Source organism: Actinacidiphila guanduensis, from assembly GCF_900103985.1.
Classification (GTDB): Bacteria; Actinomycetota; Actinomycetes; order Streptomycetales; family Streptomycetaceae; genus Actinacidiphila; species Actinacidiphila guanduensis.
The window spans coordinates 1-57,271 of record NZ_FNIE01000019.1 but is presented as its reverse complement, the minus strand read 5'-3'; the positions used below and the strand labels follow the sequence as shown (position 1 = coordinate 57,271).

The following is a 57,271-nucleotide window of genomic DNA, read 5'->3' as shown; positions in this document are numbered from 1 at the left end:
ACGTGGTGGGGCGTCGCCGCCTCCAGTGCCGGGGCCGCGGGCATCGTGATCGGCGGTCTGCTGGCGTCGGTGAGCTGGCGGTGGGTGATGCTGGTCAACGTGCCGATCGGCGCCGGCCTGCTGATCGCGAGTCTGGCCTTCCTGGCGCCGACCGCGACCGGGCAGCGGCGTTCCCGTATCGATCTCCCCGGGGCGATCACCGTGACGCTGTCGGCCGCGGCGCTCGTCTACGGCGTCTCGGCCGCACCGGACGCCGGGTGGGGAGCGGCCCGCGTGATCGCCGCCCTGGTGGCCGGTGCGCTCCTGCTCGCGGCCTTCGTCGGCATCGAACGCCGCAGCAGCGCCCCGCTGGTCCCCCTGGGGATCCTCTCCGTCGCCAACGTGCGAATGGGCAACGTCCTGACGCTGTGCATGGGCGCCGTCATCACCGCGCCGCTGTTTTTCCTCTCCCTGTACCTGCAGCAGGTCCTGAGTCAGAGCGCCGTGCGCACCGGGCTGTCCCTGCTGCCCATGGTCGCGGTCATCAGCATCGGAGTGCTGCTGTCCCTGAAGCTGATCCCTCTCGTCGGAGCCCGCCGCCTGGTGGTGATCGGCGGGACCGTCGCCGCCGCGGGACTCGTCTGGGTGGGCGGGCTTCCCACCCACTCCGTCTACGTCACCCACGTTCTGCTGCCCACCCTGGTCGTCGGAGCAGGCATCAGCCTGACGATGATGCCCGCGATCGTCGCCTCCACCAGCGGTATCGACCCCCGCAACGCGGGCGTCGCCTCGGGGCTGCTCAACATGTGCCGCCAACTCGGCGCCGCTCTCGGCCTGGCCGTCCTGGTCACCGTCGCCGCCACCGTCACCAGCCACAGCACCGTCGGCGGCAACGCGGCCGTCGTGGACGGCTACCGCGTCGCCTTCTGGGCGCTCGCCGTCCTCAGCCTCGGCACCGCCGCCCTGGCCATGCGGCTCAAGCCCGCCCAGGACCCCGCAGCCGACGCCGACTGAACACACCTGCCACGGAATTCGCGCTGGTCCTCACCCCGACCGAGCACGGCCGCCACCTCAACTGCCCCCGCACACCGGAAGGAAGCCCCCGTGTCCGTCAACGCCCCCTGCGGGCCCATCGCAGGAATCACGCGCGCGGCCGACACCGCCTACCTCGGCATCCCCTACGCCCGAGCGCCCTACCCCACCCGCGCCTTCGACCTCCCGCAGCCGCGCGAGCCGTTCACCACCTGCTTCAAGGCCACCGGGTACGGGCCGAGCCCCGCCCACCCCCACGTCGGCCAGGACCTCTTCCCAGACCCCGTCATCGCGGGCGAGGACGCCCTGAACCTCAACGTCCACGCTCCCACCCGCGGCGACGGGCCCTTCCCGGTCGTGGTGTGGCTCTACGGGGGCGGCTTCTTCACCGGCAGCAACGCCAGCCCCTGGTACGACGGCGCCTCCTTCGCCCGTGACGGCGTGGTCTTCGTCGTCCCCAACTACCGTGTCGCCGCCGAAGGGTTCATGATCCTGGACGACGGGGTCGCCAACCGCGCGCTGCTCGACATCACCGCCGCCCTGACCTGGGTGCGCGACAACATCGCCGCGTTCGGCGGGGACCCCGCGAACGTGACCCTGGCCGGGCAGTCCGCCGGCGCGACGGCCGCCCTCGCCCTCACCGGAGTTCCCGCCGCCCGCGGCCTGTTCCGCCGCCTCGCCGTCATGAGCGCCGGGACTCCGCTGCTCACACCGCTGGACCGGATGAAGCAACTCTCCGCCGACTTCGCCGACCGGCTCGGCATACCGCCCACCCGGCAGGCCCTCTCCGCCACACCGACCGCGCGCCGCATGGCACTCGAACAGGAGTGGCTGCCCGGAGAAGTACGAGCGCCCGCCGAGAGCGCCGACGACCGCGCCCGCCGCGCCGGCCGGGACGCACTGCGCTGGCAGCCCACCCTGGACGGCGAAGTCGTCACCACCGCCCCCGAGGAAGCACTCGCCGAACCCGGCGCGCTGGACGCCCTGTTGATCGGCACGACCACGCAGGAGTGGAACTTCCTCCTCGGCGACCTCAGCACCGCCCCCAGCACCGACGCCTGCCTGCACGGCATGGCCAACCTCGGCCGCACCGCCGACGACCTGGCCACCTACCTGACCGAGCTCCGCAGCGACAATCCCGGTCACGCACTCGCCCAGGCACTGACCGACCGCACCTTCAGGTGTCCCGCCCGCACCATCGCCGACACCGCCGCCCGCGCCGGCATCCCCACCCACACCTACCAGTTCGCCTGGCCCGCACCGCACTTCGGCGCGGCCCACTGCGCCGACCTCCCCTTCGTCTTCGACCACCTCGACGCACCCCAGGCCCCCCAACTCCTCGGCCCCGACGCCCCCCAGCACCTGGCCGACCGCATGCACACCGCCCTCACCCGCTTCGCCCACGGCAACTCCCCGGGCTGGAGCCCCTACACCGCCGACGAGCGCCGCACCATGGTCTTCGACCAGGCCCCCTACGAGTGCACCGACGCCCTGGCCAAGACCCCCAACGCCCTCAGGTATTCGGCTTGATGGGTCCCACGCGTCCACGCCTCCTTTCCACCAATGCGGCACCTTCCAGCAGGGTGGTGGGGGTCCCAAAGCAGCCAATGGTTTACCACCCCGGTCGAAGAGGGCGCCTCGCCGACCTCTGCTCCGCTTCGGGCCGGACGCACGGCCCGGGCCGGTGGGCTCAGGTGAGGAGTTCGTGCTGCAGGGTGCGGGTGAGCCAGGCGGTGAAGGCGGCGAGGGACCAGTTGCGGGAGACGACCAGGTGGTGGTGGAGGGCAGGGTCGTTGTAGACGGTGATCACGTCGGCCGCTTGGTCCGGGGTGAGGCGAGGCGTCAGCGCGTCCGCCGCGGTGAGGAGGGTGACGATCCGGTGGGCGCCCTCGCGCCGTTGGCGCTGGATGTCGGCCCACAGCGCGGCGACGTCCGCGTCGGTGTCGGCTGCAGCGCGGACCACTTCGTACAGCACGGACACCCCCGCCATGATGCGGGCGAGGATGGCGGCGTATCCCGCGACGATCTCGGCGCCGTCGGTGAGGGTGCGCAGTCTGCGTGACTCGGGGCGCTCGGCGAGGGGGACCGGCTCGTCGTCGCCGATCAGGGCCTGGTCGTAGACGGTCTTGAGCAGGTAGGGCTTGCCGCCGGCCGCGGTGAAGACGGTGGAGCGGCTGACCCCCGCGGCCTCGGCGATGGCGTCGATCGAGGTGGCGGCGTACCCGCGGGCCGCGTAGAGCTCGGCCGCCGCGGCGAGGACCGCCCGCCGGGTGGCCTCGGCCTGCTGGGCGCGCAGGCCCGAACGGTAGGCCCGTTTCTCCTGCGGGCTCGCGCTCATCGTCCTCGCTCCCGATCGCACTGGGTGGTGCTCCACGGTCCGTTGCCGCAATGCCCGAAGCACGGCGCCGACCCGGCCACCGAGCCTACCCGCCGTTACGGCCGGTCGGCGGCGATGCGATTTCATCAGACTCAGAGTATGGTAGTTTCGAATTCAAGGACATGGCGGTGCCTGTCCTTCCCTGTCTCCGCACAAAGGGCTTATCGGCATGACAGCGACAAATGTCTTCGTCCCCACCTCCGTGATCCCGGGCGAGTTCGCCGGTCGGCGGGCTCTCGTCACCGGCGGCTCGCGCGGGATCGGCGCCGCCGTGGCCCGGCGCCTGATCGACGGCGGGGCGACCGTGGTCACCACGGCACGCGACCGCGCCAAGGACACCCCGCAGGACTCGACCTTCATCAGCGGCGACCTGCGCACGGCCGAGGGCGCCCGCCGCCTGGTGGACGCGGCCGTCGACGCCCTGGGCGGTCTGGACCTCCTGGTGAACAACGCGGGTGCGGCCCGCGTGCACTTCGGCGAGATCCCCGACGCCGAGTGGGAGGACTCCCTGGCCATCAACTTCCTGTCCGCGGTACGCGTGACCGCGGCCGCGCTGCCCTCCCTCAAGGAGAGCCCGCGGGCCGCGATCGTCAACGTCTCCACCGGCGTCAGCGCGAAACCGCCCGCGCCCCTCGCGCATTACGGCGCCGCCAAGGCCGCTCTGGAGAGCTGGTCCGCCAGCCTCGCCGCGCAGCTGTCCCCGGCCGGGATACGGGTCAACACCGTCGTCCTCGGCATGGTGGACACCCCTGGCGGCACCGAGCTGCTGGAGACGATGGCCGGGGCGATGGGCGCGTCCGCCGAGCAGGTGTGGTCCTCGATCCCGCTGGGCCGCGTCGGCGACCCCCGCGACCCGGCCGAGGCCATCGCCTTCCTGCTCTCCGACCGGGCCCAATGGATCGCCGGCAGCTCCCTCGCCGTCAACGGCGGCGCCTGACGGACCGCACGGTAGGCCGCACGCGGCGGGGCGGGGCGACGGGGACTCACGTCGTGAACGTATTCCGTTTGTGGCCAGCGACGAGGTCGGGTCCGGGGTGAGACATACGCCACGAGCTGCGGTTAAGGGCAGATGTTGTCCTTTCGGAGGGCATCGCTGACCATGGCAGGAGGGATTCCGTTACTGTCCTTCCGACCTGCCAGGGGGTGCCATGATCCGGGCCCGGAACGCCGTCATCCCCCTCGTGGGCATAGGTGCCGCAGCGCTGATCGGATGCTCCGCGACAGCCGCTGCGGGCACCGCGCACGCCGCTCCCGCCGCCGCGCCGGCCACGCACGCGCCGGCTGCTGCACCAGGCGCACCTGCCGCACCCGCCGCGGCCCCCTCACCCGCCACGCCCTCGCCGACCCCGCCCCCGGTCGACCGCAGGACCGCCGTCGCCTCGCTGACCATCCCCGCGATCGGGATCAAGGGCATGCGCGTGATCCCGTACGAGGGCACCACCGACGACTGGGCCGGCACCCACATCCAGGACCGCAGCATCGCCGCGAGCCCGTACGGCCCGCACGGCGGTGTCGGCCCCGGCGAGGTCGGCAACTACCTCGTCACCGGCCACCGCCTCTCCGCGGGCGGACCCTTCCACGACGTCCCCGACCTGCGCAACGGCGACAAGGTCCTGGTCACCACCGGCGGCACCACGTATACGTACACGATCACCGCGACCAGGAAGACCGACTTCCGCTCCGCCCAATCGCTCGCCGACCAGCGGGCCGCGGTGCCCGGCCACCCCGGCGAGAAGCCCACCAAGGCGATGATCACGGTCTCCACCTGCGCGACCCCCGAGGACAACGCGGCCGGGAACTTCTGGCGCGACAGCCGGGACAACCCGCAGCACCGCATCGACAAGATCGGCGTGCTGACCTCCTGGTCGAAGGCCGCGGGCACCTCGTAGCCGGGCGCCCGGCACCTCGACCGATGAGTCCGGCACCGCCGTGCCGTCTCCACTGGGAGACCCCGCAACGGGGCCTTCGAGCGAGAGGAGAACGCCATGAGCGAGCTTGTCGTCACCGAGTTCATGACCCTCGACGGTGTCGCCCAGGCACCCGGCGGGCCCGAGGAGGACCCGGAAGGGGGCTTCGCCTACGGCGGCTGGCAGGCGCCGCTGATGGACGCGGAGGCCGGGGCGGCCGTCTTCGAGCAGGCCAAGGGCATGGACGCGCTGCTGCTGGGCCGCCGCACGTACGACATCTTCGCCGCGTACTGGCCCGCGGCCCCGGCGGAGATGGACTTCACGCGCCTCCTCAACCGCGTCCCGAAGTACGTCGCCACCCGCACCCTGAAGGAACCGCTGGACTGGCAGGGCGCGCACGTCCTGGACGGCGGCCTCGCCGAAGGCGTCGCCGACCTCAAGAAGCGCCACGACCGGGTCCACGTGATCGGCAGCCTCGACCTGGTCCGCTCGCTGCTCGCGGAGCAGCTGGTCGATCGGTTGAACCTCTGGCTGTACCCGGTGGTGCTCGGCAGCGGCAAACGCGTCTTCGAACCCGGCGCCGCCCCTTCCGCGCTGCGCCTGACCACGTCCCGCACCTTCCCGAACGGAGCGGTCCAGCTGGAGTACGAACGGACCGGCGAGCCGACGACGGGCGACATGGCCGCTCTCGACAGGCAGTAGCCCGCCGCGCTGGCTGTCCGCTTCAAGGCGGCCCGTCCCAGGCCGGGCACGTGCCCGCGGCGCCCGCTCCGCGAGCCGGACATCCGTCTCCAGCGGGCCGTCGAGGCCCCTCGGCTCCACCGCGCGATCGGGGCCGGGCCGCCTTCGGGGTCAGGGGACGGGCTCGTGCGGGGCCATGGCGGCGAGGAGGCGGAGTTTCTCGTCGCTCTCGCTGCCCTGGTCGGCGTAGTACAGGACGAGGAGCAGGCCGTCGCCCGCGGGGAGCTTGTCGCGGTGCAGGCGCAGCTCACCGACGACGGGGTGGTTCACGGTGGTGGTGCCGCCGTCGAGGTTGCGGATGTCGTGGCGCGCCCACAGGGTCCGGAAGCGCTCGCTGGACAGGGCGAGCTCGCCCACCAGCTCCACGAACCGCGGATTGCCGGTGTCGTCGCCGACGGACTTCCTGAAGGCGGCGATGAAGCCTTCCGCGGAGCGGGTCCAGTCCTGCTGGAATTCCTGCTCCTCGGGATCGAGCAGCAGCGACCGCAGACGGTTGTACCCGGGTCGCAGACGCGGGGAGAGCGCGACCGCCAGCGGGTTGGACGCCAGGACGTCGAACGCGCGCCCTTCCACGAAGGCGGGAATCCCCACGCCCGCCAGAAGCTGGTGCAGCCGTGCGGGGACGCGCTCGGGTTTCCGGCGCCGCTTGCGTTCGGGGCGCGCGGCGGCCAGGCCGAGCAGGTATTCCTCTTCGAGCTCGTCCAGGCGCAGGACCCGCGCGAGCGACGCGAGGACCTGCGGTGACGGATTCTTGTCACGGCCGCGCTCCAGCCGCAGGTAGTAATCGGCGCTGATGCCGGCGAGCATGGCGACCTCTTCACGGCGGAGCCCCGGCACCCGCCGGCGCGCACCCGGCGCCAGCCCGGCCTGCTCCGGGGTGACCAGGGCCCGCCGGGCGCGGAGGTACTCGCCGAGCAGGTTCGCGCGGTCGTCGTCGCTCATGGTCGCCAGCGTAGTTCGGGCCCCCTCGCCGAAGGGGGGCCCTGACAGGACCCCGGAAGACGGGGGCACTGCCTGCGGGCGGAGAACGGATCAAGACTGGGGTCGCCGATCGACATGTCCCCACAGCAGGAGGATCCCGTGGACATCACCCGCAGTACCGTCTTCATCGCCGGCGCCACCTCGGGCATCGGTCTCGAACTCGCCCGCCGCTTCGCCGCGGCCGGCAGCTCCGTCGTCATCGGCGGCCGGCGGACCGACCTGCTCGACGAACTCGCGGCCGACGGGTTCGACACCGTACCCATCGACGTGACCGCGGAGGACAGCGTGGCCCGCGCCCGCGACACGATCCTTCGCGGCCACCCGGACCTCGACACGATCGTGACGATGTCCGGCATCGCGGTCCCCGAGGACCTGCGCGACCCCGCCCACTTCGGGGCCGCGCGGCAGATGATCGACACCAACCTCCTGGGCACCATCCGCGTCATCGACGCGTTCACCCCGCACCTCGTCGGGCGCGGCGACGGCACCGTCATCACGGTCACCTCGGGCATCGGGTTCCTGCCGTTCCCGCTCATGCCGACGTACGCGGCCTCGAAGGCCGGCGTGCACGCCTACACCGAGGCGCTGCGCGCGCAACTGGCCGGCACGGGCGTCGAGGTGGCCGAACTCGTCCCCCCGGCTGTCGCCACCACGGAGGAGCAGGCCCGGCTCAACCCCCGTGCGCTCGACCTGGGCGAGTTCGCCACCGAGGTGATGGATCTGCTTGGCGCCGACCCCACTCCGCGCGAGATCCTCGTCAAGGGCGTGCTGATGCACCGGTGGGCCGAACGCGACGGCACGTACGACGACTTGGTCGCCCAGCGGTCGCAGGCGCTGGCGACGCTCCCGGGCCGGCAGTAGGAACCGCGGCTGCACGGACCGCCGGGTCGACGCCTGTTGCCGCGGCGGCGACACGGCACGAGCGGAGCGCTGACGCACGCGGGCGAGGCGGCGATCCAGGTCGGCGGGGGCGCGGTGCCTCTCACGGCGCGGTGGGCGCGGGCCGCTCGGACCGGTGCGGTGGGTGCGGGCGGCTCGGACCGGCGCGGGCGGCCCTCTACGCCGGGGCCACCGCGGCGTAGAGGACGTCCCGCAGGCCCGGCAGGGTCTCGCGGTCCTCGCGCCAGACGAGGCGCAGGCTGAGATCGGGCACGGGGAGGTCGAGCCGGGTCAGGGTGCCCGCGCGCAGGCCGGCGGCGACCGCGAACCGCGGCAGCAGTGCGATCCCCAGCCCGTGCTCGGCCCACGCGCGCATCACGGACACCCCGCCGGCCATGACCCGTTCGGGGCCCGCGCCCAGGACGCGGTCCGCGGCCATCCGGAACGAGCACTGCGGCACGTTGACCAGGAGGCGCTCGCCGTCGAGGTCGGCGGGCGACAGCCCGGCCCGGCCGGCCAGCGCGTGCGCCGGAGCGGCGACCAGATCCAGCGGCACCGGGTCGAGGTCGAGGAAGGCCAGCGGCCCGGGCGGCACGGGGAAGCCCAGGCCGCCGACGTCCCCGCCCGCATCCAGCAGCAGCGCCGCGTCGAGCCGGCCCGCGGCGACATCGGCGAACAGCCCGTCGCGGGCGCGGTCGCTGTGCACCTCGACCTCGACGTCGGGCCGCCGCTCGGCGAGCCGGCCGAGGACGGCCGGAACGTGCGAGCCGGCCAGGGTCTCCAGTGCGCCGAGCCGCAGCCGGGGCCGCTCGGCGCGGACGTCGCGGACGGCCTCCTCGGCGGTGTCGAGCAGGGAGCGCGCCCAGCCGTGCAGCCGCAGTCCCGCGGGGGTCGGCGCCATCCCCTTGGCGCCGCGCATGAACAGGCTCACGCCGAGGGCGGATTCGAGGACCCGTATCTGCTGCGAGACCGACGAGGGGGCCAGGCCGAGCGCGATGGCGGCGTCGGTCACGGTCCCGTGCCGCAGGACCGCCTCGAAGACCCTGAGTTGGCGTAGCTCCACGCCCGAGCAGAACGCGGCGCGGCGTCCGGGGATTCCGAACGGGCCGGTCCCTTGGGGGATTGCGCACAGCCCACGGTGCCTTCGGGGATCGCGCACGAGCCATGGTGCCTTAGGTGATTCCGAACGGTCCGTGCGGCGGCGCCGGTGGAGCCCGGCACCCGCGGCGGCGAACAGTGGGTCCCGTACCCCCGCATCCCACGGCACTTCGGAGCCCCCTCAGCCATGACCGTTGTGAACTCGCCCCCGTCCGCGGGCGTCTCGCCGTCCAGGCGGCGGACCGGCGCCCTGACCGGCATCTCCCTGGGCTACTTCATGGTGCTGCTCGACACCACCGTGCTGTCGGTCGCCGAACCCGACCTGGCCTCCTCCCTCGGCACCTCGACGGCCGGGCTCCAGTGGGCGGTCACCGGCTACACCGTGGTGTTCGCCGCCCTGCTGCTGTCGGCGGGAGCGGCCGCCGACCGCTTCGGCGCCCAGCGGCTCTTCCGCTGCGGCGCCGCGGTCTTCGCGCTCGCCTCCCTGCTCAGCGCCATGGCCCCCGGCCTGGGGGCACTGCTCCTGCTGCGGGCGGTCTCGGGCGCCGCCGCGGCGGCCTGCGTGCCCGCGTCCATGGCGCTGATCGCCCTGCTGTACCCGGTGCCGGCCGCGCGCGCCCGCGCGGTGGCGGTGTGGGCCGCGGTCAGCGGCGCGGCGGTCGCGGCCGGCCCGATCGCCGGCGGCGCGCTGGTCGAGGCGGCCGGCTGGCGGGCGGTGTTCCTGGTCAACGTGCCGATCGGGGCGGTGGTCCTGGCCCTGACCCGGACCCGCTCCCTGGCCTCCGCCCGCGGCGACCGCCGCATCGACTGGCCCGCGCAACTGGCCGCCGCCGCGGCGCTCGCGCTGCTCACCGACGCGCTGATCGCCGCCGGCGCGGGTGCCTGGACGCACGCCGCCTGGTCCGCGGCGGGACTGCTCGCTGCGGCGCTGGGGTTCGCCGCGCTCGAACGCAGGAGCCGGGCGCCGGTCCTCCACCGGGGCCTGCGGCGGTCCGGCCGGGTGCGCGCGGGCCTGGTGGCCGCCGCGGCGGCGAACTTTGCCTTGGCCGGCACCCTGTTCGTACTGCCGCTGCTGCTGCAGCAGCAACGGCACCTGAGCCCCCTGCAGACCGGGCTGGCGTTCCTGCCGCTGACCGTCCCCTTCGCCGCGAACCCGCCGCTGACCGGGCGGATCGTGGCCCGCGTGGGCCCCCGGCGCCCGGTCCTGGCCGGTCTGGCCCTGCTGGCCCTGGGCGGCGGGGCGCTGGCCGGCGCCGTCCTCGCCGCGGCCGCCTACCCCTGGATCGCCCTCGGCCTGCTGCTCAGCGGCTTCGGGATCTCCTGCGTCCTGCCGGCGCTCGTCGCCGCGGTGATGGACGCCGCGCCGGAGGGCACCGCGGGCGCGGCCGGCGGCCTGCTCAACGCCGTCCGCCAGGTCGGCGCCACGCTCGGCGTGGCCCTGATGGGAGCGGTCGCGGGCCACGGCACCGGATGGTCCCTGCTGTTGTCGGCCGCGGCCTGCGCCCTCGCCGGGACCGTCTTCGCCCTGACCCGCCCGGCACCGCGGTGACCCCGCGGGAAACGTGCCCCAGGGTGTTCGCCCGCGGTCAGCGGGAGTTCGCCGCCCGCGCGGACTCGGCCATCCGGGCTCTTGCCGCCGCGTGGATCTCGGAGGGGCCACGGGCCCACTCCAGGGCGCGGCCGGTCACCGTGGCCAGCGGGCGGTCGATGGTCGCGCGGACCAATACCGGGCGGTGGATGTCGAGTTCGGAACGGGCCCAGCCCGGCAGGAGGCCCACCGCCGCGTTCATCAGCACGCCCACCACGACGCGTTCGCGGCCGGTGCGGCCGAAGGCGCGCAGGAAGCGGACGACGTCCAAGGCGGCCGGAGTGGCGTGGAGTTGGGGCCGCATCCCGGCCAGGTAGCGCGTGGCCTCCGCCAAGCTGCGCGGGACATCATGCGCCCCGAGCGCTTCGGCGACCGGGGCGACCTGGGCGAGGTACGTGTCGCACTCGGCCGGGGTCAGCCGGTGCCGGCGGGCGGCGAACGCCTGGTAGCCGCGCAGGAAGCTGAACACCTCGGCGGTGTGCACCCAGGTGAGCAGTTCGGGATCGTCCGCGCGGTAGGGCCGGCCGTCCGGCGCAGTGCCGCGCACCTGGGTGTGGATGCGGCGTACGACCTCGATGACCTCCTGCGCCGCCTGCGTGGAGCCGAAGGTCGTGGTGGTGACGAAGCGGGCGGTACGCATGAGGCGGCCGGTGGGGTCGGTGCGGAAGTCGGAGTGCTGGTCGACGCCGGCCATCGCCAGCGGGTGCAGCGACTGCAGCATCAGCGCGGCGAACCCGCCACTGAGCATGCCGGTCGGGTGGCCGTGCACACGCCAGGCCGGGGAGTCCGGGGCGATCGCCAGCAGCCCGGGGTCGCCCACGGGCCTGGCGTACCGCTCCAGCTTGAGGTCCCCGCCGTGCACGGTCGCCTTGAGCTCGTCGGCGATGCGGCTGCGCAACCACCCCATGACGTGCTCTCCTCGGTCCTGCCCCCGCCCCGGTGCCGGGCCCGTACCGCCTCGGCCTGCCGGACGCGATGTCCCGCCGCCGCGCACGGCCGCGAAGGGCCCCACGTCACCGATGCTACAAGCGGACCTGTCAGCGAGCCCTCGCGGCCTGTGCCCGCAGCCCGTCCAGCATCGTCGCGACCATCGGCTCCAGGTAGTCCGGCCCGCCGTGCACCTTGGCGATCGCGACGATCAGGTCGAAGATCTGCTCCAGCGTGATGTCCGCGCGGATCTCGCCCGCCTCCTGCGCGGCGGCCAGCAGCGGCCGCCCGGCGTCGAGCGCGCGACCGCGCTTGCTCGGGACACCCTCCGGGCCGGTGTGCTCCAGCAGCTCGGAGACGATGAGGCGCTTGTGCGGGATGAAGGCGAACTGCCGCCGCAACCAGGCGATCAGCGCCTCGCCCGGCGGCTGCCCCGGCTCGGCGGCAGCGGCTTCGCACAGGGCCTCGACCTCGTCGGCGTAGAGGGCTTCGAGGAGTTCGCGGCGGCCGGGGAAGTTGCGGTAGAGCGTGGCCATGCCGACGCCCGCGCGGCGCGCGACCTCGGCCATCGAGAGGTCCGTCTCGCCGCGCGCGAAGGCCTCGCGGGCGACCGAGAGGAGCGTGTCGCGGTTCCGCTCGGCGGCCGCCCGCCGGGCCGGGAAGGACGGCCTGTCCGCAGCCATGGGGTCTCTCCTCTCGCACATCCCTGATGGACAGCCTATCCGCTATCGGTCCGCGGCGGCCCGGCAAGCGGTCGGCAAGGTCCCCCATGGGGCGAGCGGCCGGCCGCCGCGGCGGGGGAACTCGGGCCTGCCGCGCGGGCGGGCGCCCCGGCAGGTGCTCGCCGGCCGGTGGCCCCGAGGCGATCTTCCGTGTCCGGGAATCGACCCCGGAATGGCTCATTCACAGCTGAGGAAGCGCGGATTCCCCCCGTAGGTTCTTGGTGCATTGACGGTGCAGCAAATGGCGCGCCTCGGAGAATTCCCGTATTTCTCGCCTCGGGTGGGAGAGGGATTTTCTTTTCCCGGGGCCGTGCCGAGACAGGAGTGAACATGCGCAAGTTCGTACGCCTAGTGGCCGGTGCGGGGGCCGCCGCGGTGCTGGGCCTGGCCTTCACGGCGAGTCCCGCCAGTGCGGCCGACTCCTACCACCTTTCGTGCGACACGACGGGCGCCACGGGTGACCTCACTGTCCAGTGGACCAACGGCGCCACCAGCGAGCCCGTGGTCTTCAGCGTCTCGGACACGCTCTCCGACGGGCACGCCGTCGAGATCCGCGTCATCGGCCGCAACCAGGTGGGCACCCCGCTCAGCTGGCCGTGGCACAAGGTCACCTCGGGTTACGCCACCGGGCAGGAATGGTCGAGCACGGCCACCTACAGCGGCGGTATTTACGACATCGGCCTGGAAGTGGCGCGCTATTCGGGAACCGGCACGATCATGAACGACTGCACCAGCTCGCTCAAGGACGGCATATGACGGCTCTTTGAGCGGTTCTCTCAGCCGTGCGGCCGGGATTCGCGCGTTCGCCGCCGAGCCGTGGACCGGCCGCCGCCGGACTGAGGACGTACGCGCCGTACCGCCACGATCAGTCCCCGAAGAAGGACGTTTCACCTGCTTGCCATCGGCGCGCACCATGGGTGGGACGTACTTCACCGGAGCCGCGATATCGCCATGCCGCGGTGACGGTCTGCACTGAGGTATTCCGAATTCCGGGGACCGTGGCGGGGTATGAAACGACGATTCGCATTCCCGGCGCGCCGGGCGTCCGGGGGCGAGAGGCACAGCGAGGAGCCGGAGCGCGCCGAAGAGATCGGATCCGGCCGGCCGGCAGGCGGCAGCACGGTGCGGATCGAGGAGATCAACGGAACCCATGTGCTGCTGCCCGCCGGCGAGCCGGTGGCCGACCCGGTGACACTCGCCGAGCTGGGATTCGCCACCGCCGACGAGGCCGACGGCAGCGTGACCGTCGTGGTCGGCGCGGATCCCGGATTCGGCTGGCCGTCACTGGTCGAACTCCTCGACTCGGTCCGGGAGCAGGGCGCCACGAACATCCGCCTCGCCATGTCCGGCGCCGCCGCGGAACGCGGGGAGCAGCCGGCCGTGGCGCGCTGGGTCGCCGACACGTGGGATCTGCCGGTCGACGCGCCGGACGGCGTCGTGCTCCTCGTGCCGGGCGGTTCCCTGTTCGTGCCGCCGGATCCCGAGGGCGGATCGGTGCCGGTCCGCGGCGGGCGGTGCCAGGGCTGGTGGAGCTTCGCTCCAGGAGCCGAGCGGCGCCTGCTGGGGCGCCGGCTTCCTGCCCCCGCCTGGCAGGCGGCCGTGGACGCGCTGCCCACCACGACGCCCGGCGGCGCCGAGATGCACGCCATCCCCGCCGGGGTGCTGCTGAGACCCGAGGGTTCAGGACCCCCGAAAAGCGGCGACCTGGCCTTCGCCGTGCCGGCGAGCGGCAGGCGCCCGGTCGTGCTCGTGGGCGCACCAGCGGATGAGTCCGAGGTGGCGGCGCACGACATCACCCATGTCCTGGGCGCGCTGCCCGAGTGGGCACGCCGGGACGCGCTGCTCGCCCCGGGCAGGGGGGTCGACCTGCTGCCGGCGGCCCAGCAGGCCGCGGACCTCCTCAAGTGCCCCATCGAGGTGTTCACCGGTACGCCGCTGCTGACCGACGACGTGCGGGCGGCCGCCGGTGGCAAGGACGAGCACAGCGTCCAGGCGGTGGTGATCGGTGCGGATGGGGCGCCGGCATGGCGACCGTTCGTCGGATCGGTCGTGTGCCGTCCGACGGCGCCGGGCAGGCACGGGAAACCGCCGACACTGGGCCACTGGCACCTGCCGATTCCCGGCAGCGGCGTCGGTCCGCCTGTGCCGGGCGTCGCAAGGCTCTCCGAGCGGTGGTCGGTCACGGCGACCCGGGCGGGGCTGGGCGTCGGCACGGCCGGCGAGCGGATCTCCTTCGCCGCGCGGCCGCTGCACGCCGGCCGAGCGGCGATCGACGTGGGCACTCCGGGGCGGCCGCTGGACGAGTCGGTGCTGCCCGCGCTGCGCAAGCTGCTCGGCGCGGTGACCGAGGACGTGCGCGAGCACGCCGTCCTCTACGTGCACGGCAGGTGCACCAGGGAGCAGATGCGCGAACTGAGCCGCCTGATGGCCGACCACGGGGTCCGCCGGCTGCGCACCACACCGCCACCGTCGCCGCTCCGGCGTGCGGCGCCCGCGCCCGCCGCGGGCAGGCCGCCCATCTCCGTCGAGACACATCGCAGGACGCCGACGGACGATCCGTAAAGCCGGCCGGCAAAGCGCCGGCCGGCCCGAGCGCGGCGGAAGGGAAGGACGCATCCGCAGACGACAGCATGGACCGGGCTGCGCAACTGACCCTCACCGTCCCCACCGCGGGGCCGGGCCCGCCCTGCGGGGGAGCGGCCGCGCCTGCGGGCGCCGCGGGTCGGGACGGAGGAGGCTGGAGGCACGGGCCGTACCGGACGGCCTCCGACACCCAGGAAAGAGGGGCGCGATGAGCCGCGTTCTGGTCACCGGTTCCGCGGACGGCCTCGGGCTGGCCACCGCGGACGCCCTGCTGTCTGCCGGGCACGAGGTCGTCGTGCACGCCCGCAACCCGCAGCGGGCCGCCGCGCTGAAGGGCCTCACCGACCGCGGGGCGGACCTCGTCGTCGGCGACTTCACCGACCGCGACGCCGTACGGGGGATCGCCGCCGCGCTCGATGGGACCGCGCTCGACGCGGTCGTGCACAATGCCGGTGTGTGGAGCGGCCCGGCCGTGATGCCCGTCAACATCGTCGCCCCGTACCTGCTCACGGCCCTGCTGCCCGGCCCGCGCCGCCTGGTGTACCTCAGCAGCGGCTCCCACTTCAGCGGGCGGCCCGCCCTGGAGCGCACCGACTGGCAGGGCAGGAAGCCGGGTTCGTACGCCGACAGCAAGCTCTTCGTCACGGCGCTGGCCGCCGCGGTCGCCCGGCTGCGCCCGGACGTGGTGAGCAACGCGGTGGACCCGGGCTGGGTGCCCACGAAGATGGGCGGGCCGAGCGCGCCCGACGACCTCGAACTCGGCCACCGTACGCAGGAATGGCTCGCCGTCAGCGACGATCCCGAGGCCCTGACGAGCGGCGGCTACTGGTACCACCGCGAGCGGCGGGAACCGCACGCCGCCGTGCACGACGAGGCGTTCCAGGACCGGCTGCTGCGCGCGCTCGCGGAGGAGACCGGCACGGCGCTGTGACAGCGGTGCCGCGAGCGGTCGGAGGGTGCGAGCGTCGGGGGCGGAGGCTGCCGCGCCGGGCCGACCGGCCGCATCCGGCCTTCAGGGGAGCTTGTGGGCGAGAACGTCGAGTCGCTCGATGGAAGGCGGCTGGGAGAACAGATCGCCGGCTCGGTCCATCAGGGCCTTGCCCAGTTGGCCGCTCAGGTGGGTCTGACGTGCGGAATCGGTGGGGAAGACGTCGAAGATCGCGAAGCCGGTCGCGCTCAGGCGCACGGCGAACCAGGCGACGGTGTCGGGCTCCTCCTGCACGAGGTCGAGGCCCGAGCGAAGGAAGTCGGCCACCTCGTCCTCCTTGCCGGGCTTGGCCTCGACGTATACGTACAGCCCGACCTTGACGTCTGCCATGAGGGGACTCCTTCCGATGCCCGGCCGCCCGTGAGCGCCCGAGCACTGCCGTGACCGGTTGGCACAGAACGGGCTCATTATGTCCGGGTCACGGCTTCTTCACGTACATTCGCCTCCCGTTGGCACGTCGCACCACCCTCACCGCGCCCCAGCAGCCTGCTCGCCCGGCCCGGTGGTCCGGGCGGGCGCGCTACCGCCGCCCTCGTACCGCCCCCACCTGCGGGCGGCCGCCCCGCGGGCGTAGACTCCGGCCGCTGTAGGACCTGGCGGGGACGGGGGAGTCGTGGCCGTGAGCGGGGAATGGACGGGGGCGGGGCTGCCGCCGGAGGCGGCCGCGCGGACCGCGGAGGCGCGCCGCAGCGGCACATGGTCCTCCGCGCTGTCCACCGGGGAGTTCGCGGCGCTGCGGGCCGTGGGGTTCGAGCCGGTGGGCCAGGTGATGGGCTCGGCCGTCTACCACGTCGGGCGCAGCGGCCGGTACTGGGGCTACTACGACTGCCAGTTCGTGATGCGCGCGTTCGGCTACGCCAGAGCCGCGGGCGTCGCCCTCTCCGGGCGGGGCGCCCCCTCGGCCGGACTCGTCACGGTGCTGGACAACGCCCGGCGCGCCGCCCTGGACCGGATGACCGCCGAATGCGCGGCACTTGGCGGCGACGGCGTCGTGGCCGCGCAGTTGACGGTCGCGCCCTTCGTCGCGCAGGCCAACTGCCTGGAGTTCCAGGTGATCGGCACCGCCGTGCGCGCCGCCGGACCGGTACGGGCGCCGCGGCCGTTCACCTGCCACCTCGACGGGCGCGGCTTCGCCAAGCTCGTCACCGCCGGATGGGTGCCCGTCGAGCTGCTGTACGGGATGTCGATCGGTGTGCGGCACGACGACTACCGGACCCGCTCGCAGCGCGCCTCGTGGGCCAACACCGAGGTCGCCGGCTACAGCGAACTCGTCCACGACGTACGGGCCGACGCCAGGGCGCAGCTGAGGGCCCAGAGCGGGCGGCACGGCGGCGACGGGGTGATCCTGGCGGCGGGGGACCTGCGGGTGTGGGGTGAGCCCTGCTTCCGCAACAGCGACCAGGAGGACCACGTGGCCGAGGCGACGCTGGTGGGCACCACCGTCGCCCGCTTCGAGGTGCGCGCGCAGGTGCCGCGCACCCTCACCGTGATGCCGCTCGGCACCCGGCGACGCCCGCAGTCAACCCGCCGTACCGGCACCGACATTGGATGAGGGGAACCCGTTCATGACCGTCTTCGACTCCTCGGACGGCGCCGCCGGCGACGCGGCGGCCCAGGGCGTACCGGCCGACGCGATGCGGCGGCTGGCCGAACTGCGGCCCGGCAGGCCGGGTTCGATCTTCACCAGCGACCTGTCGGTCAACGAGTTCCTGCTGGTGCGCGAGGCGGGCTTCCGGCCCATCGGCCTCGTGCTCGGCAGCTCGATCTACCACGTCGGCATCCAGCTGGGCCGCTGGGGCAAGAACCAGGAACTGACCACGCTCAGCCAGGCGATGTACCACGCCCGGGAGTTGGCGATGACCCGGATGGAGGCCGAGGCCGCGCAGCTGGGCGCGGACGGCATCGTGGGGGTGCGCCTCAGCGTGGAGGCCCGCGAATTCGGCAACGACATCGCGGAGTTCATCGCGATCGGCACCGCCGTCAAGGCCGATCAGCCGGCGCCGGGCGGCGGCAGCTGGCGCAACCTCAAGGGCCAGCCCTTCACCTCCGACCTCAACGGCCAGGACTTCTGGACGCTGATCCGCGCCGGCTACGCCCCGCTCGGCATGGTGATGGGCACCTGCGTCTACCACATCGCCCACCGGCGGATGGGACAGGTGCTGGCGGGCGTCGGCCAGAACGTGGAGATCGAGCAGTTCACGCAGGCGCTGTACGACGCGCGGGAGTTGGCGATGGAGCGCATGCAGCGTGAGGCGGAGGAACTGCACGCCGAGGGCGTGGTGGGCGTGCAGCTCAACGCGCACAACCACCGCTGGGGTGGCCACACCACCGAGTTCTTCGCGATCGGCACCGCGGTGCGGCCGCTGCGTGAGGACCACGTCATCGAGCGCCCCGCGCTGGTCCTGGGCCTGGACGGCTGACCCCGCGATGACCTCGCCCCACGATCCCGCCGACTCCCTCGACCTGCTGACGGCCGCGCTGCGCCGGGACGCCGCCGACCTCGACACCTACGCCCAGGTGCTCACCACGACCCTGGCCGACGCGCTCCCGCCGGGCTCCGTCACGATCACTCGCAAACGCGCCATGGCCGACCGGCTCGCCGGCCGCGAGGGCCGCGTCACTCACGTCGAGGTGGCCCTCGGCGAGCAGCGCCTCGTCCTGGACCTGGCCGCAGGCCGCCCCGAGGCGCTCCTGTGCCGCGAAGTCCGCGGCGTCGTCCTCTCCCGCCGCCCCGTCCCCCTCGACGAATGGCTCCGCGAACTGGCCACCTCCCTCACCACCCGCGCCGCATCCGACACCCGCGCCCGAGCCGCCCTGGAACGCCTCCTCCTCGACGAGTAGGGCCCTTCGCCTCAAGTCGCTGTTGGAGCACCCGGAGACGACGGGGCTTGTCGTGACGACATCGCGCAGACCGGCTAGGTGCTCCACCGCCGTGCGAGCAGTGGGCCGAACCGGCCGGGCTCGCTGCACGCGGTCCTCGGGGCGGGGGCAAAGGGCGAGGTCGACGGCACCGGGGCAGGGGGAGCGCGGCGGGCGGCGGCTGCCGAGGTCGGACGGGCCGCGGGGGAGTTGCCGCACGTCGAACGGAGTTCCAAGATCAGGTAAATACCGTACAGGCGAGCGAGCGCTCGCCTGGTGGGGCTGGTAGAAAGCAGGGTCGGCTCTTGTGGTGCGCGGGCGGTGGGTCCGCGCGGGCGGGAGGCCGCTGCAGCCGGGGGGTTCGCCGCAGTCCGGGGTCCGTTGACGACGGGGTTCCGGGGTGCGGGCGGGGGGATCGCCGATCGCGTGGAGCCGGACGCCGTCTTGAGGCGTCCGGCACTCCTGGCTGCGCGGGGAAGCGAAGCGCTTGCGTGGCCGGCCGCGGCGCACAGGAGGGGAAAAGTGGTCATCGGGACAAGCAGGGCCCAGCGCGGCCCGGCGCGGCGGCGGGGGGTGCTCGGCTCCGTGGTGGCCGCCGCGGCCCTGGCGCTCGTCGCGGCGGGCGCGCCGGCCGCCGTCGCGGACAGCGGGCCCAACGGGTCCGGGGGCGCGAGCGTGGCGCCGAAGCGGGTGGGCACCGCTCCCCACCTGCCCGCAGGCGCGGTGCGGACCGCCGCCCCCGCCGGAAACACCCCGGTCGACCTCGGCGTCGAACTGGCCCCGCGCGACCCTGCCGCCCTGCGGACGTTCATCACCGACGTCTCCACGCCCGGCTCGCCGCTGTACCACCACTACCTCCGAACCGGCCGGTTCGGCGCCGAGTTCGGGCCCAGCGCCGCCACCGTGGAGCGGGTGCGCGCCGACCTGAAGGCACAGGGCCTGACCGCCGGCAAACTGTCGGCCGACGGCATGACGCTGCCGGTCCGCACCACCCTCGCCACCGCCGCCAAGGCGCTGCACACCGGCTTCACCGGCTTCCGTACCGCGGACGGCCGGACCGGCATCGCCAACACGGCCGCGCCCGAACTGCCCGCCGACGCGGCGCCCGCCGTGGCCGCCGTCACCGGCCTGGACACCCTCGCCCACCTGACCCCGCACCTGTCGGGCAAGGTCCGCAAGGCCGCAGCCGCCGCGGGGCAGCACGCCGAGGCCCCGCGCATCACCGGCCGCACGCCGAGCCTGTGCACGGCGGCCAAGAACGGCCTCGCCGCCAACGGCTACACCGACACCCAGGACTACTGGAGCGCCCGCTCGCTGGCCACGGCCTACGGCATGGCCGACCAGCCGGACGTCGGCACGGGCGTGTCGGTGGGCGTCTTCGAGCTGGAGAACTACGGCACCGCGGACATCGCCGCCTACCAGGCGTGCTACGGCACGAAGGTCTCCGTCAGCGCCGTCAAGGTGGACGGCGGCCCCACCGCGGCGGCCGACACCATCGACGCCTCCGGCTCCCCGGTGGGCCTGGAGTCCGCACTGGACATCGAGGACCTGATCGGCCTGGTCCCGCAGGCGTCCCTGGTCGTCTACCAGGGCCCCGACGCCGTCAACGCCAGTGACCAGGACGTGCTGGACGTGTACCAGCGGATGGTCGCCGACAACAAGGTCAAGGTGATCTCCACCAGTTGGGGCGCCTGCACCGCCGACCAGAGCAGCGCCTTCCTCACCACCGAGAACCAGATCTTCGCCGAGGCCGCAGCCCAGGGCCAGACCGTGACGGCCGCCTCCGGCGACGACGGCTCGGGCGACTGCTGGTACGACGCGAACGGCGACGGCGTCAACGACGACCCGAACGGCGGCCAGGTCTCCGCGGACGACCCGGCCGGCCAGCCCTACGTGCTCGGCGTCGGCGGCACCTCCATGACCGGCTCCAACGCCACGCAGACCGTGTGGAACAACGCCACCCACCCCGGCGCTGACGCGGGCGCCACCGGCGGCGGCGTCTCCTCGTTCTTCGCCCTCGACTCCGCCACCGGCTACCAGGCCGGACGGCAGGGCCCCGGCTACTTCGACGCCTGCTCCGCGCCGGCCGGGCAGACCTGCCGGCAGGTCCCGGACGTGGCCGCGCTCGCGGACCCCTTCGAGGGCTACCTGGTCGACTGGGGCGAGGCGTCCGGCGACCCGCAGGAGGCCGGCTGGTACGTCATCGGCGGCACCAGCGGCGCCTCCCCGACCTGGGCCGCCATCGCCGCACAGGCCGACCTCGACCTCGGCTGCGCCGCGAACGGCCCGATCGGCTTCGCCGACCCGGCGCTCTACCAGCTGCCGTCGAGCGCCTTCCATGACGTCACCGACGGCAGCAACGCCATCCCCGGCCGCAACGTGCAGCCCGCCGGCGACTACTCCGCCGGCCCCGGCTACGACCTGACCACGGGCCTCGGCACCCCGCAGAACGCGCGCACCGCGATCGCCGCGCTGTGCAAGGCCGTTCCGGCCGCCCCGGGCGGCACGTTCACGCCCGTCAACCCGGCCCGGGTGCTCGACACCCGCGCGAAGATCGGCGTCACCACGACCACCCCGGTCAAGGCGAACGGCACCGTCGTCCTCCAGGTGGCGGGCAGCGCGGGCGGCGCCGTCCCGGCGAGCGGCGTGACCTCCGTCGTCCTCAACATCACCGCCACCGCCGAGACCACCGGCGGCCACCTGATCGCCTACCCGGACGGCGGCACCCGGCCCACCTCGTCCAACCTCAACTGGACACCCGGGCGCAACGTGCCGAACCTGGTCATCGTCCCCGTGGGCGCGGACGGCAAAATCGACCTGGTCAACGCCAGTTCGGGCACCGTGCACTTCGTCGCGGACGTCTTCGGCTACTTCTCCGCGGCCGCCTCGGGCGCCACGTACGAGCCGGTGGGGCCCGCCCGGGTGCTCGACACGCGCGCGAAGATCGGCGTCACCACGACCACCCCGGTCAAGGCCAACGGCACGGTGGCGCTGACGGTTTCGGGAGCCGGCGGGGTGCCCGCCACCGGGGCGAGCGCGGTGGTGCTCAACGTGACGGCGACCGCCGAGCAGTCCTCCGGCCACCTCATCGCCTACCCGAGCGGCACCACCCGGCCCGACTCCTCCAACCTCAACTGGATCGCGGGCAAGTCGGTGCCGAACCTGGTGATCGTGCCGGTCGGCGCGGACGGCAAGGTGGACCTCTACAACGCCAGTTCCGGCACCACCCACTTCGTCGCCGACGTCTTCGGCTACTTCACCGCCGGCTCCGGCGGCGCCCTCTTCCACCCGGCGGGCCCCGTACGGCTGCTGGACACCCGCAGTGGCACCGGCGCCCCCAAGGCCGGGCAGCTCAGCTCCACCGGTTCGCTGTCGCTGAGCCTCGCGGACGGCGGGGCGCTGGCGGGCGCGAAGGCCGTGGTGCTCAACGTGACCGTGGTCAACGGCACATCAGGCGGCGTGCTCACCGTGTGGCCCGACGGGCAGACCCGGCCGACCTCGTCCAACCTCAACTGGTCGGCGGGGCAGACGATCGCGAACCTCGTGACCGTGCCGGTGATCGACGGCAAGGTGGACTTCCACGCGAGCGCGGGATCGGTGGACGTGGTGGCCGACCTGTTCGGCTACTACTCCTGAACGCGGGCCGGTTGACTCACGCCGGTCCGAAGTGACCTGACCGCCCGGGGCTGTTGCGGCCCCGGGCGGTCGCCTTTTTCGGCCTGCCATGGACCTTGCCGCCGGGCCGGTTCCTCAAGGCTTCCCTCGTACGCCAGTTGGTGGGACACGCTATCCGACCGCCGGGTGGGCCAGGGCCGGTGTGCGTTTGACGGCCCGGCTCACGATCGCCGTCTCCACGTGGGTGATGCCCAGGCCCGTCAAGTCACGGGACAGGAAGCCGTAGAGGGCCGCCAGGTCGGTGAAGTACGCGGCCGCGTGCAGGTTCGACGGCCCCGACGTGGCGAACGCGCCGTGCACGGCCGGGTGGTCGGCCAGCGCCCGACCGGCCGCCGCGAGGTGGTCGGGGGCCACGTGCAGCAGCAGCTTGGCCTCGATCGCCAGTCCCAGCGCGCGCGGATCGACCAGCACCTGCGTCACCAGGCGCCCCTGCGCGGCGAGCCGGGCCAGCCGCCTGCGCACCGTGCTCTCCGGGAGGCCCGTGCGCGTGGCCAGGGCCGCCGCGGGCAGGCGGGCGTCGGGCGCGAGCGCGTCAAGGAGAGCTTCCTCCACGGCGTCGGCCTCGATCCCGTACGGACCCGGTGAGGCCGCCCCCTCCGGCGGCGGGGCGGCGGCCGGGTCGAGGGCGGCGCGCTCGGCCGGGCTCAGCACCTGGTGCCGCCACTCGGAGACGACCCGGAAGACGTGCAGGATCGTCGCGCTCTCCAGGGCCGTGACCGCCTGCGTGGAGGGGAGTTGGCGGAAGACCAGCGGATCGCGCGACCCCGGCTCGGTGCGGGCGACCGCGAAGATCTCGTCACCCGAGGTGGTGACGTCGATGAACGGGATGTCGTCGCGAGCCGCGAGCGCGGCCACGATCGTGTCGAGCTTGCCCCGCAGCACCCGGATGCGCAGGAACAGGGCGCCCGCCGCGCCCCCGCCCCGCGGCCGCGCGACCGGTGACACCACGACGCGTACGACGCCGTCGCCGATGAGCGCGTGCAGGCGGCGCCGCACCGTCGCGGGGGAGACGCCCAGCACCTGGGCCGCCCGCTCCGCGCTCACCCGGCCGTCGCACTGCAGCGCGGCCACCAGCCGCTGGTCGCCGGGGCTCAGTACGGAATCCGCCGATGCGTGCGCCATGACATCCAGTTTCGCCCATTGCGGGGCCGCGCGGAGGCCGCGGCGGGGGAGCACGCCCAACGATGGAGCCATGGCCGCCGTCCGGATACGCGTCGGCGGCCCCGGACCCACGAAAGGAGCAGGCGATGCGCGCGGAGGCGGTGCGGCCCAACTGGTTGCCGCACGCGGGGCCGAGCGGCCCCCGTACGGGGAGCGGCGGGACCGTCGTGCAGCGCGGTCCCTTGCCGCAGGTGCCGTACGGCCGCGTTCCGGTGCCTGCTCGTCCCACGGGGGCGGTTGCCGATACCTGTACTGGCGGCGGGATCGCCGGCGGTTTCCTGCTGCGCTTGCGGTGCGGCCGTGCTCGGGCGTACGCCCGCCGCGCGGGGGCGGCCGGCCCCGTACGACGCCCGGCATCCGGCGGTCCCGCGCACCACGGTACTTCGCCCGAGGTGCCGAACGGCCCCACCCCGGCGTACCCCGCCACGCCGGCGCGAATTGGCGGATCGACATCACGGAGGCTCGTATGACCACGTTCCAGCAGCGCGAGAAGGTACGTTTCGCCAGTGGCGGCACCTCGTGCGCCGCCTGGCACTACCCGGGCACCAACGGCGGCTGCGTGATCATGGCCGGCGGCACCTCGGTGACCAAGGAGCCGGCCTCGGACCGGTTCGCCCCGCTGTTCCAGGAGGCCGGCTACGCGGTCCTGGCCTTCGACCACCGCGGGTTCGGGGAGAGCGGCGGCACACCGCGCCAGGTCGTCCGCGTGGACGAGCAGGTCGCCGACTGGCACGCCGCGCTCGCGTGCGCGGCCGGCCTGCCCGGCGTCGACCCGGACCGGATCGCCCTGTGGGGCTTCTCGCTCGCGGGCGGCCACGTCTTCCGCGTCGCGGCCGAGGACCCGCGTGTGGCCTGCGTCATCGCGCAGACCCCGCTGGTCGACGGCCGCGCGATCGCCCCCCACGCGCTGCGCTGCATGACGCCGACGGCGGCGCTGCGCCTGTTCGGCCGGGGGATCGCGGACGCGCTCGGGGCCCTCGTCGGGCGCCCGCCGCTGCTGGTCCCGACCGCCGGCCCGCGCGGCACGGTCGCGTCCCTCACCACGCCCGACGCCATGGATGGCACCCGGGCGCTGGACCCCGAGGGGCGCCACACCGGCTGGGAGCAGACGGTCGCCGCCCGCATCGTCCTGCAGCTCGGCGGCTACCGCCCCGGCCGCCAGGCCCCCCACATCCGGTGCCCGCTGCTGGTGGTCGTCTGCGACCAGGACCAGAGCGCGCTCCCGGACCCCGCTGTCCGAGCCGCCCGGCAGGCCCGGAACGCCGAGATCGTCCACCTCCCCGGCGGCCACTACGCCCCCTTCCTGGAGTCCCACGAGCCCGCGGCGAAGGCCGAGCTGGCCTTCCTGCGCACCCACCTGTCCACCCGCCCCTGAGGGCCGACCCTTTGCTGCGGGCCCTTGAACTCCCGCGGGGCCCCGAGCGGCCCGCGGCCAGGACTGGCGGGGTGGGGGCAGACGGGTTGCGGCTCAGGGGCGCGGGGAACGGCGCGCCCAGCCGCCGATCGACCTGTTGCCGGGGACGGCGAGGTGGGGGCAGACGGGAACCCGTAAGGGGCGCGGGGAACGGCGCGCCCAGCCCCCGATCGGCGCGCGGCCGGGGACGGCGAGGTGGGGGCAGACGGGACCCGCAAGGGGCGCTGGTACCCCCAGGCGAAGCTCTGGGGGAGGAACCGCGCGCCCAGCCACGACGGCGCGGCACCCGGCAACGGCGCGCAACCCCAACGGCGAGTGGCCGCCCCCGCACCATCTACGGCTGCACGTTCTCCAGATCCTCCAGCAGGCTCGGATGCACCGGCTCCCACCCGAGCGCCTCGCGGGTGTGCGTGCTGGACGCCGGCTGGTCCATCGCGAAGATCGGGCCGAACGGACCGAAGCTCTCCTGCGGTACCGACTCGACCGGCAGGCCCAGCCGCCGCCCGAGGACAGCCGCGATGTCCCGTACGGCGTCGCCCTCGTCGGCCACCGCGTGCCAGGCCGTACCGCCCGGTGCCGACTCCAGGGCGAGCCGGAAGAGGACGGCCGCGTCCAGGGCGTGGACGGCGGGCCAGCGCTGGGTGCCGTCACCCGGGTAGCCGACGATCCCCGTACGGCGGGCCTGCTCGGTCAGCAGGCCCGCGAACCCGCCCGTGCCCTTGTTGTGGACCGTACGCGGCATCCGGACCGCGGTGGCGCGCACCCCGCGCGAGGCAAGGGCCAGCAGCGCGGTGACCGAGCGGGCACGGCCGGCCACGGGCCCTTCGGTCGGCAGTGGGTCGTTCTCGGTCGCCGCGCGGCCGGGCACCCAGGGCGTACCCGAGACGGTGACGATCGGGCGATCGGTGCCGATGAGCACGCTGCCCAGCGTCTCCATGGCGGCGCTCTCCTGCGCGATGGCCTGAGCGAGGCTGTCCGGGTCGCCGAAGTTGCGGCTGAAGGCGAGGCTGATCACACCGTCGGCCTGCTCGGCGCCGGCACGCAGGACGTCGAGGTCCGCGATTTCGCCGCGCAGCGGCTCGGCGCCGGCGTCCTTCAGGGCTTGCGCGGAGGCGTCCGAGCGGGCCAGCGCGAGGACGGTGTGGCCGTGTGCGAGCAGTTCGCCGACGACCGCCGAGCCGATGGTGCCGGTACCGCCGGTGACGAAGACATGCATGAGTCTCTCCCGAAGTGGGTGAGGAACCCGATGAGTGACGGGACTCCTGTCCCATCACCGTAACAGAGCGACGGGACACCTGTCGCATCACTGCTGGTAGGGTGTTTCCCATGGCCCGATGGCAACCGGGGGCGCAGGAGCGACTGGTCGTCGCGGCCGTGGACCTCTTCACCGAGCAGGGGTACGACGCCACGACCGTGGCGGAGATCGCCGCGCGCGCCGGCGTCACCAGGAGCACGTTCTTCCGGTACTTCTCCGACAAGCGCGAGGTCCTGGTGGCCGGGCAGGCGACGCTGAGCCGGCTGCTCGCCGAGGGCATCGCGCAGGCGCCGCAGGGGGCGAGCCCGCTGGAGGCGGTCGCCGCCGGGCTGGAGCGCGCCTCGGCCGCGATGGGGCCGGTCAACCGGGACCTCGGCCCGCGCCTGAAGGCGGCCATCGCGGCCAGTGCCGAGTTGCAGGAGCGGGACGCGCTGAAGAACATCGGCCTCGCGGACGCCATGAGGGACGCGCTCAGCGCCCGGGGCGTCCCCGACCCGACCGCTCACCTCGCGGCGGAACTGGGGGTGCTCGCCTTCAAACGGGGCTACGCGCGGTGGTCCGAGGGCGAGCGCGACGACGCGACGGGGCTCGCCCCCCACGCGCTGGCCGCGCTGGAGGAACTGCGTACGGCAGCCGGGACGCTGGGCTGACCGCCGGCCAGGAAACGGCTCGAAGCCGCCGCCGTACAGCGTGACATTGCGGAGAGGGCAGGATTCGAACCTGCGCGGGCTGTGAGGCCCGACCGCCGTGTGGTGGTCCCCGATGAGCCGCTCCGGGCACCTCTCCTGGGTTTTGTTGTGGTGCGCGGAGAGGGCAGGATTCGAACCTGCGCGGGCTGTGAGGCCCGACCGCCGTGTGGTGGTCCCCGATAAGCCGCTCCGGGCACCTCTCCTGGGTTTTGTTGTGGTGCGCGGAGAGGGCAGGATTCGAACCTGCGCGGGCTGTGAGGCCCGACCGCCGTGTGGTGGTCCCCGATAAGCCGCTCCGGGCACCTCTCCCTGTGTTCCGGTCCGGTTTCCCGTCCCGCTCACGAGAAATACTGTGCCACGCCCCGCTGACACGCCGTTGACGCCGAACTGACGTGATTCGACAGGGGTTTCCGGCCCCTTTGGACTGGGCGGTCCCGCCGGCAGCCGACAGGTCCGGCGAGGCGCGGCCTGCCGGTGACCGGCGCCCGTAAACCGTACCCGCCGTACCCGCCGTACCCGCCGCGAGCGGCGGCCGCGCGCCGCCGACATCCGCGCGGCCGCGGCCCCTGGCCCGGTCCGGCGGCAACTCCGGCGGCAACCTCGCCGTAGAGGTCCGATCTCCCGGTGAAACATCGTGCTCATCTCTAGGCAGCGAAGGTCAACTCCCCTACATTCATGGGACGTCTGCACCCTCCGCCACCGTCGATGGAGTTCACACGATGCGCAGCGCCCTTGCCGCCTGCCGCAGTGCCGCCGCCGTCGCTGTCACGGCAGCCCTCGCGGTCCTCGGCCTCGCCGGGTCCCCGACCGCGAGCGCGGCGAGCGCCGCCACCGCCGACGTCCTGCACGTCGCCCCCGCCGGGCACGGCGATCGGTGCGGCCCGCAGGACCCCTGCTCGCTGACGGCCGCCCGCGACCGGGCCCGCGCCCTGGTCCCGCACGCCGCAGGCGACGTCGTCGTCGAACTCGCGGGCGGCACCTACCGGTTGACGGCGCCGCTGAAACTCGGCCCGCAGGACTCCGGGCGGCCGGGCCACCCGGTGGTCTACCGCGCAGCGCCGGGCCAGCAGCCCGTCCTGAGCGGCGCCACCCGCGTCACCGGCTTCACCGAGGTGGACGCCGCCAAGCACATCTACCGCGCGGACGTGCCCCCCGGCACCACCGGACGCGTCCTGTTCGTCAACGGGGTCCGCGCCGAGCGCGATCGCGGCCCGCGCAACCCCGGCGGCTTCTCCGTCACGTCGACCGGTTTCACCACCGGCGACCCGTCGTACGCGAGTTGGACCGACCCGGCCCGCGTCGAGGTCGTGCAGGACAACGGCTGGAAGCAGATGCGCTGCCCGCTGGCCGGCATCTCCCGCTCCGCGTCCGGCGGTTCGGACCTCACCGTGGACCCGGGCTGCTGGACCAACAACCACACCTCGGTGCCGAACCCCGGCTTCCCCTTGAACGGCGCCGGCCTGCCCACCCTGGACGGCATCAGCTGGCTGGAGAACGCCTACCAACTGCTCGGCACTCCCGGCCAGTTCTACCTCGACCAGGACGCCGGCCACCTCTACTACGTGCCGCGCCCCGGTGAGGACCTGGCCACCGCCGACGTCGAACTCCCGCTCACCACCGAGCTGTTCGACGCCTCCGGCACCCCCGGCCACCTCGCGCCGCTGAACGACTCCGACTGGCGGGCGACGTACAGCGGCAGTTGGAGCACCTCCGGCGGGCGGCACCTCGGCGACCTCGGCGACGACGTCCACTACACCTCCACCGACGGCGACTCGGTGAGCTACGCCTTCGACGGCACCGGTATCCAGGTCCTGTCGGAGACCAACAGCGACGAGGGCACCGCCGACGTCTACATCGACGGCACCAAGCGCGCGACCGTCTCCGGCAGCGGCCCCGAACGGCTCGCCCAGCAGGTGCTGGCCTCCGTCACCGGCCTGGCCAAGGGCCCGCACACCCTCAAACTGGTCAAGACCGGCGGCTCGTTCCTGCTCGTGGACGGCTTCACGGTGATCCCCGACGCCATCGCGCCCGTGCACGACATCTCCGTCCAGGGCCTGACCTTCGCCTACACCGCCTGGAACACGCCGACGGCCGCCGGCTACGTCGACAACCAGGCCGGCGTGCTGTGGGACCCGACCACCCGCACCCCCGTCAAGATCCCGGCCGCCGTCCAGGTGCACCGGGGCCTGCGGGTCGACTTCTCCCAGGACACCGTCCGCGACACCGGCACCAGCGGTATCGCACTCGCCGACCAGACGCAGGACTCGGCGGTCGACGCCTCCACCGTGACCGACACCTCCGGCGTCGGCGTCGCCATCGGCGAGGTGGACGACTACTACCAGACCGACCCCGCGCTGATGACCAGCGGCGACACCGTCTCCGACAGCGTCGTGCAGTTCCCCGGCCAGGAGTACTCCGACGCCGTCGGCATCTGGGTGGGCCACGCGCGCGGCACGCTGCTGTCCCACAACGACGTCGGCTACACCCCGTACTCCGGTATCTCCCTCGGCTGGGGCTGGGGTTGGGCGTCGAGTTGCACGCTGCAGGCCAAGCAAGGACTGCCCGACCCGTGCCGGCACGGCACCACGTACGGCGGCGGCAACAGGATCATCGGCAACCACGTGCACAGCGTCATGGGCGCGCTCTTCGACGGCGGGCCCGTCTACACCCTCGGCGGGCAGTCCGCGCCCTCGGAGTTCGCCGGCAACGTGCTCTCCGAGTGCATCGACGGGTGCAACATGATCTACCACGACGAGGGCAGCTCGCAGTGGGACACCCACGACAACGTCATCCGCTTCGGCGGGGGTTCGCAGTGGCTCAGCCTGTGGACGCCCACCATCCACGACGACCGCATCCACGACAACTTCAGCGACACCGCCGCGTACAGCAACAACGGCACCGACGTGGACGTCGAGCAGGCGACCGTCGTCACGGACGGGAACTGGCCGCCGGCCGCGCAGGCGGTCATCGCGGCGGCAGGCCCGGACCGGGCACCCGGCGCGGTCGCCGATGACGACGACCTGCGGGTCGCCTACCGCGGCTCCTGGTCCTTCAGTGGCTCGCGCGGCCTCGGCGACCTCGACGACGGCGTGCACTACACGCAGTCCGACGGCGCCTCGGCGACGTTCTCCTTCACCGGCACGGGCGCGTCCTTCGTCACCGAGACCAACGGGGACGAGGGCCCGGTCGACGTCACTGTCGACGGCACGGACAAGGGGACGGTGGACGCGGCCACGCCCGAGCGGCACACGCGCCAGACGCTCTACTCCGTCACCGGCCTGCCGCCCGGCCCCCACACGCTGACGGTCACCAAGCGCGGCGGCACGTACCTGCTGGTGGACGGCTTCACGGTGGCGGGCTCGGGTTCGAGTCAGGTGGCAGGGTACGAAGAGCCGGGCGGGTCCGTGCAGACGAGCGGTTCCGAGCGGATGGCCGGGTACGAGGAGCCGGGGGCGTTCCGACAGGCGGCCGGTCCCGGGCAGGTGAACGCTTCGCGACAGGCGGTCGGGTACGAGCAGGCGGGCAGTTCGCGGGGAGCGGCCGGCGCCCGGACGGTGGCGGGCGCGGCCTCGCGCGTCTCGGCGTGGTCGCCGAGCATGACGATCGGCGGGCCGAACTTCGACGACCGTACGCTGCGGATGGTCGTCCACCCGAGCGTCGGCGGCAGCTCGCTGCGCATCCACCTGTCCAACCTGCGCTCCACCACGCCGCTCGCCGTCGGCGAGGTCCGCATCGCCCTCCAGGCCACCCAGGCGACCGCACGGCCCGGCACAGAGCACCAGGTCACCTTCGGCCACAAGGCGGCGGTGACGATCCCGGCCGGTGGCGAGCTGGTCAGCGACCCGATCCCGCTGACGGTCGCCGCCGAGCAGAACCTGCTGGTGAGCCTCTACCTGCCGCAGGCCACCAGCTCGGCGACCTGGCACTCCGACGCCTTCGACACCACGTACCTGTCGGCGCCCGGCGACCACACCGCCGACACCGGTGACGGCAACTACGTTGCCTCGACCACCTCCTGGTACTACCTGTCGGGGCTGGACGTCGTGCCCTCCACCGCGCGCGGCACCGTTGTGGCCTTCGGCGACTCCATCACCGACGGCTACAACACCCCCACCGGGGCGTACCACCGCTGGCCCGACGACCTGGCCCGCCGGCTCGCCGCCGCCGGCAATCCGAAGGCCGTGGTGGACGCGGGCATCGGCGGCAACCGGGTGCTCACCGACGTGCCGAACATCTGGCAGGGGGTGAGCGCGACCAAGCGTTTCGCGCACGACGCCCTCGCCCAGCCGGGCGTGAAGGACGTCATCCTGCTGGAGGGCATCAACGACATCGGCAACAACGCGGGCCCCGGCGGCGCCCCGCTCACCGTCCAGGACCTGACCGACGGCTACCGCACCCTGATCGCCCAGGCCCACGCGGCGGGCGTCCGCGTCATCGGCGCCACCCTCCTCCCCGACAAGGGCAACGTCTACTACTCCGAAGCGGCCGAGGCGATGCGCGAGTCGGTCAACACCTGGATCCGCACCAGCGGCGCCTTCGACGGAGTGGTCGACTTCGCCGCGGCGGCCGCGTCCCCCACGGACCCCACCACCCTCAACCCGGCCTTCGACTCGGGCGACCACCTCCACCCGAACGAATCCGGCATGCAAGCCCTGGCAAACGCCGTGGACTTGAGCCTCCTGCGGTGAAGGAGGTGGGAACGGCGGCCGTCGCTGCGGCTCGTGCCGGGCCCGCGGGCGTCAACCGGGCCGCGGGAGAGTCGGCTTGGGAGTTAGGCTCGCGGGCATGCCTGGTCCGACGCTGGTGATCGAACTCGCCCAGCCGCTGTCCCCGGCCGCGCTGGGCGGGTTCGACGCCCTGGTGCGCGGGCTCTCGTCCCGCTGCGAGTCCCCGCGCCCGGGGTTCTTCGACATCAGCGTGCCTGTGGAGCGGCTGGGCGGTACGCCAGGCGGACCGCATGCACAAGGGGCGGACGGGACAGACGGGCACCGCCCGTTCCTGGTGTACCTGATGGGTCCGGGCGCGGGGGACCAGAGCCTCTTCGAGGCCGAGCACGAGGACGAACCCGAGGTCGCGGCGGTGCTCGGCTTCCGGCCGGTGCAGGCGGTGAACGTCAGCGCCGGCTGCAACGACAGGATCGACCACACGGCGACGGCGCTGCTGACCGCGGCCGTCGCCGACACGATCGGGGGCGTGGTCAAGGCCGAACTGCTCAACGGCCAGGCGCCTCTGGTCACCGGACTACCGGGCGTGCTCGGCATCACCGAGGGGGAGTACCCCATGGCGCTGGGGGCGCCGGGGTTCCTGCGGGCCTGGGCCGGCCGTTCGGGCTTCCGGCTGCTCAAGTAACCCGCGGGTGCGGGGAGGTGACCCGGCCCGAGGGCTCGTCGGCGGGCGGCGAGGGGGCCGGGCGGGGCGGGCGGTCAGAGGGTGAGGGCCGGCTGGGTGAGGTGGGTGGAGAGGTCCCACAGGCGGCGGGCCAGCTCGGGGTCGGCGGCTGTGGGGGAGCGCTTGATGACCGTGGCGCCGCCGCGCATGTGCATCAGGTGGCGGGGGCCGGTGAAGGTGTTGGTCGGCAGGTCGGCGACCGCTGCGTACAGCGTGGGCAGGGCGCCCTCGTCGGGCTGTTGGGCGAGCAGGGGGACCAGGGCGGACCAGATGCTGAAGCGGCGCGGGCCGGGACGGTCGTAGATCGCGGTCGCGACCAGGCCCGGGTGCGCGGCCATCGCGCGTACGGGGGAGCCGGACTCCTCCAGGCGGCGGGCGAGTTCGGCGACGAAGAGCAGATTGGCGAGCTTGGAGTTGTTGTAGGCGACCGAGCCGTTGTACGGCCGCGAGGCGAAGTTGGGGTCGTCGAGGAAGTCGGCGCGGGCCATCCGCTCGGCCTGCGAGGCGACGGTGACGACGCGACCGGTGACGTGGGGGAGCAGCAGGCCGGTGAGCGCGAAGTGGCCGAGGTGGTTGGTGCCGAACTGCGTCTCGAAGCCGTCCGCGGTGTGCCGCAGCGTGTCGGCGGCGACCCCGGCGTTGTTGATCAGCAGGTCGATCGGCCCCTCCCACGCCTCGGCGAAGCGCCGCACGCTCCCCAGATCGGCGAGGTCGAGCGCGCGGGCCTCGGCGCTGCCCGGCATCTCCCCTACGGCCCGGGCGGCCTTCTCGGTGTCGCGTGCGGCGATGACGACGTGGGCGCCGGCCCGGGCCAGCGCGGCGGCGGTCGCCTTGCCGATGCCGCTGCTCCCGCCCGTCACGATCGCGGTACGGCCGGAGAGGTCGGGGATGTCCTTCGTGGTGAAGTGGCTCATGCCCTCCAATGTAGACGCTGGATACATTGTAGGCAACGTCTACATCTGGATAGGATGGCGCCGTGGAACGGCCCTATCACCATGGCGCGCTGCGCACCGCCCTCCTCGACGAGGCGCAGCGCATCCTCGCCGACGACGGTGTCGAGGCGATCACCCTGCGCGAGCTCGCCCGCCGGGCAGGGGTCAGCCACGGCGCCCCGCAGCGCCACTTCGCCGACCGCCAGGCCCTCCTCGACGCCCTGGCCACGCGGGGCTTCACCTTGCTGACCGCGGCGCTGCGCAAAGCCGTCGACGGTCACCCGCCGCGCAGCCGGGCCCAGTTGCGGGCCGCCATGGAAGCCTGGGTCCGCTTCGCCGCCGGCAACGGCCCGCTCCTCGACCTGATGTTCCGCACCAAGCAGCGCACCCCCGACGCGGCCCGCGAACTCTTCGCGCTGACAGGGGAGTTCGTGGGCGACGACGGAGAGGTCACCCCGCTCCGGCTGGTCCTCGCCAGCACGATCGAGGGCATGGGAGCGCTCGTCGCCGGCGGGCGCCTGCCCGAGGACCGCATCGCGGAGACCATCGAGTGCGCGCTCGACCTGCTGGAACCGGCGCTGACCGGATGAGCGCCGGCGGCCGGCCCCGAGCTGCCCGTGCGTCCCGGTCGGCGGTCGGTACGTGGACCGCGGATCAAGAGGGCTGACCCCACCGCGCGGACCGAACCGCACCCGCGGGCGCCGCACGGCGAGTCGGGCCGCTACGGGACCGGGTGGGCCGAGGGCCGAGCCTCGTCGAGCTCGGACGCCGCCGACACCGTGTCCCCGCCGTCCTCGCTCCCGCGGTCGCCGCCGCGCGTGGCCCCGATCCCCGCGGCCACCACCAGCAGGACCCCGGCCGCCGCCGTCAGGCCCGGCCGCTGGCCGAGCACCACCAGCCCCGCCAGCAGCGCGATCGCCGGCTCCAGGCTCATCAGGGTCCCGAACGCGGACGCCGCCAGCCGGCGCAGCGCCAGGAACTCCAGCACGAACGGCAGCACCCCGCTCAGCACCGCCAGCCCCAGCATCGCCGCCAGCAGCGGCCAGGTGACACGCCCCAGGTCGTGCGGAGTCGCGACGACCAGCGTGACCACCCCCGCGACCGGCATCGACAGCGCGAGGCCCTTCAACCCGGTGACCGTGTCGCCCACGTGCTGCGTCAGCAGGATGTACGCAGCCCAGCACGCGGCGGCGGCCAGCGCGAAGCCGACCCCGCTCGCGTCGATGCCGCCGTGCCACGGCCGGGTCAGGGTCAGCACACCGCCCGCCGCGAGAGCCGTCCAGTACCTGCCGCCGCGCCCCGGCCCGGCGAGCGACACCCCGAGCGGGCCCAGGAACTCCAGCGCGCTCGCGGTGCCCAGCGGCAGCCGCACCACCGCCAGCATGAAGAACAGCATCATGCCCGCGCTCACCGCGCCCAGCACCGCGCACGCGGCGACATCGCGGCCGGCGAAGTCCCGCAGCCGCGGCCGCACCAGGACCAGCAGGAACACCCCCGCCCACGCGACCCGCAGCGCCGTCGTCCCCAGCGGGCCGAGCCGGTCCACCAGCGGCACCGACAGCGCCAGGCCGAGCTGGACGGTGGACATCGAGCCGAGCGCCATCAGCGCGCCGGCCGCGTTCCCGGGCAGGCGGGGCACACGCGGGAGGGCGGAGGACGGGTGGGTCGGGGTGTCAGGCTTCACGGACCCCAGTAGAAGGCCGGCGAACCGTTCGCGTCCACGTGGGGAGTGCGAACATTCCGTTCAGGAATCCTGGACAATGGAGTGATGGAGACGCGCCGACTGCGGATGCTGGTGGAGCTGTCCCGCCTGGGATCCATGCGGGCGGTGGCCGACACGCTCGGCACGACCACCTCCACCGTCTCGCAGCAGATCGCCGCCCTGTCCGGCGAGATGGGCGTGCCGCTGACCGAGCCGCACGGGCGGCGGGTCCGGCTCACCCCGGCCGGGCGCCGGCTGGCCGAGCACGGCGTCCGCATCCTCGCCTCCGTCGAGGCCGCGCGGCACGACCTCGCCCCGGAGGCCGAGCCGAGCGGCACCGTCCGCGTCGCCGGCTTCGCCACCGCCATCCGCACCCATCTGCTGCCCGTCGTCTCCGAGTTGGCCGCGAGCCACCCGCGGGTGCGCGTGCTGATCCGCGAGCACGAACCCGCAGAGGCACTGCGGCTGCTGGCCGAGGACGCCGCCGACCTCGCGCTGACCTACGACTACAACCTCGCGCCCGCCACCGAGGACCCCGCCGTGCACACCACCGCGCTGTGGACCGCCCGCTGGAGCCTGGGCGTTCCCGCCGGACCCGGCACCCGCACGGGACCGGCGACCGAGGTCTTCGCGCACTACGCCGAGCACGACTGGATCGTCAACTCCCGCAACACCGCGGACGAGACGGTGATCCGCACCCTCGCCTCGATGGCCGGCTTCACCCCGCGCTTCACCCACCAGGCCGACAGCCTCGACCTCGTGCAGGGCATGATCGCCGCGGGCCTCGGCGTGAGCCTGCTCCCCGAGGCAACGGCCCACCTCCCCGCGGTGCGGATCGTCCCCCTCGCCCAACCCGCCATCGAGCTGCGGGCGTTCGCCGCCGCTCGCCGCGGCCGACTGGACTGGCCCGCGCTCACCCTCCTCACGAGCCTGCTGCGCGCCCGCAGACCGGCGAGCACCCCGGGTCTCCGGACGGCCATTACGCCCGCTTGACGCCCGTCACGGTTCAGTGGTGCCGTGGACCACGACATCCCGCTGCTGCCACCCGCCCGCCGTACGCTCATGATCGCGCTCGGTGCCATGGCGCTCCTCGCCGTGGCAGCCGTCGCCTACGCCGCACAGCGGCCGCTCACGGCGAGGGGTCCCCGGCACCGGGCAGGGGCGCACGTGCTGTTCGGCACCGTGGACGGCGTCGTCCTCCTCACCGCGGCCGCCCTCCCGCTCGCCGCGCTGGCCGTGTGGGTCCTGGCCCACCGCCGACTCGGCACCCGCTCGGCATGGCGGGACTCGCTCGCCGAAGTCGCCATCGTCTACGGCACGTTGCCATGGCTGTGGATGACCATGCTGCCCGACAGCGCGCCCCAGCGGGTCAACCTCGTGCCGCTGCACGACCTGTTCGCCGTCCTCGCGAGCGGGCCCGCGACGGCGACCGTCCAAGTCGGTGGCAACCTCCTGGTGTTCGCCGCGTTCGGATTCTTCGCGCCGCTGCGGTTCGCGGCACTGGCCTCCGTACGCCGGGTCCTGGCCCTCGCGGCGGCCTTCTCGGCCCTGATCGAGATCGCCCAGTACGTCCTGCGGCTGGGCCGCGTCTCCTCGGTGGACGATGTGCTGCTGAACGCCGTGGGCGCCGCCCTCGCCGCGCTGGCCTCCCGGCGCTGGTGGCACCGTCGGGCCGGCAACAACGCGCTGGAGAAGCCGCGTTGACGAGGAGGCGTCCGGGGCGCCGGGAGGAGCCCGCGGGCGCCCTCAGGACCTGCTTACGTCGTGCAGCAGGTCGCGCAGCCACCGCAGTTGCTCGCCCCGCTGCTCGGAGCCGCCGCCCTCGTGCTGGTTGAAGGGCCACACCGTGATCCTCTTCGGCCCCGGCCAGGCGTGGTAGGCCGCGAAGACCGTCGACGGCGGGCACACCGGGTCCCGCAGCGCCACCGAGTACAGCGCGGGCACCTGGCCGAACGGGGCCATCTGGAGGCCGTCGAAGTAGCCCAGCGTCCGGAACACGCGCTCCGCGTCGTGGCGCCGGGTGGACAGGTAGCGCACCAGCTCCTGGTAGGGCTCCGCGTCGGTGATCTCGACCGCGCGCCTGACGTGGGTGAGGAACGGCACGTCGATCAGAGCCGCGAGCGGCACCGGGGCGCCCGGTGGGGGCGTGACCACGGTGTGGAGCGCCGCGGCGGCCTGGGCGATGGCACCGCCCTGGCTGCCGCCGGCCACCACGATGCGGTCCGGGTCGACCCCCGGCGCCGCGGCGGCCGCCCGCACGGCCCGTACGGCGTCGGTGAAGACCCGCCGGTAGTAATACTGTTCGGGGTCGTGGATGCCGCGGGTCACGAACCCCGGGACCTGCGGTCCCGACGTGCCGTGCGGGTCGGCCGTCGAGCCGGGGGAGCCGTTCACGCCGCTGACCCCCCGGGTGTCCATGACCAGCACCGCCCAGCCCGCGGCCGCCCACAGGGTGTGGTCGTGCGGGTAGCCGCGGCCGCTGCCGTACCCGAGGTACTGCACCACGCACGGCACCGGGCCGGCGGCCGCACGGGGAACGAGCAGCCAGGCGTGCACGGCGTCGCCGCCGAAGCCCGAGAAGCGCACGTCGTACGCGGCGACGTTGGGCAGCGCCGCGTCGTAGGGGGAGAACTGCGGGGCGAGCGGGAAGGAGTCGGCCCCGGCGAGCGTCCTGGTCCAGAACTCCTCGAAGTCCGGGGGCTGTTCCAGCTTCGAGCGGTAGTCCTGGAGCTCGGTCAGAGGCAGGTCGAACTGTGCCACGGTGGTGGGTTCCCATCAGGAGGGGGCTTGGGGCCGCTGTCGGTTCCGGTGGTTCGGAAGGGGCGGTTGGAGCTACGCGCGCAGGCCCGGCGGGGTGGTGCGGGCGTCCGGGACGGGGTCCAGGGGCACCAGGTCGCACTCGCCGTCCGGCCAGATCACCGTGACGACATCGCCGGAGCCGCCCGGGTCGTCGGGGCAGTCAGCGCCGCTGGAGCCTTTGTGGTCCCCGCGGCCGCCGTGGCTGTCGGGCTCGCCGGAGCCGCCGCGGCGCACCGCGATCCGCACCTGCGCCACCGGTTCATCCGGCCGGCCGAGAACGACGGCGGCCGCGTGGATGTCGCCGCTCGCGACCTCGGCGGTCGTCTCCACCCAGGGGCAGGCCGACCACGTGCCGAAGGCGTTGGCCCCGCGGCGCCGGGTCGTGCCGTACGTTCCGGCGCCGGTCAGCAGCCGCACGGAGCCGGCCAGGCCGCGGTCCGGCGCGGTGACGCGGGCCAGATCGGCGGTGGTCTCGGTGACGAGGGCGTCCGGCCACCCGGCGGCGAGTGCGGCTCCGCCGATGCGCAGCCGCCACGGCCCGGGATGGGCAGGGGGCCGCGCCTGCGGATCGTCCACCGGGTAGGGCTCCTCGGTACGGGCCTCCGGCGCGTCGACCCGCACGATGCGCACCTCCACCGCCCCGCGCAGCACCGACGCGGTGGTCAGCACGGGCCCGAGCCGGGTACGCGGCGTGCCGCCGTACCGGGCCGGCTCCTCGGGCCAGTGGGCCCGGTGGCGGGAGACGCCCACCCGGCCGCGCAGGAAGAGGCGCTGGTACGGGCGGCGGATCGAGGCGCGGCCGTCGGGGGCGACCAGCGCCACATGCGAGTCCAGCGGCGCGGCTGGGTCCGGCTCGCCCAGGTCCGGGCCGCACGCGGTCGAGTAGGCGTACCGGTCGTAGCAGGGTTCGTCGTACTCGGTCTGGCCGGGCGCCGCGTGGTCGCCGCCGTGGTTGACGACCCGCACCACCCCGTCGCCGCGGGTGCCCGACACCAGCCAGCCGGGCGCCGTCAACGTGGCCTGCACGTCGGCGCGTTCGATCGGCAGCGGCTGCTCGACGGCGGTCCACACCGGGTGGCCGGCGGGGAGCAGCAGCCCCGCGAAACCCTTGCTCGCCCAGTACGGCGAGCCCGCCCCCGAGTACGGCTGGCGGATCTCGGGGAAGGAGCCGTGCCAGCCCAGCGGCAGCAGGCCGTGCCCGTCGAGTGCGCCGGAGTCCAGGAAGTGCCGCAGCATGCCGCTGCCGATCCGCCGGGTCAGCCCCGGGGCGAGGGGGGTGGCGTCGAAGACGGCGCCGGTCCAGAAGGGGGCGAGGGCCGCGAAGCGGTAGGTGAGGGAGCGCCCGTGGAAGAGCGGGGCGCCGTCGCCGCCCACCAGGTACTGGGCATCGGCGAGATAGCGGCCGAGCCGGCCGGCGTGGCGCTCGCGCAATCCGGGCTCGGCGTCCGCACCCGAGATCAGGCAGTACCACAGCGGGTAGAACAGCATCGCCCAGCCGTTGTAGTGGTCGAAGTTCCGCAGCCCGTGGCCGAAGTCGCCGTCGGAGTACCAGCCGTCGCCGACGTACCAGGACTCCGAACGCGCGATGCCGTCCTCGATGTCGGCCCGGCTCCAGGGTCCGCCGACCGAGCGCAGGAACGCCTCGGTGACGCAGCGGAACCAGACCCAGTTGTTGGCGGGGGTGTCCGCGCCGACCATCGCGGACATCCACTCCACGGTTCTGGCGCGCACGTCGTCGGGCAGCCGGTCCCAGATCCAGCCGCGGGTCAGGTGCAGGGCGAGCGCGATCGACGCGCACTCGACCTTCGCCTGGCCCTTCTCCCGCAGGGTGGGCCAGCGGTCCGCCGCGCGGGGGTCGGTGCCGTGCGCCAGGCCGCGCGCGTAGAAGTCGGCCAGATGTGCCAGGGGGCCGTGCGGGACCGGTTGCTCGCCGCCCAGCCGGAACGCCGCGAGCAGGAAGGTCCGGGCGAAGCCTTCGAGTCCGTCGCACCAGCGGCCGGACCCGCTGGGGTGGCTGCCCGGCAGGTCGATCAGGGCGTTCCCCTCGGAGGTGTAGGGGCGCACCCCGGAAAGGAGCCGGTCCGCGGCCGCCGTCCAGTGGCCGCGGGTCCAGCCGGTGAAGGGCGACGCGTCGTGGTCGGGTGCGGGCGGGCGCGTCATGGCGGCGGGGTCCTCTCCGGAACGTGCGCGAAAGGGAGGGCGGTGCTGCCGTGTGCCGGCCGCGCGGGGGCGCACCCGGCACACGGAAGGGGGTGCTCAGGCCGCGGAGACGGCGAGGTCGCCGAAGGACGCCGAGGTCCCGGCGTACGCGCCGGAGTAGATGCCCAGGCCGACCTGGAGGTCGGTGCCCATGGACGCGGTCGTGGTGCCCATCGCGGTCCAGCCGCCGCCGGTGTTGTAGGAGGCGGTGAAGGTCGAGCCGGACTTGACGAGCTTCAGCTGCACCGGCAGCGAGATCACGGGTTTCGCCGTGGTCAGGTAGCCGGTGTTCGGCAGCGTGGACTCGTTGCGGTAGACCAGCCGCAACCCGCCGTCCTGCGAGCGGAAGCTGACCTCCTTGGCGTTCGCGGCACTTCCGTCGCGGATCATCAGCCCGACACCGCAGGGCGGCGCGGACTGCGCGGTGATGGTGACGGTCGCCGTCACGTCGCCCGCGCCGGACACCTGCGTGTGCAGGAAGCTGCCGCTGTCGGTGGTGCTCCAGATGTTGTAGCCGGTGGTGGCGATGGTGCCGTGCCCCGAAGCGTCCTGCGTGGCGTAACCGCCCGCCGCGCCGCCGTAGAGGTCGGTGCCGAGGTTGGTGAGGCTGTACCCGGCGGGGAGCGAGGTGCCGGCGGGGGGCACCGTCACGGTGTACCTGCCGTTCGCCACCTGTCCCTGGTAGACGGCCTGCACGGTGACGACGGTGGTGCCGGCGGCGAGCCCGTGCACGGTGCCGTCGGCGTCGACGGACGCGGTGGCGGGGTCGGCGACGTCGTACACGGCGTTGCTCGCCGCCACGTCGACGGTGGTCCCGTCGCTCATGGTGGCGTTCAGCGGCACCGCCTCGGACCCGCCGACGGGCACGGTGTAGCTGCCGGTGCCCGCGGTGGCGTAGAGCAGGCCGGCCGGGACCGTCCCGGACGCGCCCGCGGTCCAGTAGGGCGCCCCGTACTGGTAGGCGCCGATGGAGGGTTGGGGGTCGGTGTAGTTGATGGTGACACCGGGCACCATCGCGCCGGCGTTGCGGGCAGGGGAGCCGGCCTGCAGGCGGTAGTCGGTGCCGCCGGGGGCCGGGTCCGCGTAGCGCGGGTCGGCGGCGGAGGGCAGGTTGTGGCCGATCAGCACGCCGCCGGAGTCGACGTCCGCGAGATCGGCGCCGATGTTGTTCTCGATCTCGGTGCCGGCGTCGTAGGCGCCGGAGTACAACTGCACGCCGCCGTCGTTGTCGTAGACCTTGGTCCCCAGGCCGTGGGTGTTCATGAAGACGTTGCCGAAGCTCTGGTTCCAGCCGACGTTGTCGTAGACCTCGCCGCCGCCGGTGGAGCCGTCCAGGTAGATCCCGGCAAGCGCGTACGTCTTCACCAGGGGCAGCGGGGTCGCGTCGTGCACCCAGTTGTGGTCGATGGAGCTGCCCGGCAGGGTCAGGTTCACGCCCGCGTAGATCGCGCCGGTGTCGACGCTCAGCCGGGCGTATCCGGAGATGTCGTTGTAGGAGAACCGCTCGTCGGAGGCGGTGGTGTCGGGGGTCAGCTCGTGCCAGTCGACGAGGATGCCCGAACGGCCCGTGCGGTAGATGGTGTTGCGGGTGACGGTCTGGCCGTCCCCTTCGACGTTGACGCCTGCGGTGTAGGTGCCCATGGTGTCCACGTCGTGGATCACCGAGCCCGAGACGAGGTTGCCGCTGCCGAGCAGGGCCACGCCGTTGCCCGAGCTGTGCGCGATGGTGCTGTCCCGCAGCGCGTTGCCGGTGCCGCGCAGGATGATGCCGGTGTCCTTGCCGCCCTGGGTGTACGTGGCGGCGGTGTCGAAGACCGAGGGGTACTCGGCGTCGAGGTGGGTGAGCACCACGTCCGTGCTGCTGTCGCCGGTGGTGACCGTGGCGCCTTGGAGGGTCAGCGCGTTGATCGCGATGTGGCTGACCGCGCCGAGGTCGAAGGCGTACGTGCGCTGCTTGACCTCCACCGTGTGCGCGGCCGGCGAGCTGCCGTCCGGAGACCAGAGGTAGAGCTTCTGCGCGGTCTTGTCGTAGTACCACTGCCCGGCGTGGGAGAAGGTCTCCAGGGTGCCGAAGAGGAAGTAGCGGACCTGGTTGCCGGATTCCAGGCCCAGGTTGGGGCTCGCCGCGAGGGTGACGGAGCCGGGCGCGGAGGAGGTCACGGCGGTGGTCTGCACGTCGTACCAGTGCGAGGTGTACGCCTTCGCCCCGGTCCAGTAGCCGGCCGCCTGGGTCAGCGCCGGGTCGGCGATGGAGGTCGCGGTGGTTCCGGCGCCCGCGTACTCGATCGTCGGGGTGAGCGGGTCCACGCCCGGATCGGGCCACTGCGCCTGGTTGGCCGACGTCCCGTCGTAGAAGAGCTGGTTGCCGGCGAGCGCGGGGTTCACCGCCACGGACGCCTCGTACATGGCGCCGCTGCCGACCGCGCCGGCGAACGGCGAACCGGACAGGCGCGGGTCGGCGGCGGTGAGGCCGGCGAGGTCCGCGGCGGAGACCTGGCTCCATCCGGCCACCTGGTCGGCGCCGTCGATGACGACGTGCTGCCCGCCGTAGGGGGTGAAACTGATCGGCGCGCCGGCTGCCCCGGAGTGCGCGGGGGTGACGGTCTCGTGGTAGGTGCCGCCCATGATCGAGCAGGTGTCGCCGGCCTGTGCGAGGTCCGCGCACTTCTGGACGGTGCGCAGCGGGCTCGTCGTCGCGGTGCCGCTGTTGGTGTCGCTGCCGGTGGTCGAGACGTAGTAGACGTGCGCGGTGGCCGCCGCGGCCGGCACCGCGGCCGGGCCGCCCGCGGTGAGCAGGGCCGCGGCCGCGCAGGCGACGGCCGCGGTGGCGGACACCAGCAGGGAGCGGGGACTTCTTCCGTGGTGTGGTGGGCGGAGCTTGGTCGATCCGGTGAACACGGCTCTCCCTCGGGGGGTTGGATGGTTGCGCGGGGCTGGCGCCGATCAGTGGTGTGCGGGCCGGCGGTCGTGCAGTTCGACGGTCGTGACGACCTCGGTCGAGCAGCCCCCGCCGAGCACGACCTCGAACTCGGGCCCGTGCACGAGGAGTCCGGGACGGCCGTCCTGCCGTACCGTGCCGAAGGTGTGCTGGCCGAAGGAGCCCGCCCGCACCAGCACCCGGCGTGCCGCGGCCGGGTCCAGGTTGACCAGGGTCACCGCGGTACGGTCCGGGGCGATCGCGGTGACCAGCGCGGCAACGTCCGGCGGCAGCCCGGGACGGCCGCGCTCGGCGTCGTGGTACCGCAGCCGGGCGTGCCACAGCCCGCCGTTGTAGAGCGGCTGCGGTGCCCCGCAGGTCAACTGGCCCAGCACTTCGGTGAGGACGGGGTTGCGGTCCTGCCAGTGGTGGATGTCCGCGGTCGAGGGCCCGGTCGCCGGGTCCGTCGGGTCGGCGGCGATGGCGCGGCGGCGCTCGCGCACCAGGTCGAGGGTGACCTGCAGCGCCCGTTCCGGGTAGTCGGGGTTGGTCCCGGCGAGGAAGGACAGCCACGGCACTTCGTGGCCGGCCTCCTCCTTGGTGCGCACGGCGGCGACGTGGTTGCGGTCCGGGCCGGTCGCGCGCTCCAGCCGCTCCGCGTCGGCCGGGTCCTGGCTGACGTGCCACAGCGCGGCCGGCAGTGCCGCCTGAAGCGGCCGGTGCCCGTGCCAGCCGCTGTCGTTGTGCTTGTAGGGCACGGTGGGCACTCCGTCGGGGCCGGTGCGCAGCCCGGCCAGGACCGCGTCGAGCGGGCTGCGGCCCAGTTCGAGGTACTCCTTGCCGCCGCCGACCAGCACCGCGTTGCAGGCGGCGATCACGGCGGCGGCACCGACGCTGTGCAGCCCGTGCGGCCACGCCCATCCGTAGTGCCCGCCGTACCAGCGGCCGTCCAGGTACGCGCCGGTGCGCCCGTCGAGACCGGCGTTGTCGGGCAGCACCCCGCCGTTGGCGCGGGCCCGCTCCAGCCAGCCGCCCGCATAGCGCAGCACCCAGACCCGGAACTCCTCCCGGCCGGTGAGCAGGAACGCGTTCGCCATCAGGCTGGTGGCGGCCAGGTTGACCGCGGTGTCACCGCGGCCCATCCGGTCGCGCATCTCCTCGCCCATCCTGCGGGCGAGTACGGGGTCCGCCACCAGCGCGTCGTAGGAGTCGATGCCCTCGATCCAGTCGAGCGGCAGGCCGTACCAGGCGAAGACCGGGCTCCACGGGAAGACCGGGGCGCCGCCCGTCAGCCCCGGGCGGGGGCCGTCGGCGCCGTTGTGCGGCGCGGTGACGACGTTGGCGCCGGGGTCGTAGTTCCCGGGCCGGCCGCCGAGGTACAGCTCGGCCGAGCGGATCGCCTGTGCCCTGATCCGCTCGTCCTCCGGAGCGGCCAGGCACAGGTGGTAGAGCAGCAGCAGGCCCTCGCCCTGGTGGAACCAGTCGTAGCCGCGGTCGTGGCCGCCGGCGACCATGCCCGCCTCGGTGAGCTGCGCGGTCACCCCGAGCCAGTGCCGCCGGGCGGCGGCCAGCAGGTCGTCGGCGCCGCCGAGGACGTACAGCAGCGGCCAGTTGAAGAAGGGCTCGTAGAAGTCGTCGACCCCGTCGCGGTCGTCGGGCGGCACCCCGAGCCGGTCGTGGAAGACCAGCCGGCCGTCGCCCGCCGGGTCGCAGTAGCGGGCGGAGAACTCGCGCCAGGCCTGGTCGAGTTCGCCGAACAGGCGGCGCTGGAGCACGGCCCAGCGCGCTGGCCGGGCGTATGCCGTGCCCGCCCGCAGCACGGGCCGGCCGGCCGCGTCGCCCGGTTCGGGTGGGACGGAGCTGCCGGGCACCACCTCACGCCCCCTTCGCCCAGGCGTCCATCTGGTCCTGCGCCGCGGACAGCAGCGTCCCGATGCCCGCCCGGTCCAGTTGCTTGAGCAGCTTCGGGATGCCCTCCGAGGGCTTGACCAGGCCGATCGCGACCTGCTGCTGGTACTGCGTGAGGGCGGCGGTGACGGTGGCGACCTGGGTGCGCAGCTTGGAGGTGTCCAGGGAGAAGCCGAGTGCGACCGAGGTCGCCGCGGACTTGTTCAGGGCCGCCTCGACCTCCCAGCGCTTGGCCTTCGCGTCGTCCGCGGTCCGGTAGTAGGCGTTGAACTGGTCGCCGTACATCCAGTCCAGATCGGGGTTGTAGCGGTCGCTCTTGGCGTCGGTGCCGGCCGGGAAGGTGGCCACGCCGTCCTTGAGCACGTAGTGCTTGCCCTCGATGCCGAAGCACAGCAGGTTGTACAGGGCCTTGTCGGTGTTGACCAGTTCGAGGAACTCGACGCACTCCTGCGGGTGCGCGGTGTCGCGATTGACCGCGGTCAGGGTGGAGGAGACGCCGTCGGTGTTGAGCAGCGGGGTGGCCACGAAGCTCTTGCCGATGGTGGGGTAGGTCTCCAACTGGGGGTTGGTGGGCGGGGCCTGGGTGCTCAGGGCCGCGATCGAGCCGGCGTGCTGCTTGGCCGCCCGGTCGGAGGCGCTCAGCGGGTCCTTGGTGGTGTAGCCCTTCTGCCGCCAGGAGTACAGGAGTTCCGCTGCGGCCCGGTACTCGTCGGTGGCGTAGACGTTGAAGACCTTGCGGCTGGTGTCGTCGTACTTGACCGCCAGGCCGTACTGGGTGGCGATCGGGTCCCAGCCGTGGATCTCGGGGTAGAAGGCCGTGCCGGTGGTGGCGTTGTCGGTGGCCCAGCAGATGACGTCGCTCTCGCCGGCCTTCACCTTGGCGAAGAACGGCTCCAGTTGCTCGTATCCCGTCAGCGAGGCCACGTCGAGGTCGTACTTCTCCGCGAGGTCGCGCCGTACCGAGGTGCCCCACAGCTTGGGGAACCGCTGCTGGTTGATGGCGCCGTAGATCCGGCCGCCGACCCGGGCGCCCTGCCAGATGGCCTTGGGCATGCTGGCGTAGAGCCTGGGGGCGTGCTTGGGCAGCAGGTCGTCCAGGGCGAGGAAGTTGCCGCTGCCGGCGTTCTTGAAGAAGTCGTTGGTCCAGCTCGCGGTGAAGACCAGGTCCGCGACGTTGCCGGCGGACATGTTCAGCGTCATCTTCTCGGTGTAGTCCAGCACCGGCTGCAGGGTGACGGTGAAGGTGGCGCCGAGGGCCTTGAGGCGGGCGTTGACGGCTTTTTGCACGAGCGCCTGGTCGGGCTGGGCGGCGAAGGACATGTACTGGTAGGTGAGGTCGACGGTGCCGCCCGGGCCCTTGGCCGAGGAGCCCGAGCAGGCGGCGAGTGCGGTGCTCGCCGCCCCGGCCGCCCCGGCGGCGAGCACGGATCTGCGGGTGAGCGGGGAAGGGGTGAGGGACATGGTGGAGGAACCTCCGGTGTGCGGGTGGGAAGGCGGGGCGGGCGCCGTCAGCCCTTGAGGCCGCCGATGGCGATGCCGCGGACCAGGTAGCGCTGGATGAAGCCGAAGGCGATGACGATCGGCCCGATGGCGAGCACCGCGACCGCCATCCGCACCGTCTGCACCGGTGCGGTGACCAGGTGCCCGGCCTGCGGAGTGCTCGCGGCGTAGTCGATGTTCGACAGGATCCGGTACAGGAACAGCTGCACCGGGGCCAGGTGCTCGTTGTCGATGTAGAGCAGCCCGAGCCACCAGTCGTTCCAGTACACGAGCCCGGTGAACAGGCCCACGGTGGCCAGCGCGGGCGTGGACAGCGGCAGCACCACCTGGAAGAACGTGCGCAGTTCGCCGGCGCCGTCGATCCGGGCCGCGTCCATGATCTCGGCGGGCAGCGACGCGAAGTACGTGCGCAGCAGGATCACGAACCACGGCGAGGCGAGGTAGGGCAGGATCAGCACGAAGAGCGTGTTCTGCAGGTGCAGGTACTGCGTGATCAGGATGTACGTCGGGACCAGTCCGCCGTTGAAGAGCATCGCGAAGATCAGGTACAGCGTCAGCGGGCGGCGCAGCGTGTAGTCGCGGCGGGCCAGGGTGTAGGCCAGCATCGACATCACCAGCAGCGACACCAGCGTGCCGGTGACGGTCACCAGGATCGAGACGCCGTACGCCTGCAGGATCTGGCTCGGGTCGCCGGCCACGTACCGGTAGGCGAAGGTGGTGAAGTGCCGGGGCAGCAGGGAGTACCCCTTGTCGTTGATGGCGCTCTCGGAGGAGAAGGACGCCGACAGCACCATCAGCAGCGGGGCGAGGAAGGCGATCGAGCACAGCGCGAGCAGGCCGTGGATGGCGATCCGCCCGGCCGTGAACCGGTTCTTGCGGACGGGGCCGCGGTACGGGGTCCCGCGGCGCGCAGCCCTGCGGCGGCGCGGGGATTCGTCGGTGAGGGATGCAGCGGTCACAGCAGTCTCCAGATCCCCGCTCAGAACAGGGCCTTGTCGGGATCGCGGCGGCGCACCAGCCAGTTGGCGCCCACCACGAGCACGAAGCCGACGAACGCCTGGTAGAGGCCGGCCGCGGCGGACATGCCCACGTCGCCGAGCGAGGTGAGCGAGCGGTACACATAGGTGTCGATGACGTCGGTGGTCGGGTAGAGCGGGGTGCTGTTGCGCGGCACCTGGAAGAACAGCCCGAAGTCGGCGTGGAAGATGTGGCTGACGTCCAGCAGCAGGTTGATGCTGATCATCGGGGTGAGCAGCGGCAGGGTGATCCGCCGGCTCTGCTGCCATCGTGAGGCCCCGTCGATCGCGGCCGCCTCGTAGTACGCCGGGTCGATGGCGAGGATCGCGGCGAGGTAGGCCACCACCCAGAAGCCGACGCCCTTCCAGACCGCCACGACCACCAGCACGATCCGCCACGGCCCCGGATCGGAGTACCAGTCCACCGGGTGGGCCCCGAACGCTTTGAGCACCTGGTTGGCGAGCCCGTGGTCGGCGTCGAGGAAGGCCAGCACGAAGTAGCTGACCACGACCCAGGAGAAGACGAACGGCAGGAACATCGCCGACTGGTAGACCTTCGCCGCGCGCGGCGAGCGGTCGCGCACCTCGTTGAGCAGCAGCGCGAGAGCCAGCGAGCAGACCAGGGTGGCGGCGATGATCAGGGCGTTCATCAGCACGGTGTTGTACGTGATGTGCCAGGTGTCGCTGCCGGTGAACAGGTAGCGGAAGTTCTCCAGGCCGACCCAGGAGCTGTGCAGGAAGCCCTCGCGCGGCCGGTAGTCCTCGAAGGCGGCCACCAGGCCCGCCATCGGCAGGTAGTTGAAGAGCAGCAGGAGCAGCAGTGCGGGGGCGCCCATCAGCAGCAGGACGGCGTCGGCCCGGCGCCGTGCCTGGCGGCGGGTGCGGACCGTGCTGTCGCGCCGGGGGGCCGGCGGATCGTCGAGGGGCGGGCCCTGGGGCCTGCGGCCCTTGCGGGCGGAGGCGGCAACGCTGGGGGCTGGCATGGGATCTCCGTGGCTGTGCGGTACTCCAGGCTCGGTGCGGTATGTAACATGCGCCGTTGGTGGTCGGGATGTTACTTGCGGCGAAACAGCTATGCAATATACTTGTCGCATGGCCTTGTTGGAACAGCCGCCTTCCCCCGGCACCCGCACAGCTGCCCTCGACCGCATCCGCGCCGCCCTGCCGGACCTGTCCCCGGCCGAGCGCCGGGTGGCCGAGCGCGTCCTGGCCGACCCGGCGCGGGCGATCGCCCTGTCCATCGGGGAGTTCGCCGAGGTGTGCGAGGTGGCGCAGCCCACCGTCTCCCGCTTCTGCCGCAGCGTCGGCTTCCCCGGCTACGCCGCGCTGCGGCTCGGGGTCGCCAACGACTTCGCCGCCGAGAGCCACGGCGCACGGGAGGCGCCCGCCGACCCGCTCGGCGCCCTCGCCGACCGCCTGCGCACCGACGCCTCCCTGCCCGCCGTCGCCCATGCCGCGCGCGTGGCCACGCGGGTGGAGATCTGGCCCGCAGCCGAACTCGCGGGCGCGGCGGGCGTACTGGCGGCGGGCCTCGCCGAACTCTCGGTGCCCGCCGCCGTGTCGGCGGTCCCGGCCCACTGGCCCGCGCGGGCCCGCGGCCTCCCCCCGGACGCCCTGGTGCTGCTTCTCGCCTACGGCTCGGCCGACTTCGGGCAGGGGCCCGGCATCGAGGCGGCCACGGCGGCCGGCGCCCGCGTCGCGTACGCCGCGGCCCAGCCGTCCAGGTCGCTGCTGAAACGGGCCGACCTGTCGGCCCCGCTGCCCGAGCACACCTCACCCGAACTCGTCGGCCAGCTCTTCGCCGAGGCGCTGGTCGAGGCCGTACGGCTCGCGTCCCACCTGGCCGGGCCTCCGGGCCCGGTCTCGCCGTGGCGGCAGTGGCCCCACGTGCGCACCGTCTTCCTGCCGCGGGGCGGGGGCGAGGACCCGATCCCGTGCATGCGGATCGACGCGCCGCACGAGGCCCGGCGCGAGTGCCTGGTGATCTTCTACAACGGCTTCACCGCGAACAAGGAACAGGCCGTCCCGCCCGGCACCGCCTCCAACCGGGTCAGTCCGAACGTGGTGGCGGCGCTGCTGAACGCGGGGTACGACGTGCTGGTGCCCGACGCGCCCGGACACGGGGACCGCAAGCGGGCCTGGGAGGACGCCGTCGCCCTCCACCAGGACAGCCTGGCCGGCAAGGGCCCCGACCTGCTGGCCCAGGCGCGCGAGGAGGCCACCGCGCTGGTCGACGGCGCGCTCGGGCTCGGCATCGTCTCGGGCGCCGACCGGATCGCGGTCGTCGGGCAGTCGTGGGGCGGCCTGCAGGCACTCCTCAAGCTCGCCGGCGACCGGCGCATCTCCTGCGGGGCCGCGATCATGCCGGTCTGCGACGTCACGCAGCTGCCGCAGTTCGCCGACCTCGGCGCCGCCCCGCGGGTCCGCGAGAGCGGCCCCGGCCCGCAGCTCGCCGAACTTCTCGCCCCCCGCCCGCTGCTCCTCATCGCCGGCGAGCGCGACCCGCTCACCACACCGGAGCACATCGCCGACTTCGCCGCGGCGATCAGCCCGGCGTACGCGACCGCCACCGACCACCTGCGCCATGTCGTACTCGACGGCGTGGCCCACGAGTTCGACCCGCGCCAGGTGGACGAGGTGCTCGTCTGGCTCGCCCGGCACGTTCCGGCACGCCGCACGTGAAAGGCCGCCGGCGCGCGAGGAGGAGTGCCCGGGCGGAACGGGCGGGTGGACGACGCGTCAAGGGACGGTAGCTGGACCCGGCCGCCGCGTCGGCTCATCGGTGGGCGCCCGTTTTCCAGACCTCCCGCCCCCACGCCCGGCGGCCGGCACCGGCTGCCGGGCGCGCGGCGGTCAGCCTTCGTCCAGGAAGAGCTCGACCACGGGAAGCAGGACATCGGGCCGGGCGACCGGCACCGTCAGCGTGAGGGTGTCCGCGCTGCGGCCGGGGGGAGCCATGTTGTCGTGCTCGTGCTGCGCCCCGTCCAGTTGCTGGAAGCGCACCTCGGACCCGTCGTGCAGGAACTGCGCGTAGCGCACCCGCCCGGCGAGCCCCGGCAGGTGGACGTGGGTCAGCGGCCAGGTCGGCAGATGCAGGTAGAGGCGGTCGCCGGCCTGCGTGTAGAAGGAGCTGGGCGGTGCCTCGTACGTGCTCGAGCCGGCGCCGTGCACGGACCGGGCGTGCAGCGCCATCCACTCGCCCATCCGCCGCAGCGTGTCCCGCGCTTGCGGGTCCAGTGCGCCCCGGCCGTTCGGGCCGACGTTGAGGAGCATGTTGCCGCCGCAGGCGACCGACTGCACCAGCATCCGCACCAGCAGGGCGGGGTCCTTGTAGTCGCGGTTGTCCCGGTCGTAGCCCCAGGACCCGTTGAGGGTGTGGCACGCCTCCCACATCACCGGCACGCCGTCGCGCTCCAACGGCCGGTCCGGCTGGTACTGCTCGGGCGTCACATAGTCGCCGGGCACGCCGAGCCGGTCGTTGACGAGAATGCCCGGCTGCAATTCCCGTACCGTCCTGAGCAGTTCGTCGGCGCCCCACTCGGCAGGACCCATCCCGGGGTAGCTGAAGTCGAAGAACAGCAGGTCGATCCTGCCGTAGCCGGTGAGCAACTCCGCCACCTGGCCGTGCAGATAGGTGCGGTAGCGCGACAGGTCCCGGGGCTCCCGCTCCGCCGGCGTCCCGCGCAGCGGATGGTGGCGGTCCACGGGGAAGTCCGGGTGGTGCCAGTCCAGCAGCGAGTGGTACAGCCCCACCCGCAGCCCCTCCGCCCGCATCGCCTCGGCGAACTCGGCCACCAGGTCCCGGCCGGCCGCGCGCACCGACGTGTAGTCGGTCAGCGAGGAGCCGAACAGGCAGAAGCCGTCATGGTGCTTCGTGGTGAGCACGGCGTACCGCATCCCGGCCTCGCGCGCGGCCCGCGCCAACTGCCCCGCGTCGAACAGGTCCGGATCGAAGCGCTCCAGGTAACGGTCGTACGCCTCCTGCGACATGGCCTCCCGGCTGCGCACCCACTCGTGCCGCCCCGCGAGGCTGTACAGCCCGAAGTGCACGAACAGGCCGAAGCGCGCGGCCTGGAACCACTGCGCGGACTCCTTGGTCACGGGGCTCTCCTGCCGTGGTCGGCGCCTGCCGGCGTCTGTGATGCCATCGATAGGCGATAATATCATCGGTCCTTCCGTGCGGGGCCGGCCGAGCTGGGGGAGACGGGGGCCTCGGCCTTGCGGGGTGGGCAGGGCGATGCCGCAGCGATGGAGGGTCGCCCGGGCCTTTGAGTCCTTTGAGTTGAGCCCTTTGGGGAGGCGCGTTCCCGGGCCTGGACCCCATGCTCCGGTTCCGGCTTCTCCGTCTCCGGGCGGCACCGGCGAGCGGTATCGGCGAGCGGCTTTACCGGCAGTCGGTTTCACCGGCAGCCGGCGTCACCAGCAGTCGGCGGGACGGGGAAGCACCGCACAAACTCTCCTGGTCTCTTGGTAACCTGGTCACTCGCTGGCAGGACGACGAGAGGCTGCGCGGCATGGCGGGGGCGTTCACTTCGGGCACGGCGTACCAGCGGGTCCGTACGGGAGCCGCGGACCAGGTGCTCCAGGACCTTCGCGACCAGATCCTCTCCGGGGCCCTGGCACGCGGCACGCGGCTGCCCTCGGAGAAGGAGCTCGCGGCGCACTACGAGGTGAGCGCGCCGACCGTCCGCGAGGCCATCCGGGCGCTCAGCGCGATGAACCTGGTCGCCGTGCGGCACGGCGCCGGCACCTACGTGACGGCCGAGACGTCCTCGCTGATGTCCTCGGCGATCGACGCGGTCGTGGAGCTGGAACGGGTCACGCTGCCCGACCTGTTCGACCTGTCCGAGGCCATCTACCGCAAGGCGGCGGAGAATTACCTCCAGGACGGTCAGGGGCGCTCGCTGTCGGCGCTGCGGGCCGCCGCCGAGGCGTTCACCGCCGACATGGGCGACGAGGAACTGCCCGCCGCGCTGCACGCGTTCCTCACCGAACTGGTGGCCCTTTCGGGCAACCAACTGCTGATCGCGATCGCCGGCCACCTGATCGAGGTGCAGATCGCGGCCGCCCGCCGCAGCGCGGAGCGCTCGCCCGACGTGTGGAGCCGGATCGCCGTCCCGCTGCGGGACGAGCGCCTCGCGATCGTCGAGGCGCTGGAACGGGAGGACGCCGCTGCCGCCGACACCGCGATCCGCGCCTACATGAAACGCGGCCGCGAACTCGTCAGCCTGCACGCGGCCGATGCCGCCGAGGAGCGGGGCTGACCGGCCAGGGGCCCGGCGCACCCAAGGGCCACATGGCCACGGCCGATGACGGTGGGCCCTTGTGGAGCGGCGGGGCGTCGACCTGGTCGCCCGCCCAGGGGGCTAGGCGGGCGCGACGGGCCATTCGGCTGGCGGACTGCCTCCACGCCGCGCGAAGGCGATCGTTCCGCCGCGGGAGGCACCGACCTGCGCGGCCCCACCGCGCGCCGAGCCGACCGAATCCCCGAACGTCTGAAAGAGGCCCCATGTCCCGTACCGCCCGCCCCGCCTCCCTCGTCGCCCCCGGTGTGCACCGCCTCGGGGACCATGTCGTGAACTTCTACGCGGTCGAGGAGCCCGACGGCGTGGTCCTCGTCGACTCGGGGCTGCCGAGCCACCTCGGGCAGGTGCGGGAGGTGCTGGATGCCGCCGGGAAGTCGCTGTCGGACGTGCGGGCCGTCCTGCTGACGCACGCCCACCCCGACCACGCCGGTCTGGCCGCGACCTTGCAGAAGGCCGGCGCCGCGGTCCGGGTGCACGAAGGGGACGCCGCGATCCTCAGGGACGGGCCGCGCAGTGCCATGCGGCACGCCAAGCCGGAGCGCTCCATGCTGCCCTACCTGCTGCGGCGCCCGGCAGCGGCGGCCGTCCCCCTCCACCTCGCCCGCAAGGGCGCCTTCACCGCGCCCGCGACGCCTGGGGCGGAGAGCTTCCGCGAGGACGGGCCGCTGGAAGGCGTGCCGGGCAAGCCCCTCGCGATCGGCCTGCCCGGGCACACCCCCGGCAGCGCCGCGTACTTCTTCGCCGAGCGCGGCCTGCTGTTCACCGGGGACGCCCTTGTCACCTACGACGGCCTCACCGGTCTGACCGGACCCGGCCTGGTGTGCCGCGGATTCACCCACGCGAGCGCCGCGGCACTGGCGGCACTGGACCGCCTGGACGGGATCGGCTCCGCCGCCCTGGTGCTGCCCGGCCACGGCGAGCCGTTCTCGGGCGGCATCCAGGAGGCAACCCGCCAGGCCCGCCGAACCGGTCTGCACTGACCCGTTCGCCGGGGCTTTGACGCCGAAGCCGCGAACCAATGTGCGGGCCACCTCATTCACGTGCCGCCGCATGATCGCGCTCGCCTTCTGCGCGTCCCCGGCGTCCAGCCCGACGACCAGGTCGCGCAGCCCCCGCCCCCGCACCCTCCCGGGTGGCGCGCTCAGCACCCGCTGGCCCCCGCCCTGCCCCACGCGTGGCGGGCCAGCAGCGGCGGCACCACGTACCCCTTGGGCGGCGGCACCACGTACCCCTTGGTCCGACCCGGCTCCGGCGCCCCGGCGGCCGGCGCGGGGTCCGGGTGTGCCTGGCCCTTGCGGACCCAACGGCCGCCGTCGGTCCGGTCGCGGGGTCAGTCCGCGCTCAGGCCGGCGCAGGCCGCCGCCAGCAGGCGCCGGAGGGTCGGTTCGAAGCTTCCGGGATTCACCGCGGAGAGCGAGGCGTCGCGCCGGATCGCCTCGGCGAGGAGGTCCGTCGGGTGGGTCACCTGCCACAGCGTGGCCGCCAGGGCGTTCGCGGTGACGACGACGTCCGTCGCGGCATGGGCGAGAGCCGGCGCGGCCGCGCGGATCGCCCCCACGATGGTGTCGACCGCGTCGCGTCCGGTCTTCTTGAAGGCGATCACGCTCTCCAGCGGAACGTCGTGCTCGAGGTGGAGCGGGACGTGCGCCAGCAGGTCGCAGAAGAGCGGGTCCGCGGCGAGGGTCGCCGACAGCACGGAGGCCAGTTCGGCCGTCGTGACGTCGCGGCCGTCCAGTTCCCGGACGACCGCTGCGGCCCACCCCTGCCAGCCCTCCGCCGCCAGGCGCAGCAGCATCGTCTTCGGGGAGTCGAAGTAGCGGCGCACCGCGGAGTGGTGCACTCCCGCGCGCTGGGCGACCGCCGTGAGTGTGAAGGCGGCCACGCCCTCCGCGAGGGCGATCTCCCGCGCGGCGTCGATCAGCGACCGCGTCCGCTGCTGCTTGGTCTCCTCGGTGCGGGCACGCCGGAAGGGTGGGGAGGTCATGGCGGAAGACTAACGCACACGCTGTGCGTTGCGGATCCGACGCGGAAGACCTAGGCTTCTAACGCACAGAGTGTGCGTTAGAGAGAGGTGTCACCGTGAACGGCGACGGCAGCAAAGGCAAGAACAGGAACGACGGCGGCGACGGTGCGAAGGTCCTTCTCGTGACCGGTACGACCTCGGGCATGGGCCGGGTGATCGCGCTGGACGCCGCGTCAGCCGGCTACCAGGTGGTCGCGACGGGCCGCGATCCCGAGCGCATGGCGCGGCTGGCGGAGGACGCCTCCGCCCGGGGGGGCGCTCTCGACATCCGGCACCTGGACATCACGGACCACGTGGGTGTCGGCGCGCTCGTCCGCGAGGTGGCGGAGGAGTACGGCCGCATCGACGCGGTGGTGTCGCAGGCGGGCGGTATCTTCGCCCTCGGCACGGCCGAGCAGATCCCGATGGACGGCTTCCGCTACGTCTTCGAGCGCAACTTCTTCGGCAACCTGGCCGTGATCAAGGCGGTGCTCCCGCACCTGCGGGCCAGCCGCGGCCGCCTGATCGTGACGACCAGCGCCAACGGGCTCGTGGGGGCGCCCTTCAACGACGCCTACGCCTCCTCGAAGTTCGCGCTGGAGGGCGCCGTCGAGTCGCTCGCCCCCGCGGTCGCCCGCCACGGGGTGAGGACGACCATCGTCGAACCCGGCCCCGTGGCCACCGACGTCATGGCCCCGCGGCGCTTCGACCGGCTGGTGCCCACCGAGCATGTGGACGGCGATCCGTACCCGGAGCCGTGGGAGCTGCTGTCCCGGATCATCGCCGCCACCGGGGCGGTGCAGCCGGTCGAGGAGATCGGGCCCCAGATCCTCGATCTGCTCACCCAGGACGACCCGCCCCTGCGGTTCCAGACGGCGCCCTGGGCGACGGACTTCGTCGCGCCGAAGATGTCCGCCGACCTCGACGGCCGGAAGGTCGGCGCTGCCAACGAGGCGTACCTCGCCCTCGCGGACTGACGTAGGTACGGGGCCGCGGCCCCGTACGGCATCGCCGCGGTCCCGGCACGCGACCCCTCGGCGGCGGCGCCGGGACCGGCGCCCCGGCATGGTTCGAAGACCGCGCCGTTGCGGTGGCATACCGGCGCCGACGCCCGGGAGCGCTGGGCGCCTGAGGCCGGGGGACGCCGGGCGGGCGGGGACGGACACCGGGCGGGTGCGGCACTGGCGGACGCGGGCGCGCCGGGTCCTGGACGTCCGTCAGGCGGGCGTGCCGTCGGGGACGGGATCCGGGGTGGCCGGGCGCCTCTCCTCGGCGGCTTGTGACGCGCACTGGGAAACCGTCGGCCGGTCCGGCCGGTAGCCGAGCGCGGCGAGGTCCGCCGCCGCCGATCCGGTCAGCTCCTTCTCTGCGTGGGCCTCGATCATGCGGAGCAGCCCGGGGAAGCGGGCTTCGAGGTCCTCGGTGCGCAGCCGGTTCAGCCGCCGGTTGCCCTCGTCGCGCTGCCGGATGACGCCCGCCTCGCGCAGCACCTTGAAGTGCCTGCTGAGGGTGGACTTGCTGATCGACAGGGCGAAGCTCACACACGCCGACTCGCCGTTGCGGCCGAGGCCGATGAGGTGGGCGACGATCGTGAGCCGCACCGGGTCACCGAGTGCGGCGAGCACCGCCGGGAGGCGGATCTCCTCGCGCTCGGGAAAGACGAGTTCGGTCGATGTGCGGCTGGCCATGGGTCCACGGTACTCGATGTTCGGAACGCCCGAACATCTGTTATGTTCGGGATTCCCGAACATCGCCTCCTGGAGGACTCATGCCGTCCCCTCGCTCCCTCATGCTGTTCCCCGGTGTGCCTCCCACCCGCACCGGACCCGGCGGGCTCTTCCCGGCCGTCCCGTCACGCCCGGGCCCGTCGCATCCGGGCCCGTCACGCGCGGATTCGTCCGCCCCAGCCGTCCCCGCCACGGACCCCGCCCCCAGCATCCCGAAGGGGCGGTGACCGGCATGCTCCGCACCCTGCGTTCCGGTCCGCCGTGGACCACCGTGCTGGTCTGCTGCGTCGCGCAGTTCATGGTCATCCTCGACGTGACCATCGTGAACGTGGCCCTGCCCCGGATGCGGCACGACCTCGGACTTTTCCGTCGACGGCCAGCAGTGGGTGGTCAACGCCTACACCCTGACCTTCGCCGGGTTCCTGATGCTCGGCGGACGTGCCGCGGACCTGTGGGGGCGGCGTCGCGTGTTCCTTGTCGGCCTCACCCTGTTCACCCTCTTCAGCCTGGTCGGCGGCCTGGCGCAGAACGGGGCCTGGCTCATCACCGCCCGCGCGCTGCAGGGACTCGGCGGCGCGGTCCTCGCCCCGTCCACGCTGTCCCTGCTGACCAACCGCTTCACCGAACCCCACGAGCGGCGCCGGGCGCTCGGCGCCTGGTCGACCACCTCGGCCAGTGGTGCGGCCGTCGGCGTCCTCGCCGGAGGCGTGCTCACCGATCTGCTCGACTGGCGCTGGGTGCTGTTCGTCAACGTTCCCATCGGAGCGGCCGTCGTCGTCCTGGCCGCGGTCGCGCTCCCCGAGTCGCGCGCGGAGGGCGAACGGCCGAAGCTCGACGTGCTGGGCGCGGTGACCGTCACGCTCGGGCTCGCCGCCCTGGTCTACGCGGTGGTCGGCACGAACGAGCACCCGTGGGGGTCGGCGCGCACGCTCGTCACCCTCGGCGTCGCCGTCGCGCTGCTCGCCGTGTTCGCGGTCACCGAGACCCGCATCGCCGAGGCGCCGCTCATCCCGTTCTCGG

General features: G+C 73.5%; 46 protein-coding genes and 3 pseudogenes (1 of these 49 cut by a window edge). 26 read left to right on the top strand and 23 right to left on the bottom strand.

The genetic code is table 11. From position 1 onward, the window contains the following. Both BLR33_RS30435 and BLR33_RS30430 read left to right on the top strand, forming a co-directional pair. On the top strand, window positions 1–993 hold the 3' portion of the coding sequence (locus BLR33_RS30435) for an MFS transporter (RefSeq protein WP_176930639.1). It extends 483 nt beyond the left edge of the window; the window shows 993 of its 1,476 coding nt (coding positions 484–1,476); its start codon lies off the left edge, out of view; the stop codon is at window positions 991–993. A 90-nt stretch (window positions 994–1,083) separates the two neighbouring features. Further along, the gene (locus tag BLR33_RS30430) at window positions 1,084–2,541 is read left to right on the top strand and encodes a carboxylesterase/lipase family protein (RefSeq protein WP_176930637.1); all 1,458 of its coding nucleotides are present in this window, start codon (window positions 1,084–1,086) and stop codon (window positions 2,539–2,541) included. A 160-nt stretch (window positions 2,542–2,701) separates the two neighbouring features. Here BLR33_RS30430 and BLR33_RS30425 read toward each other — a convergent pair whose 3' ends face one another. Next, a complete protein-coding gene (locus BLR33_RS30425) occupies window positions 2,702–3,349 on the bottom strand; it encodes a TetR family transcriptional regulator (protein ID WP_093787876.1) in 648 nt (215 codons plus the stop codon). Between the two features lie 208 nt (window positions 3,350–3,557). On the opposite strand from BLR33_RS30425, the gene BLR33_RS30420 reads away from it, so the two are divergent. From BLR33_RS30420 to BLR33_RS30410, 3 genes are all read left to right on the top strand, one after another. Next, on the top strand, window positions 3,558–4,325 hold the full coding sequence (locus tag BLR33_RS30420; protein ID WP_093787875.1) for an oxidoreductase: 768 nt from the start codon (window positions 3,558–3,560) through the stop codon (window positions 4,323–4,325). Window positions 4,326–4,536: 211 nt separating this feature from the next. After that, window positions 4,537–5,277, top strand: a complete 741-nt coding sequence (locus BLR33_RS30415) for a sortase domain-containing protein (protein ID WP_093787874.1) — start codon at window positions 4,537–4,539, stop codon at window positions 5,275–5,277. 96 nt (window positions 5,278–5,373) lie between these two features. After that, window positions 5,374–5,997 carry a dihydrofolate reductase family protein gene (locus tag BLR33_RS30410; RefSeq protein ID WP_093787873.1) on the top strand — a complete coding sequence of 208 codons (624 nt, stop codon included), beginning with the start codon at window positions 5,374–5,376 and terminating at the stop codon, window positions 5,995–5,997. Window positions 5,998–6,147: 150 nt separating this feature from the next. Here BLR33_RS30410 and BLR33_RS30405 read toward each other — a convergent pair whose 3' ends face one another. Continuing rightward, a complete protein-coding gene (locus tag BLR33_RS30405) occupies window positions 6,148–6,978 on the bottom strand; it encodes a helix-turn-helix domain-containing protein (RefSeq protein WP_093787872.1) in 831 nt (276 codons plus the stop codon). 138 nt (window positions 6,979–7,116) lie between these two features. Between BLR33_RS30405 and BLR33_RS30400 the strand changes: the two genes are divergently transcribed. Then, window positions 7,117–7,878 (top strand): SDR family oxidoreductase, encoded by a 762-nt coding sequence (locus BLR33_RS30400; protein ID WP_093787871.1) that lies wholly within the window; start codon window positions 7,117–7,119, stop codon window positions 7,876–7,878. Between the two features lie 196 nt (window positions 7,879–8,074). On the opposite strand, the gene BLR33_RS30395 is transcribed toward BLR33_RS30400, so the two are convergent. Next, window positions 8,075–8,959, bottom strand: coding sequence for a LysR family transcriptional regulator (locus BLR33_RS30395; RefSeq protein ID WP_093787870.1), 885 nt, complete (start codon window positions 8,957–8,959; stop codon window positions 8,075–8,077). Window positions 8,960–9,181: 222 nt separating this feature from the next. Between BLR33_RS30395 and BLR33_RS30390 the strand changes: the two genes are divergently transcribed. Further along, window positions 9,182–10,543, top strand: coding sequence for an MFS transporter (locus tag BLR33_RS30390; RefSeq protein ID WP_093787869.1), 1,362 nt, complete (start codon window positions 9,182–9,184; stop codon window positions 10,541–10,543). A gap of 37 nt (window positions 10,544–10,580) precedes the next feature. Here the strand turns inward: BLR33_RS30390 and BLR33_RS30385 are convergent, their stop codons facing one another. Further along, entirely contained in the window at window positions 10,581–11,489 is a 909-nt protein-coding gene (locus BLR33_RS30385; protein WP_093787868.1) for an oxygenase MpaB family protein, read from the bottom strand. Window positions 11,490–11,619: 130 nt separating this feature from the next. Then, window positions 11,620–12,192 (bottom strand): TetR/AcrR family transcriptional regulator, encoded by a 573-nt coding sequence (locus tag BLR33_RS30380; RefSeq protein WP_093787867.1) that lies wholly within the window; start codon window positions 12,190–12,192, stop codon window positions 11,620–11,622. 369 nt (window positions 12,193–12,561) lie between these two features. Between BLR33_RS30380 and BLR33_RS30375 the strand changes: the two genes are divergently transcribed. From BLR33_RS30375 to BLR33_RS30365, 3 genes are all read left to right on the top strand, one after another. Beyond that, entirely contained in the window at window positions 12,562–12,987 is a 426-nt protein-coding gene (locus BLR33_RS30375) for a hypothetical protein (RefSeq protein ID WP_143031791.1), read from the top strand. 252 nt (window positions 12,988–13,239) lie between these two features. Continuing rightward, window positions 13,240–14,793, top strand: a complete 1,554-nt coding sequence (locus tag BLR33_RS30370) for a hypothetical protein (protein WP_093787865.1) — start codon at window positions 13,240–13,242, stop codon at window positions 14,791–14,793. A 229-nt stretch (window positions 14,794–15,022) separates the two neighbouring features. After that, complete coding sequence (locus BLR33_RS30365) at window positions 15,023–15,745, top strand: SDR family NAD(P)-dependent oxidoreductase (protein ID WP_093787864.1); 723 nt, start codon at window positions 15,023–15,025, stop codon at window positions 15,743–15,745. 81 nt (window positions 15,746–15,826) lie between these two features. Here the strand turns inward: BLR33_RS30365 and BLR33_RS30360 are convergent, their stop codons facing one another. Then, window positions 15,827–16,132 carry a putative quinol monooxygenase gene (locus BLR33_RS30360; protein WP_093787863.1) on the bottom strand — a complete coding sequence of 102 codons (306 nt, stop codon included), beginning with the start codon at window positions 16,130–16,132 and terminating at the stop codon, window positions 15,827–15,829. Between the two features lie 289 nt (window positions 16,133–16,421). Here BLR33_RS30360 and BLR33_RS30355 point away from each other — a divergent pair, with 289 nt between their 5' ends. The 4 genes from BLR33_RS30355 to BLR33_RS30340 all read left to right on the top strand — a co-directional run bounded on the left by BLR33_RS30355 (window position 16,422) and on the right by BLR33_RS30340 (window position 22,297). Then, window positions 16,422–17,354: a heavy metal-binding domain-containing protein gene (locus BLR33_RS30355; RefSeq protein ID WP_093787862.1), complete on the top strand. Its 933-nt coding sequence runs from the start codon at window positions 16,422–16,424 to the stop codon at window positions 17,352–17,354. A 13-nt stretch (window positions 17,355–17,367) separates the two neighbouring features. Next, window positions 17,368–18,222: a heavy metal-binding domain-containing protein gene (locus BLR33_RS30350; protein WP_218136731.1), complete on the top strand. Its 855-nt coding sequence runs from the start codon at window positions 17,368–17,370 to the stop codon at window positions 18,220–18,222. Window positions 18,223–18,229: 7 nt separating this feature from the next. Then, window positions 18,230–18,643 carry a hypothetical protein gene (locus tag BLR33_RS30345; protein WP_093787861.1) on the top strand — a complete coding sequence of 138 codons (414 nt, stop codon included), beginning with the start codon at window positions 18,230–18,232 and terminating at the stop codon, window positions 18,641–18,643. Window positions 18,644–19,183: 540 nt separating this feature from the next. Next, window positions 19,184–22,297: a S53 family peptidase gene (locus tag BLR33_RS30340; protein ID WP_093787860.1), complete on the top strand. Its 3,114-nt coding sequence runs from the start codon at window positions 19,184–19,186 to the stop codon at window positions 22,295–22,297. Window positions 22,298–22,447: 150 nt separating this feature from the next. On the opposite strand, the gene BLR33_RS30335 is transcribed toward BLR33_RS30340, so the two are convergent. Beyond that, window positions 22,448–23,458: an Lrp/AsnC family transcriptional regulator gene (locus BLR33_RS30335; protein WP_093787859.1), complete on the bottom strand. Its 1,011-nt coding sequence runs from the start codon at window positions 23,456–23,458 to the stop codon at window positions 22,448–22,450. 505 nt (window positions 23,459–23,963) lie between these two features. On the opposite strand from BLR33_RS30335, the gene BLR33_RS30330 reads away from it, so the two are divergent. Continuing rightward, window positions 23,964–24,872 carry an alpha/beta hydrolase gene (locus tag BLR33_RS30330; protein ID WP_093787858.1) on the top strand — a complete coding sequence of 303 codons (909 nt, stop codon included), beginning with the start codon at window positions 23,964–23,966 and terminating at the stop codon, window positions 24,870–24,872. Window positions 24,873–25,245: 373 nt separating this feature from the next. Here BLR33_RS30330 and BLR33_RS30325 read toward each other — a convergent pair whose 3' ends face one another. Beyond that, complete coding sequence (locus BLR33_RS30325) at window positions 25,246–26,127, bottom strand: SDR family oxidoreductase (RefSeq protein ID WP_093787857.1); 882 nt, start codon at window positions 26,125–26,127, stop codon at window positions 25,246–25,248. Between the two features lie 110 nt (window positions 26,128–26,237). On the opposite strand from BLR33_RS30325, the gene BLR33_RS30320 reads away from it, so the two are divergent. Beyond that, window positions 26,238–26,816 carry a TetR/AcrR family transcriptional regulator gene (locus tag BLR33_RS30320; protein ID WP_093787856.1) on the top strand — a complete coding sequence of 193 codons (579 nt, stop codon included), beginning with the start codon at window positions 26,238–26,240 and terminating at the stop codon, window positions 26,814–26,816. 49 nt (window positions 26,817–26,865) lie between these two features. On the opposite strand, the pseudogene BLR33_RS35425 reads toward BLR33_RS30320, so the two are convergent. From BLR33_RS35425 to BLR33_RS35415, 3 pseudogenes are all read right to left on the bottom strand, one after another. Continuing rightward, window positions 26,866–26,952 (bottom strand): annotated as a pseudogene (locus tag BLR33_RS35425). Window positions 26,953–26,971: 19 nt separating this feature from the next. Further along, a pseudogene (locus BLR33_RS35420) lies at window positions 26,972–27,058 on the bottom strand. A gap of 19 nt (window positions 27,059–27,077) precedes the next feature. After that, window positions 27,078–27,164: pseudogene (locus tag BLR33_RS35415) on the bottom strand. A 410-nt stretch (window positions 27,165–27,574) separates the two neighbouring features. Between BLR33_RS35415 and BLR33_RS35410 the strand changes: the two are divergent. Both BLR33_RS35410 and BLR33_RS30310 read left to right on the top strand, forming a co-directional pair. Continuing rightward, complete coding sequence (locus tag BLR33_RS35410; protein ID WP_176930635.1) at window positions 27,575–31,543, top strand: GDSL-type esterase/lipase family protein; 3,969 nt, start codon at window positions 27,575–27,577, stop codon at window positions 31,541–31,543. A gap of 97 nt (window positions 31,544–31,640) precedes the next feature. Further along, complete coding sequence (locus BLR33_RS30310) at window positions 31,641–32,204, top strand: DUF6368 family protein (protein WP_093787855.1); 564 nt, start codon at window positions 31,641–31,643, stop codon at window positions 32,202–32,204. Window positions 32,205–32,278: 74 nt separating this feature from the next. On the opposite strand, the gene BLR33_RS30305 is transcribed toward BLR33_RS30310, so the two are convergent. Then, window positions 32,279–33,157, bottom strand: a complete 879-nt coding sequence (locus tag BLR33_RS30305; RefSeq protein ID WP_093787854.1) for an oxidoreductase — start codon at window positions 33,155–33,157, stop codon at window positions 32,279–32,281. Between the two features lie 62 nt (window positions 33,158–33,219). On the opposite strand from BLR33_RS30305, the gene BLR33_RS30300 reads away from it, so the two are divergent. Beyond that, a complete protein-coding gene (locus tag BLR33_RS30300; RefSeq protein ID WP_093787853.1) occupies window positions 33,220–33,765 on the top strand; it encodes a TetR/AcrR family transcriptional regulator in 546 nt (181 codons plus the stop codon). 131 nt (window positions 33,766–33,896) lie between these two features. Here BLR33_RS30300 and BLR33_RS30295 read toward each other — a convergent pair whose 3' ends face one another. Further along, complete coding sequence (locus BLR33_RS30295) at window positions 33,897–34,859, bottom strand: EamA family transporter (protein WP_245771763.1); 963 nt, start codon at window positions 34,857–34,859, stop codon at window positions 33,897–33,899. A gap of 84 nt (window positions 34,860–34,943) precedes the next feature. On the opposite strand from BLR33_RS30295, the gene BLR33_RS30290 reads away from it, so the two are divergent. Next, window positions 34,944–35,870, top strand: coding sequence for a LysR family transcriptional regulator (locus BLR33_RS30290; RefSeq protein ID WP_093787852.1), 927 nt, complete (start codon window positions 34,944–34,946; stop codon window positions 35,868–35,870). Window positions 35,871–35,894: 24 nt separating this feature from the next. Further along, a complete protein-coding gene (locus tag BLR33_RS30285) occupies window positions 35,895–36,581 on the top strand; it encodes a VanZ family protein (RefSeq protein ID WP_245771762.1) in 687 nt (228 codons plus the stop codon). A gap of 42 nt (window positions 36,582–36,623) precedes the next feature. Here BLR33_RS30285 and BLR33_RS30280 read toward each other — a convergent pair whose 3' ends face one another. From BLR33_RS30280 to BLR33_RS30250, 7 genes are all read right to left on the bottom strand, one after another. Then, window positions 36,624–37,637 (bottom strand): acetylxylan esterase, encoded by a 1,014-nt coding sequence (locus BLR33_RS30280; protein ID WP_093787851.1) that lies wholly within the window; start codon window positions 37,635–37,637, stop codon window positions 36,624–36,626. Between the two features lie 72 nt (window positions 37,638–37,709). Then, window positions 37,710–39,836 carry a DUF2264 domain-containing protein gene (locus BLR33_RS30275; RefSeq protein ID WP_093787850.1) on the bottom strand — a complete coding sequence of 709 codons (2,127 nt, stop codon included), beginning with the start codon at window positions 39,834–39,836 and terminating at the stop codon, window positions 37,710–37,712. A gap of 96 nt (window positions 39,837–39,932) precedes the next feature. Then, window positions 39,933–42,773 (bottom strand): right-handed parallel beta-helix repeat-containing protein, encoded by a 2,841-nt coding sequence (locus tag BLR33_RS30270; protein WP_143031790.1) that lies wholly within the window; start codon window positions 42,771–42,773, stop codon window positions 39,933–39,935. Between the two features lie 45 nt (window positions 42,774–42,818). Next, a complete protein-coding gene (locus tag BLR33_RS30265) occupies window positions 42,819–44,663 on the bottom strand; it encodes a hypothetical protein (protein ID WP_143031789.1) in 1,845 nt (614 codons plus the stop codon). Between the two features lie 4 nt (window positions 44,664–44,667). Further along, the gene (locus BLR33_RS30260; protein WP_093787847.1) at window positions 44,668–46,161 is read right to left on the bottom strand and encodes an ABC transporter substrate-binding protein; all 1,494 of its coding nucleotides are present in this window, start codon (window positions 46,159–46,161) and stop codon (window positions 44,668–44,670) included. 47 nt (window positions 46,162–46,208) lie between these two features. Then, window positions 46,209–47,159 carry a carbohydrate ABC transporter permease gene (locus BLR33_RS30255; RefSeq protein ID WP_218136730.1) on the bottom strand — a complete coding sequence of 317 codons (951 nt, stop codon included), beginning with the start codon at window positions 47,157–47,159 and terminating at the stop codon, window positions 46,209–46,211. Window positions 47,160–47,179: 20 nt separating this feature from the next. Then, window positions 47,180–48,199 carry an ABC transporter permease gene (locus BLR33_RS30250; RefSeq protein ID WP_093787846.1) on the bottom strand — a complete coding sequence of 340 codons (1,020 nt, stop codon included), beginning with the start codon at window positions 48,197–48,199 and terminating at the stop codon, window positions 47,180–47,182. Window positions 48,200–48,308: 109 nt separating this feature from the next. Between BLR33_RS30250 and BLR33_RS30245 the strand changes: the two genes are divergently transcribed. Beyond that, a complete protein-coding gene (locus BLR33_RS30245; protein WP_176930633.1) occupies window positions 48,309–49,898 on the top strand; it encodes an alpha/beta fold hydrolase in 1,590 nt (529 codons plus the stop codon). A 171-nt stretch (window positions 49,899–50,069) separates the two neighbouring features. Here the strand turns inward: BLR33_RS30245 and BLR33_RS30240 are convergent, their stop codons facing one another. Then, window positions 50,070–51,383, bottom strand: coding sequence for an alpha-L-fucosidase (locus BLR33_RS30240; protein ID WP_093787844.1), 1,314 nt, complete (start codon window positions 51,381–51,383; stop codon window positions 50,070–50,072). Between the two features lie 347 nt (window positions 51,384–51,730). Between BLR33_RS30240 and BLR33_RS30235 the strand changes: the two genes are divergently transcribed. Next, window positions 51,731–52,480 carry a FadR/GntR family transcriptional regulator gene (locus BLR33_RS30235; protein ID WP_176930631.1) on the top strand — a complete coding sequence of 250 codons (750 nt, stop codon included), beginning with the start codon at window positions 51,731–51,733 and terminating at the stop codon, window positions 52,478–52,480. Window positions 52,481–52,725: 245 nt separating this feature from the next. Beyond that, a complete protein-coding gene (locus BLR33_RS30230; RefSeq protein WP_093787842.1) occupies window positions 52,726–53,502 on the top strand; it encodes an MBL fold metallo-hydrolase in 777 nt (258 codons plus the stop codon). A gap of 350 nt (window positions 53,503–53,852) precedes the next feature. On the opposite strand, the gene BLR33_RS30225 is transcribed toward BLR33_RS30230, so the two are convergent. Continuing rightward, window positions 53,853–54,506, bottom strand: a complete 654-nt coding sequence (locus BLR33_RS30225) for a TetR family transcriptional regulator (protein WP_093787841.1) — start codon at window positions 54,504–54,506, stop codon at window positions 53,853–53,855. A 161-nt stretch (window positions 54,507–54,667) separates the two neighbouring features. Here BLR33_RS30225 and BLR33_RS30220 point away from each other — a divergent pair, with 161 nt between their 5' ends. After that, window positions 54,668–55,501 (top strand): SDR family NAD(P)-dependent oxidoreductase, encoded by an 834-nt coding sequence (locus BLR33_RS30220; protein ID WP_143031788.1) that lies wholly within the window; start codon window positions 54,668–54,670, stop codon window positions 55,499–55,501. Window positions 55,502–55,741: 240 nt separating this feature from the next. Here the strand turns inward: BLR33_RS30220 and BLR33_RS37025 are convergent, their stop codons facing one another. Continuing rightward, window positions 55,742–56,212: an ArsR/SmtB family transcription factor gene (locus BLR33_RS37025; protein WP_093787839.1), complete on the bottom strand. Its 471-nt coding sequence runs from the start codon at window positions 56,210–56,212 to the stop codon at window positions 55,742–55,744. A gap of 425 nt (window positions 56,213–56,637) precedes the next feature. Between BLR33_RS37025 and BLR33_RS30210 the strand changes: the two genes are divergently transcribed. Then, the coding region (locus tag BLR33_RS30210; RefSeq protein ID WP_245771760.1) for an MFS transporter at window positions 56,638–57,271 on the top strand (634 nt) is incomplete at its 3' end.

Coding starts and splice junctions, on each gene's coding strand:
- BLR33_RS30425 (WP_093787876.1), bottom strand. CDS start 3,349: ATGAGCGCGAGCCCGCAGGAGAAACGGGCCTACCGTTCGGGCCTGCGC.
- BLR33_RS30420 (WP_093787875.1), top strand. CDS start 3,558: ATGACAGCGACAAATGTCTTCGTCCCCACCTCCGTGATCCCGGGCGAG.
- BLR33_RS30415 (WP_093787874.1), top strand. CDS start 4,537: ATGATCCGGGCCCGGAACGCCGTCATCCCCCTCGTGGGCATAGGTGCC.
- BLR33_RS30410 (WP_093787873.1), top strand. CDS start 5,374: ATGAGCGAGCTTGTCGTCACCGAGTTCATGACCCTCGACGGTGTCGCC.
- BLR33_RS30405 (WP_093787872.1), bottom strand. CDS start 6,978: ATGAGCGACGACGACCGCGCGAACCTGCTCGGCGAGTACCTCCGCGCC.
- BLR33_RS30390 (WP_093787869.1), top strand. CDS start 9,182: ATGACCGTTGTGAACTCGCCCCCGTCCGCGGGCGTCTCGCCGTCCAGG.
- BLR33_RS30385 (WP_093787868.1), bottom strand. CDS start 11,489: ATGGGGTGGTTGCGCAGCCGCATCGCCGACGAGCTCAAGGCGACCGTG.
- BLR33_RS30380 (WP_093787867.1), bottom strand. CDS start 12,192: ATGGCTGCGGACAGGCCGTCCTTCCCGGCCCGGCGGGCGGCCGCCGAG.
- BLR33_RS30375 (WP_143031791.1), top strand. CDS start 12,562: ATGCGCAAGTTCGTACGCCTAGTGGCCGGTGCGGGGGCCGCCGCGGTG.
- BLR33_RS30370 (WP_093787865.1), top strand. CDS start 13,240: ATGAAACGACGATTCGCATTCCCGGCGCGCCGGGCGTCCGGGGGCGAG.
- BLR33_RS30365 (WP_093787864.1), top strand. CDS start 15,023: ATGAGCCGCGTTCTGGTCACCGGTTCCGCGGACGGCCTCGGGCTGGCC.
- BLR33_RS30360 (WP_093787863.1), bottom strand. CDS start 16,132: ATGGCAGACGTCAAGGTCGGGCTGTACGTATACGTCGAGGCCAAGCCC.
- BLR33_RS30350 (WP_218136731.1), top strand. CDS start 17,368: ATGACCGTCTTCGACTCCTCGGACGGCGCCGCCGGCGACGCGGCGGCC.
- BLR33_RS30345 (WP_093787861.1), top strand. CDS start 18,230: ATGACCTCGCCCCACGATCCCGCCGACTCCCTCGACCTGCTGACGGCC.
- BLR33_RS30335 (WP_093787859.1), bottom strand. CDS start 23,458: ATGGCGCACGCATCGGCGGATTCCGTACTGAGCCCCGGCGACCAGCGG.
- BLR33_RS30330 (WP_093787858.1), top strand. CDS start 23,964: ATGACCACGTTCCAGCAGCGCGAGAAGGTACGTTTCGCCAGTGGCGGC.
- BLR33_RS30325 (WP_093787857.1), bottom strand. CDS start 26,127: ATGCATGTCTTCGTCACCGGCGGTACCGGCACCATCGGCTCGGCGGTC.
- BLR33_RS30320 (WP_093787856.1), top strand. CDS start 26,238: ATGGCCCGATGGCAACCGGGGGCGCAGGAGCGACTGGTCGTCGCGGCC.
- BLR33_RS35410 (WP_176930635.1), top strand. CDS start 27,575: ATGCGCAGCGCCCTTGCCGCCTGCCGCAGTGCCGCCGCCGTCGCTGTC.
- BLR33_RS30310 (WP_093787855.1), top strand. CDS start 31,641: ATGCCTGGTCCGACGCTGGTGATCGAACTCGCCCAGCCGCTGTCCCCG.
- BLR33_RS30305 (WP_093787854.1), bottom strand. CDS start 33,157: ATGAGCCACTTCACCACGAAGGACATCCCCGACCTCTCCGGCCGTACC.
- BLR33_RS30290 (WP_093787852.1), top strand. CDS start 34,944: ATGGAGACGCGCCGACTGCGGATGCTGGTGGAGCTGTCCCGCCTGGGA.
- BLR33_RS30275 (WP_093787850.1), bottom strand. CDS start 39,836: ATGACGCGCCCGCCCGCACCCGACCACGACGCGTCGCCCTTCACCGGC.
- BLR33_RS30260 (WP_093787847.1), bottom strand. CDS start 46,161: ATGTCCCTCACCCCTTCCCCGCTCACCCGCAGATCCGTGCTCGCCGCC.
- BLR33_RS30250 (WP_093787846.1), bottom strand. CDS start 48,199: ATGCCAGCCCCCAGCGTTGCCGCCTCCGCCCGCAAGGGCCGCAGGCCC.
- BLR33_RS30245 (WP_176930633.1), top strand. CDS start 48,309: ATGGCCTTGTTGGAACAGCCGCCTTCCCCCGGCACCCGCACAGCTGCC.
- BLR33_RS30240 (WP_093787844.1), bottom strand. CDS start 51,383: ATGATATTATCGCCTATCGATGGCATCACAGACGCCGGCAGGCGCCGA.
- BLR33_RS30235 (WP_176930631.1), top strand. CDS start 51,731: ATGGCGGGGGCGTTCACTTCGGGCACGGCGTACCAGCGGGTCCGTACG.
- BLR33_RS30230 (WP_093787842.1), top strand. CDS start 52,726: ATGTCCCGTACCGCCCGCCCCGCCTCCCTCGTCGCCCCCGGTGTGCAC.
- BLR33_RS30225 (WP_093787841.1), bottom strand. CDS start 54,506: ATGACCTCCCCACCCTTCCGGCGTGCCCGCACCGAGGAGACCAAGCAG.
- BLR33_RS37025 (WP_093787839.1), bottom strand. CDS start 56,212: ATGGCCAGCCGCACATCGACCGAACTCGTCTTTCCCGAGCGCGAGGAG.